The sequence below is a fragment of the Natronococcus pandeyae genome (assembly GCF_008122205.1).
GTDB lineage: Archaea > Halobacteriota > Halobacteria > Halobacteriales > Natrialbaceae > Natronococcus > Natronococcus pandeyae.
In genome coordinates this window covers 670015-726327 of the sequence record NZ_PHNJ01000001.1, presented here as the reverse complement: position 1 = coordinate 726327, position 56313 = coordinate 670015, and the positions used below count along the sequence as shown (strand labels likewise).

Below are 56313 nucleotides of genomic sequence, written 5' to 3'. Positions count from 1 at the left end.
GGGGCGTGGGGGGCGGTCTGTTTGGAGGGACATCGTCTGCACTCAAACGGTGAGATCAACACTACATAATCTTTTTCTTATTTTGCCTAGTGGAAAATACTATTTCTTTTTTATGGGTCGTTTCGTGACATTCGTTGTATTCGTACGGTAATACGGCATATATGTCGCTTTCTCTATTAGTCGTCGGAACCGCGGATCCCGAGAGCGACGGTTCCGACGATATCGACGTCGATGCGCCCGAGTCGAGTCGGTAGAGCCGTTACGTGATCCGCTTTACGACCGGCGTCGCCGTAATACCGTGGACGAAAATCGAGATTACTATCACGGATCCAACGAGTGCCAGAGCAGGTCAGCGTCGGCGAACGCGCCCTCGTTCAGCCCGTGAGCGAGGTAGTAGAACGAACCGATTCCGCGGATCCCGAAGAAGGCAATCGTTCCCCGTTCGCCCCACCCGTGATCGAAGCCGAGCAGGGACGTGATCCCGGCGAGCGGGCGGACGAAAAAAACGATCGCCACTGCGGCGATGACCGCCTCGAGCGTCAGCGGCTCGAGGAGCCCGCCGGCGATCGCGCCGCCGAAGAACACCATGATGACCCCCATCACGGTCTGCTCCGCCAGCTCGCTGATCTGGTGGAGTGACTCGTTGTAGTCGTGTGATCGCTCGTAGTCGCGAATCATCACGGCCGCGACGAAGACGGCGATGAACCCGTAGGCACCGACGAGCTCCGTGATCCCGTAGACGAACAGCGTTCCGGCGACCGCCTCGAGCCCCTGGACCGACTTCGCGATCTGCGTCTCGGGGTTCGTTAGGAAGACGAGCCGTGCGACCACCCAGCCGAGCACGATGCCGAGGAGGACGCCGACGACGATCTTGTAGACGACGTCGATCAGGAGCCACTCGCCGACCCAGTTGCCGGGGGCGATGCCGACGAGCGCGATCGCGATCGCCAGGTTGGTGAACGGAAACGCGAATCCGTCGTTCAGCCCGGCTTCGGAGGAGAGCGCGAACTGCACCTCCGCCTTCCGACCCTCTCCGTCCGACTGTTCCTCGTCTTCCGGGCTCTCTCCGGGTTCGCCGACCTGCACCTCCGAGGCGAGCACTGGATCGGTCGGCGCGATGCACGCGCCGAGCAGGACCGCCGTCGGGAGGAAGAGACCGACGTACCACCAGCCGAGCAGCGCCGCGCCGGCGATCGAGAGCGGCATGGCGATGACGAGCAGCCGCCAGGTCGACGCCCACGCGCGCAGTCCCGGGGGCCGATCGATCTTCAGCCCGACAGCCATCAGCGCGATGTTTCTCCTGGCCGGCTGCACCGAGGACGTCGGCGAGGAACTCCCGCCGAACAGGGAGTGGCCGGTCGCCGAACTGAAGCCCGAGCTGCCGGTCGAGGAGAAGACGGACGTCCTCGAGGAGCGCATCGAGGCGATGGCCGACGCCGAGATTACCGACGAGGACGAGTTCGCGGGCGCGTTCGGCGAGTACGCCCTCGAGGTCGAATCCGTCGAGCGAGAGCAGGACGTTCTGGCGATCGAGTACGTCAACACCGAGCTATACGAGGAGGGGAACCTCCACGACATCGCACCGATCGCGGGCGGGTTCGCGGCGCTGCTCGATTCCGGCTACGACGTCTTCGCGCTGAGCATTACCGTACTGGACGCCGCACCGGCGTCGTTCGGTTCGGCGTCGATCGACGCCGAGTGGGCCGAGGCGTACAACGAGGGAGAGCTGACCGCCAAGGAGTACGGCGAGCTGGTGGCGGGAACCGTCGAATCCAAGCGTCACCCGCCGGAGGTCGGTATCTCCCCGGACGAGTGACGGTTGAGGTGACGTAATCGGTCAGTCCGCAGCGCTGCCGACGATCGGATTCTCGCCGCGTACTTCCTCGTCCGAGAGGTAACACTGGGGATCGGGTGCGAACAGTTCACCCGTCGTCGCGAGCGCGCGGAGTCGGGACGCCCCGCGACAGATCGACTGGTACCGACAGCTCGCGCACTTGCCCGTGAGGTGATCCTCGCGGTTGCGAAGCGCGCGCAGGAGGTGGTTCGACTCGTCCTCCCAGATCTCGCCGAACGGACGGTCCCGGACGTTTCCAAGGCTGTAGCCCTGCCAGAACTGTGTCGGGTGGACGTTCCCCGCGTAGTCGACGTCGGCGATCCGCTCGCCCGTCGGATCGCCGCCGTTTCGCTCGAGGTGCTCGTAAACGACTCGCGCCCGTTCCTCGCCGAAGCGCTCGCGGGCGTACTCGACGAGGAACGCCGCGTCGGCGTAGTTGCCCACCAGCAGCGTCTCGATCTCCTCGCCCCGGTCGTGGTACTCGAGGGTGAGCTCGCAGAGCCGCTCGACCGCGTCGCGTTTCTTTCGCGGCGAGAGGTCGGCGTCGACGATCTCGGCGCCGCGGCCACCGTAGTCGAGGTGGTAGAAACAGAACCGGTCGAGGCCGACGTCGACGAGCAGGTCGACGACCCCCTCGAGGTCGGCGGCGTTGGCTTCGGTGATCGTGTACCGCAGCCCGGTTTTGAGCCCGACCTCGAGGCAGTTCTCGATGCCGCGGACGGCGGCGTCGAACGCGCCGTCTTTCCCGCGGAACCGGTCGTTTCGCTCCGGGAGGCCGTCGACCGAGATGCCGGCGTACTGCAGGCCGGCGTCCCGGAGCGCCCGGGCCTTCTCCCGGGTCACGAGGGTTCCGTTCGACGAGAGGACCGGACGGAGCCCCCGGTCGGCGGCGTAGGCGACGAGTTCGACGAGATCCTCGCGGACGAGCGGTTCGCCGCCGGAGAAGAGCACGACGGGCGCGCCGTAGTCGGCGAGTTGGTCGAGAAAGGCCTTCGCTTCCGTCGTCGAGAACTCGCCGGCCGCGGGCACGGTCTCGGCTGCAGCGTAACAGTGCGAACAGTAGAGGTTGCACCGACGGGTCGCGTTCCAGACGACGACGGGCCGACGCTGCTTTTCGTCCGTGATCTGGGGCTTCCCGGAGTCGGCGGCCGCGTCGTAGCGCAGCCCGTCACCTTCCGCGTCGAGGTCGCAGAGAAGTTTACTGATCGAGATCACGAGTCTCTCTCCTCCGGTGTCCCTTCGGTTTCCTCGTAGACCCGGACTTCCCCGCACTCGGCGTCCGGTTCGGTTTCGTCCGCGGAGTCGTCGACGGTCGACGCGAGGCCGCGCGTCGAGTGCCGTTCGACCTCGCCGGCCGGACACAGCCAGACGTCGACGGCGTACCAGCCGAACAGCCTCGAGGCGTGTTCGTGGGCCTCGGTCGCGCTCGCTGCGGCGACGCTCCCGGCGTGGCGCAGCGGCTCGGTCTTTTCGTCGCGGACGAACACTTCCCACTGGCTCGATGGATTCCCTCGAGCGTCCCTGTCGACAGCCACACGGCGTGCTTTCTCGACCATACGTGAGAACGTACGAGACGGAATCGAAGGTCGTTCTGCCGACTCTCACGCCGTGGGAATACCCTTCTCGGGAGCTGAACATATTCGACCGTGTTCTCGAAGTGCGGGAACGACGGGGGAGGCTTTGATCGCAGCGTGGCCACTCGGAACCAATGCGTCCCGGTACTTTCGACACGGCAGACCGCCCGCTCGTCCTCATCTGGGAGCTCACGCAGGCCTGTGCGCTGGCCTGCGATCACTGTCGGGCCGACGCCCGGCCACACCGCCATCCCGACGAGCTCTCGACGGCGGCGGGGAAGGATCTGCTCGAGCAGGCCGCCGCGTTCGGCGAGGGACAGCTCGTCGTCCTCTCGGGCGGCGACCCGCTCGTTCGCGACGACGTCGAGGAACTGGTCGCCTACGGGGACGACCTCGGCCTGCGGATGACGATCACGCCGAGTGGAACGCACTCGCTGACCGCCGAGCGGATCGAGGTCCTGGCCGACGCGGGGCTCAAACGGATGGCCGTCAGCCTCGACGGGGCCACAGCCGAGGCGCACGACGCCTTCCGGGGCGAATCTGGCAGCTTCGACGAGACCATCCGCGCCGTCGAAGACGCCAGGGACGTCGGCGTCCCAGTTCAGGTCAACACGACGGTCTGTCGGGAAACCGTCGGCGAACTCCCGGCGATCCGCACCCTGTTGACGGAGATTGGGGCTGTGATGTGGAGCGTCTTCTTCCTCGTTCCCGTCGGGCGCGGACGGGTCCTCGAGCCGATCGACCCCGAGGAGGCCGACGCGGTGATGGCCTGGCTCGACGACGTCAGCGACTCGGCGCCGTTCGGGATCAAGACGACCGAGGCGCCGCAGTATCGGCGAGTCTCGATCCAGCGTCGGAACGCAAACGCGGCCGGATCGGACGACGATCGGTCCGATAACGCCGGCGTCACGCGCCGAACGGGAATCGTCGCGGGCGACGGCTTTGCGTTCGTGAGCCACACCGGCGAGGTCTTTCCCTCTGGCTTCCTCCCGAAGTCGGCCGGCAGCGTCCGCGATCGGCCCGTCCACGAGCTCTACCGTGAGTCGGAACTGTTCCGGTCGCTTCGCGACCGCGACCGGTTGCAGGGCAAATGCGGCGCCTGTCCGTACCGCACCGTCTGCGGCGGGAGCCGATCGCGCGCGTTCGCACACACCGGAAACCCGCTCGCGAGCGACCCGCTCTGTCCGTTCGTTCCGAGCGAGTACGACGGACCGCTCCCCTGGGACGAGTCCGGCGACGCGAATCGGAGCGTTCCGAGCGCCGACTGATGCGCGATGGATGCCAACCGACCTCCACGCTGGTGAAACATATGTCCCGCTTCGGTCCCTCGAGTAGGTATGGACAATCGGACTGACGTTCTCGTGATCGGCGGCGGCGCGACCGGAACCGGAATCGCCAGGGACCTCGCGCTCCGCGGGGTCGACGTAACGCTCGCCGAACGCGACGGCCTCTCGGCCGGCACCTCGGGGCGGTCACACGGCCTGCTGCACAGCGGCGCGCGCTACGCCGAGGCCGATAAGCCGGAGGCGCGGGCCTGCCTCGAGGAGAGTCAGATCCTGAAAGAGATCGCCGGCGTCTGCGTCCGCGATACGCGCGGGCTGTTCGTCCAGTTGTCCGAGGACGATCCGGACTACTTCGAGGCGAAACGCGCGGCCTGCGAGGAGGTCGGCATCTCGACCACCGTCGTCGACGACGAAACCGCTCGCGCCGCGGTTTCCGACCTCAGCGGCGACGTCGAGCGAGCGATGTGGGTCCCCGACGGCGTGATCCTCCCCTCCCGACTGGTCGCGGCGAACGCGGCCGACGCGCGCGACCACGGCGCGCGGATCCTGACGCACGCGCCGGTGACGGGGATGAACCGCGAGGACGGCCGTATCACCGAGGTCCACCTTGGCGGCGAGGTCGACGAGACGATCGCACCGACCTACGTCGTCAACGCCGCAGGTCCCTACGCGGCGTCTATCGCCGATCAGGTCGGCGCCAGTGTCGATCTCCACCCGACCAGGGGCGTCATGGTCTCGGTCGAGTACGATGAGCTCGAGCCGGTTCTCAACCGCTGTCGGGACCCTGACGACGGCGACATTATCGTGCCCCACGACGACGAGGTCGTTCTCGGGACGACGAGCGTACCGGTAGACGACCCGGAGGAGTACGAGGAAGCCGACTGGGAGATCGAACGGTCGGTCGAGGAGTGTGCGAAGATGCTGCCGGCGGTCGCCGACGCGGCGCACGTCCGGACGTGGTGGGGGGTGCGTCCCCTCTACGAACCCGAAGAGGCCGCACTGGACGAGCGCGGGATCTCCCGGGGCTTTCACCTGCTCGACCACGCCGACGAGGGCGTGGGCAACTTCGCCACTATCGTCGGTGGAAAGCTCACGACCTACCGGAAGATGGCCGAAGCGACGGCGGATCTGGTCTGCGACCGACTCGAGATCGAGGCTGACTGCGAAACGGCGACCCGGCAACTCCCCGGCGCGGACGATCCGGAACGAGTCGACGAGTTCGTCGCCGAGTTCGACGGGCAGGGGCCGACGGACGCGGACCTCGTGGGCAACTGATCGGCATAGAACGGCTCGAAACGAAGGGATCGAGAACCGAGATCCGACCTGCCGAGAACAGTAACGGCCGAATCGTTGCGGCATCACGAGGTGGCCGGCCACCCCCAGTTATATACTCGAGAACGATGTTCGTTGCCACGGATTATGGGAGCAACTGCCAAGGTAATCAAGCTCGTCGGCAACTCGAGCGAATCGTGGGAAGACGCCGCACAGAACGCGCTCGACGACGCTGACGAGACGCTCGAGAACATCAGCGGCATCGAGATCGACTCGCAGACGGCCGACGTCGAGGACGGACAGATTCAGCACTACAGGACGACAGTCCACGTGTCGTTCGAACTGCAGCGGTAGCGCCGGACCGGTTCCGACTACCGACATCTTCTATCGCGTTGGTCGCTCAGTCGAGTCGCGCCTGGAGCACCCGCCAGCCGCGTTCGAGCGCCACAACCGCGAGGATTCCGACGATGACGAGCGGCTGGACGTACGCGTATCCTAGCGCTGCATCACCGGGCGTCGGCCACGCCGCGCGAACGCCGACGACGAGAAACGTACCCAGTGCGATCCCGGGGGCGAGCAGATACCGCCAGCGAAGGAAGGCGTAACTCGCCAGCAGACCGGTGACGAACGCGCCAACGCCGACGAATCCGGGAACGCCTCCGGAGAGCGCTTCTGGTGGGGTTTCGACGAGTGCGAACACTGCTACGGCGTGAATCGTGCCGACGAAACCGCCGATCGCCAGTGCGCGGTACTGGGAGAGCGGCAGCGACCAGCGGCGAGAGAGCGATTCGGCGACGAGCAGTCGCTCGGCGACCCCGAGGAGCGCTCCGACGGTGAGCAGCGCTGGCCAGGCGTTCGCGTACGCCGCGAGCGTCGACGTGCCGACGACGATCGTCTCCCCCTCGAACGCGACGACCGACGGCGGCGCCAGCAGATCGCCGACGAGGGCGACCCCCAGCGCGGTTCCCACGACTATCGCGGGCGACACCGCCCCGAACACCCAGAGATGCCACGCGACGACGACGCCGACCGCGGCGAGGCCGACGAACGGGAGCGGATCCGCACCCGTCGCGAGCATCGGGTGGTCGAGTACCGCGAGACCGGCGCCGATCCCGATCGCGTGAACGAGACCGACGACGCTTACGGCGATCCGCTCGCGGCCACGGACCGCGTTCGGCGGGGTAGTCGCCCGCGCCCGAAGCGTGCGCACGTGCTCGAGCGTTCGGCGTCGAGCGCCGCCGGACGCGGGCTGGCTTCGCGACGTCATCGGAGAGTCTCCTCGAAGGTCGCGAGGATCCGGGGCCACGCGTCCGCGTTCGCGGCGGCGTTGGCTTCCGGCGTGCCGCCCCACTCGAGGGCCAGTCCCTCGGCGGTCTCCCCGGCGATCGTTCGATACCGACCGACGGTCATCGGCGGCATCGGATACGTCGGCGGCCAGCCGATCGCGTGGCCGGCGTCCTCGTAGGCGCGGTGGTCGACCGGCAGTCCCCGCTGCTCCCGCCGACGCTCCGCGATCGCCGATAACCGCGAGGAGGGCCACAGGCCGTCGTCGGTCCCCGAGAAGAGGACGATCGGCGCGTCGATCTCTTCGACGGGAATCGTCGCGGCCTCGAGGCGCTCTTCGTCGGCGTCGTCGAGACCGCCGTGCCAGAATTCGTCGTGCGAGATCGGCTCGCCGGTGACGGCGGGGACGACGTGATCGGCGACGAGCTGCGTCGAGAACCCCTCGGAGACGTACGGGATCGCCTCGCCGTCGTGACTCCACGGTGGCGCCGTCGAGAGAACGATCCCGCTGCCGACGACACTAACGACGGCGCCGATGTCCTCGAGGACGGTTCCGGCGAGCAACGCCAGTTGCCCACCCAGTGACCAGCCGATGATGCCGATTTCCCCGTCTTCGACCCGGTCGCGGTCACGTAGCCACGCCGCACCCTCCTCGACGATCGAGAGCGGAATACGGTAGGGGTAGTCCGGAATCGACGGCGGCGACCCGAAATACTGGAGCGCGAACGCGGCGTACCCCCGCGACGCGAGCAGCCTCGCGTGAATCGACACCCATCGGGTGCTCCCCTCCGACCCGTGGAGGACGAGTACACCCGGGTGCGGTCCGTCCCCCGGCGGTTCGAAGAGCACGCCCGGGTTACGGTCCGGTTCGACGCGACGGACGTCGGGATTCGCGAGTCGTCGGGTAACGGTGGTTTCGGCCAGTCGATCGCCCTCCCGCGTCGCGGCGACCCGGAGTTCGAAACGATCGCCGTCGAACACCGGACTCAGGATCGACGGATCGTCGTCGGTCGGTCGACGCGACCAGAGGAGGCCGTCGGAATCGCGGCCCTCGTACGTTCCCTCGAGCGGTGCGCGTTCCGCCGGAGCTATTTCACCCCTCTGGTCGGCCTCGAACCGACCGTAGGAGAGCCACGTGACGTCGTCCGCGTCGGTGAACGCGGTCCAGAGGGTTGCTCGACTCCCGGGCGAAAGGCCCGTGAGGCGGATCGAAAGCGGTTCGTCGACGAGGGCATCCGCGGGGGACGCGCGCAACCGCACCGCCGTCGATCCGGCGTCGCCGGACGTACACCCGGACAGTCCGGCGACAAACGCCAAGAGGGCACCCCGCCGGCTCGTGCGTACCGTCGAGTCAGACCAGGCGGTCGCTTCCCTCCCCATACGATTGCATCCGTGGACACGAAATTTGATCCCCGGAATCGTTTTGAGAGCTAGCGACACGTTTCTGCGGCCGTCCCCAAGGCACGTCGAGGTCCGGGTTCGCGTCGCAATCCACCGACGCAATTCGAAGGTACCCGCTTCAACCCGCGACTACCGGAGTCGTCGGATCCGCCGAAAAAAGAGATCGCCCAGCGAACGGGCGTCCCGTCCGAAGCCGCTCGGTCCGCGTCTTACTCGAGGACGACGAGCACGTCGCCCATATCGACGCTTTCGCCCTCCTCGACGGCGATCTGAGTGACCGTTCCGCCGTGGGAGGCGACGATGTCGTTCTCCATCTTCATCGCCTCGAGGACGACGAGCACGTCGCCCGCCGCGACTTCGTCGCCTTCCTCGACCTCGACGCCGAGGATCGTCCCCTGCATCTCGGCGTCGACCGTCTCGCCCTCACCCTCGATCTGGGTCTCCTCGCTGGAGCCGCCCGCGGGTTCCGGCGGACTCGCAGCCTGACTGCCACCGTCCCCGGTCGGGATCGCCGGCGCGCCGTGTTCCTCGAGGTTGACCTCGAATCGCTTCCCGTTGACCTCGACGGTGAACTCGCGTTCGACGGACTCCTCGTCCTCGGCGCCGCCGGTGTCGGCCGATCCCCACTGCTCCTGGGCCTCCTCGATGCGGCTCTCGTCGAGTTCCTCGTCGAGGTACTTCGTGGTGTGGGTGCTGGCGACGAACTCCTCGTCCGTGAGCATCAGTCGGTGGAACGGGATGATCGTCGGGATGCCCTCGATCCCGTACTCCCGGAGCGCGCGGAGCGACCGTTCGATGCACTCGTCCCGATCCTCGCCCCAGACGATCAGCTTCGCGATCATCGAGTCGTAGTCGGTGACGAGCTCGTCGCCCTGCTTGAGCGCGTCGTCGAGGCGGACGCCGACGCCGCCAGGCGGATCGTACGTGCTCAGGGTGCCGCCGGTCGCGGGCGCGAAGTCCTTCGCCGCGTTCTCGGCGTTGATCCGGAACTCGATCGCGTGGCCGTCGATCTCGACGTCGTCCTGCTCGAAGTCGATCTCCTCGCCGGCGGCGATCCGGATCTGGCGCTTGACGATGTCGTACCCGGTGATCTCCTCGGTGACTGTGTGCTCGACCTGGATCCGGGTGTTGACCTCGAGGAAGTAGAAGTTCGCGTCCGGCCCCAGGGGCCCGTCGCGACCGGGCTCCTCCTCGACGAGGAACTCGACGGTGCCGGCGTTGGTGTAGTCGGCGGCGGAGACGCCGCGGCGGGCCGCCTCGCCGATCTTCTCACGGAGTTCGTCCGTCAGCGCCGCGGACGGTCCCTCCTCGATGACCTTCTGGTGGCGTCGCTGGAGCGAACAGTCGCGCTCGCCGAGGTGGCGGACGTTGCCGTGCTCGTCGGCGACGATCTGGACCTCGATGTGGCGGGGCCGCTCGAGGTAGCGCTCGAGGTAGACCGACGGGTTGTCGAAGTACGCCTCGCCCTCGCGCTTCGCACTCTCGAGTTGGTCTTCGACCTCGCTCTCGTCCCAGACGACCTTCATCCCGCGGCCGCCGCCGCCACCCTCGGCCTTGATGGCGATCGGGTAGCCGTGCTCCTCGCCGAAGGTCTTGACCTCCTCGGGGTCGGTGACGGGGTCGGTCGTGCCGGGCACGATTGGGACCTCGGCCTCCTTCATGATCTTCCGGGCCTTCGTCTTCTCGCCTAGCGACTCCATCGCGTCGCTCGAGGGGCCAATCCAGGTAATCCCGTCCGCCGCTTCGACTTTGCTCGCGAACTCGGCGTTCTCCGCGAGGAAGCCGTAGCCGGGATGGATCGCGTCGGCGTCGGCCTTGCGCGCGGCCTCGATGACGCCCTCGTGATCGAGATACGAGTCCGCCGCGCGCGCCGGCCCGACGTTGTAGGCCTCGTCGGCGTAGCGGACGTGCCCCGAGTCCTTGTCTGCCTCGGAGTAGATAGCGACAGTTCCGACGTTCAACTCTTCGCACGCCCGCATCACGCGGACGGCGATTTCCCCGCGGTTCGCCACGAGAACCTTCCTGAACATTCCTGTCGAAATCGTCACTGGGCGGCTACCTTACTTTTTCGCAACGGTTCCGTCAACTGAGGGGTAACCACGAGTTGCCAGACGGGGTCGAAGAAACCGGGAAGCGCTTCAGCCGTCAGTCTCCTCGGTAATCTCCTCGAGTCCGTCTTCCAGCCAGTTGGGCTCCTCGGGTTCGCTCTCGGTCGGTTCCAGCGCGAACTCCTCCTCGACGAACGCTCGATCCGCCGCGAACGGCGCGTCGTCGTCTTTGGCCAGTTCGCCCTCGAGCGCGTACGCCGCGAGATAGCCGTCCGCGGCGAGGACGAGCGTGAACGAGACCGACTCGTAGGAGCCGAGTTCTTCGGCGGTGCCCTCGAGGACGTAGCGTTCGTCGGCCCCGTCCTCGACCGCGACCGAATCGACGGCGTCGTAGGCCTCCCCGAGCGGGATCGGTGGCGTCGGCTCGACCGGGACCCTCGAACCGGGAACGTACGTGACCGACCCGAACTGGTTTTGCCGGACGATCGTCGTCTCGCCGTCGCTCCAGCGTTCCACCTCTACCGATCCGTTCTCGTCCTCCCGGACGAAACGCTCCCGTGCGGGCGTCCGGTCCGCTGCGACCTCCGTCGAGCCGTTCTCGAACTCGAGGACGGTTCCGGACGCGTCGCTGACCGTTCGCTCCCAGTCGATACGATAGCCCTCGTCCTCGAGTGCGGTGTAATGTTCGCGGAGGAGCGCGTGTCTGTCCGTGACCGCCGATTCGGTGAGACCGGGGAGCAACTCGTCGTCTGCTGACTCGTCGGTTTCCGTTCCGCCATCGTCACCGACGAATCCGCCACAGCCGGCCGTGACGACGAGGAGGACGACGGCGATCGACGCGATCGAGGGACGCATCGAGTTACCTCGTCCCTCTACCGGTCGTTCGGACGAGTGTTACATTCATAACACATACATGTGTTTCACCCAACATAAAAGCAGGTCTCGATCACGTCTCGCCAGCAGGGTAGCGATACGTGGAACTACTCGAGTCGCGCGCAGGCCGCCTCGAGCGGTTCGACGAGCGCTTGCGTATCAGAACCGATCCGTTCGGCCCGCAGCGGACCAGGGATCAGTTGGCGCGTCGCGCGGAACGCGGACGTGGCGCTGTTGCTGTTCGCGGATCCGGCCGCCGAACGCCCACCGACGGTCGTCCCAACTCTCTTCGTCCTCGGCCGCTGCGACCGCCGCCAGCGCCTGGTCGTGGAGGTGTGCGCCGATGGCGGCGACGATTGCAGCCGCCTCGTCGGCGTCGGCGTCGTCCGGGATGTCGACGTCGACTCCCGGCGGCAGGACGCCGCCGAACGAACCGTCGTCGGCCGTCGACTGGTGCTGTGCGGTCATCTCAGAGCGGGATGTTGCCGTGTTTCTTGTCCGGGTTCTCCTCGCGCTTCGTCTCGAGCATCTCGAGGTCCGCGATCAGCCGCGGGCGCGTTTCGGTGGGGAGGATGACGTCGTCGAGGAACCCTTTGTCGGTCGCCGTGTAGGGATTCGCGAACTCCTCGCGGTACTCCTCGATGAGTTCGTCCCGGAGTTCGTCGGGGTTCTCAGCTTCGGCGAGTTCCTTGCGGTAGAGGATGTTGACCGCGCCCTGGGGCCCCATGACGGCGATTTCCGCGGTCGGCCAGGCGTAGTTGACGTCGGCACCCAGATTCTTCGAGGCCATGACGCAGTAGGCGCCGCCGTAGGCCTTGCGCGTGATGACCGTCAGCAGCGGGACGGTCGCCTCCGAGTAGGCGTAGAGCAGTTTGGCGCCGTGGCGGATGATCCCGCGGTGTTCCTGGTCCGTCCCGGGCATGTAGCCGGGGACGTCGACGAAGGTAACGATCGGAATGTTGAACGAGTCACAGAAGCGGACGAACCGCGACCCCTTCATCGAGGCGTCGACGGTGAGAGTGCCGGCGTTCACGCGGGGCTGATTGGCGACGAGACCCACCGAGCGACCGTCGAGTCGGCCGAAACCGACGACGATGTTCTTCGAGAAGTTCTCCGCGACCTCGAAGAACGAGCCCTCGTCGAGCACCGAGTCGATGACGTTCGTCATGTCGTAGGGCTTTTGCGGGCTGTCGGGGACGATCGACTCGAGGCTCTCGTCACGGCGATCCGGATCGTCCCAGGGATCGACCTTCGGCGGATCCTCAACGTTGTTCTGGGGCAGGTACGACAGCAGACGCTTGATGTCGTCCAGGGCCTGCTCTTCGTCCTCACAGGCGAACTCGGCGACGCCGGTCTTGCCGGCGTGGGTCATCGCACCCCCGAGTTCCTCGTGCGTAACGTCCTCACCGGTGACGGTCTTGGTGACGCCGGGGCCGGTGATGTACATGTGGCTCGTATCCTTCACCATGAAGATGAAGTCGGTGATCGACGGGGAGTAGACGGCTCCGCCCGCGCAGGGGCCCATGATCCCCGAGATCTGGGGGACGACGCCGCTGGCTTCCTGATTACGCCGGAAGATCTCGGTGAACCCGGCGAGGCTCTTGACGCCCTCCTGGATCCGCGCGCCGGCGGAGTCGTTGAGTCCGACGATCGGCGCGCCGACCTCCATTGCCATGTCCATTACCTTGCAGATCTTCTCGGCGAAGACCTCGCCCAGCGAGCCGCCGAAGACGGTGAAGTCGTGGGCGAAGACGAACACCGTTCGTCCGTTGACCTCGCCGTAGCCCGTGACGACGCCGTCACCGGGAATCTTCTTTTCTTCCATCCCGAACTGGCTGGTCTGGTGAGTTCGAAGCTGATCGAACTCGGTGAACGTTCCTTCGTCGAGGAAGTAGTCGATCCGCTCGCGGGCGGTCATCTTCCCCTTGTCGTGTTGTTTTTCGATTCGGTCTTCGCCACCGCCCATTCGGGCCTCTTCCCGGAGTTCTTCTAACTCCTCGATACGATCCTCCATCGTCATGCCGAGGACACCTCCATCGATTGCATACGGCGTTGTGTGACGACCAACAGGAAAAGAATTCCGTAACCCGCCACAATTGATTAGTATTGATTACCCCCCGAGAGGAACCCCACGAAAAGTTATATATGACTGCTTTTTAAACTGGGAGCTATGGTACAACGTGAAACATGGGCCACGAGGACAGGGTTCATCCTCGCCGCGGTTGGGAGTGCAGTAGGACTTGGTAACATCTGGCGATTCCCGTTCGTTACGGGGGAAGGGGGTGGGGCAGCGTTCCTGCTGGTCTACCTCCTGTTCGTCGCGCTGGTTGGGTTTCCAGCAATTCTCGCAGAGTTCGCCGTCGGACGAAAGACCGAGCGCAATCCGGTGGGGGCGCTGAAGGAGTACGGTGGTAACGCCTGGAAGTACGTCGGTGGAATCTTCATCGTCACGGGATTCGTCATCCTCTCGTACTACAGCGTCGTCGCCGGCTGGTTCATTCGGTACTTCCTCGAGGGCTTTACCGACAGCTACGCGGGTCACCTCGCGGGGTACGAGGACGCCGCCGCGGAGGCCGGCGAACCCGAGACGGTCATGATGTTCCTCGACTTCGCGACGGGTCTCGAAGCGTTCGTCTTCCACACGATCTTCATGGCGCTCACCGTCGGGATCGTCGCCCTCGGTATCCGCCGCGGGATCGAGACCGCGGTAAAGCTGATGGTCCCCGCGATCATCGTACTGCTGATCGCAATAGCCGTCTGGGCGGCGACGCTTCCGGCTGCCGGCGAGGCGTACAGCTACTACCTGTCACCGGACTTCGGCGTGGTCGCCGCAAACTGGACCGAGATCCTCCCCGCTGCCGCCGGACAGGCGTTCTTCACCCTCTCGCTCGGGATGGGTGTCATGATCACGTACGCCTCCTATCTCGGTGAGGACCGCAACCTCGCCGAGGACGCGACGCTGATCATCGGCTTCGACACCGGGATCGCGTTCCTCACCGGTCTCGTCGTCTTCCCCATGATCTTCGCCGCCGGCGCGGATCCAGGGACCGAAGGAGCCGGTGCGATCTTCTTCAGCCTCACCGAAGCGTTCGCGACGATTCCGGGCGGCCGCTGGCTGGGACTGCTGTTCTTCGGCACCGTCGCGATCGCCGCGCTCTCGAGTGCGATCTCGCTGCTCGAGGTCGTCACCTCCTACGTCATCGACGAGAAGGGTGTCGACCGATGGAAGGCCGCGCTCGGGATGGGTGGAGTCATCTACCTCCTCGGCGCGCCGGTCACCTACGACATGATCTTCCTCGATCTGCTCGACCTGTTCGCGGACGCGATCCTGCTCGTCTTCGGTGCCCTGATGCTGGCGATCCTCGTCGGCTGGATCGCACCGCAGGTCGCCGTCAACGAACTCGAGAAGGGACTGGGCGATCTCGACGGACTCGGTCAGGCCTGGATCTGGGCGATTCGCGTGCCGATCATCCTCGTACTGGTCGTCTCGCTGTACCTCGGCGTCGTCGAGTACGTCGACTTCCTCACGGGGCCGTTCGCGGAGTGGGTCGACGGGAACACGTAACCGATTCGCGTTCACTTTTTGGTAGCAGCGGGCGATGACCGCTCGAGCGCTGTCGCTGTGCTGTCCGACTGCGAGCCGCCGACGGAACCACTTCTATCGGCTAGTAACGGCTTCGCCACCGCGCTCACGCCCAGATAGACGTTCGAATCAGAGTATCGATGGATTCGAATTCGATCGCGAGCAACGGTTGTTAGCGATGGGTTGCGACCAGCGACGCTTTTAGGCCGGCGAATAGCTGGTTTCACACTTTCTTTCTCGCCGAAATATGTGTTATAGTTCACAGAAACTCTTTATATTGTTAGGTGGCATCGTGTACCATGGTTGGGGAACTCAACCGACGACGGGTACTGGGTGGAATTGGTACGGCTGGTGCACTCTCTATCGCCGGCTGTCTGGACGCTATCGGTGAGGGGAACGGCAATGGCAACGGCGACGCCGACGCGATGGTCGGCGTCCTCCAGCCGGAGTCCGGAGACCTCGGCGACCTCGGGACGCCGATCGCCGACGGGGCAGAACTGCCGGCGATCCAGCTCGAAAACGAGGGCGTCGACTTCGAAATCGACATTCGGCGGGAGGACACCGAAACCACCCCGGACGTCGGCGTCACCGGCGCAGAGGCGCTCGTGGACGCCGGCTATCCGGCAGTCACCGGGGCGGCGGCCTCGGACGTGACGATCACCTGCGCGGAGGACGTCTGGTTCCCGAACGAGGTCGTCGCCATCTCGCCGGCGAGTACCTCCCCCGACATCACCGACATGCCGGGTGACTACCTGCTGCGCACCGCGCCGAGCGACGAGTGGCAGGGGGATGCTATGGCCGAGATCGCCGTCGAACAGGAAGGTGCCGAGACGGTCGCCACGATGTTCCTGAACAACGACTACGGTCAGGGTCTGAACGACGTCTTCGTTGCCGGCTGCGAGGACCGCGGTGCCGAGGTCGTCGAGGAGGTTCCGTTCGAACCCGAACAGCCCTCCTACAGCTCCGAACTCGAGAGCACGGTCGGGGAAGAGCCCGACCTGCTGATGGTCGTCGGCTATCCGGAGAGCGGACAGGTCATCTTCCGGGACTTCTACGACGGCTTCGACGACGGCACGCCGATCCTCGTGCCGGACGGCCTCATCGATCCGGCGCTTCCCGGACAGGTGGACAACCCGATGGAGAACGTGATCGGAACTGCACCCGGTGCCGGCGGTGAGGGTGCCGACTTCTTCAACGACCTGTACGAGGACGAGTTCGGCAGTTCGCCGGGCGTCTTCAACGCACAGGCGTACGACGCGACGGCCGTGCTCATCCTTGCGACCCTCGCCGGCGGCGAGGTCGACGGACCCACGATCTCCGAACACGTCCGCGAGGTCGCAAACCCCGACGGCGAAGAGATCGGGCCCGAGAACCTGGACGAGGGCCTCGAGATGGCCGCTAACGGCGACGAGATCCAGTATCGAGGCGCGTCCGGGCCCGTCGAGTTCGACGACGGCGGCGACCAGGTGGCCGTCACCTACGACATCGGTCGCTACCACGAGGATGGCTACGACATCGACGAGACGATCGAGTACGAGGCCTGAATCGACCGACAACCGCTTTCTTTTGGCGCACGTCGACAGCCCGAGCTACGGCTACGTCGATCGCTCCGGCAGTGTTGTCACTCAACGACGCGCCCTCGTCTGCTGTACCGACCGCTCGAGCGATCCATGAACGTATTCGGAAGAAGCCGAACCCGATCGCACGAAAGACGATTTCCCGGCCGAGGGTTCAGCCGCCCAGGAAGTCCTGTCGCACCTGCTCGTTCTGGAGCAACGCGTCGCCGCTGTCGACGTAGCGGTTCTGCCCCTGGACCAGCACGTAGCCCCGATCGCATCGCCGGAGCGCTTCTTTCGCGTTCTGTTCGACCAGCAGGACGCTGGTGCCGTCCTCGTTGATTCGATCGATTCGGTCGAACATCTCGTCGACGAGGTCGGGAGCGAGTCCGGCGCTCGGCTCGTCGAGCAGGAGGAGGTCAGGGTCGAGCATCAGCGCCCGTCCCATCGCCAGCATCTGGCGTTGCCCGCCGCTCAGGTCGCCGGCGGTCTGACCGCGCCGCTCCTCGAGAATCGGGAACCGGTCGAAGATCCGCTCGAGGCGGTCCTGCGGGACCTCGTCCAGGATGTACGCCCCCATCTCGAGGTTTTCGATCACCGACAGTGACGGGAAGATGTTGTCGTTCTGCGGGACGTAGCCGATGCCCGTCGTGATGATGTCCTCCGGGCGGTAGCCGCTGACCTCTTCGTCCGAGAACGTGATCGAGCCGCCCATGTGGTTGGTGAGGCCGAAGACCGATTTCATCACCGTCGACTTGCCGGCTCCGTTCGGACCGACGATGGTGACGTACTCGCCGGCGTCGACCGTGAGGTCGACGTCCTCGATGATCTGGAGGTCGCCGTAGCCGGCGTCCAGCCCGGCTACCTCGAGCAGCGCCATCAGACCTCACCCCCAAGGTACGCCTCGATCACCTGTTCGTTCGCCTTGATCTCCGCCGGCGTTCCCCTATCGAGGACAGCTCCCTGGTGCATGACGATAACGCGTTCGCAGTTGTTCATGATGACGTCCATGTCGTGTTCGACGATGAGGAAGGTGTATCCCTGCTCGCGCAACTCGTGGATGTGATCCAGCAGCTTTCGCTCGAGCGTCGGATTGACGCCCGCCATCGGTTCGTCGAGCATCAGCATCTCCGGCTCCGTCTGCAGTGCCCTGGCGAGTTCGAGCAGCTTTCGCTGGCCGCCCGAGAGGTTCTCCGCGTACTCCTCGGCCAGGTGGTCGATCTCGAAGAACTCGAGAGTCTCCCAGGCTCGCTCGCGCAGCTCTTCTTCCTGTTCGATCACCTCGTCGCGGAAGTACGGGAGCACCGACCGCCACAGCGACTCGCCGATCTGGTTCTTCGGCGCGAGCATCATGTTCTCGAGGACGGTCATCTCGGGGAGTTCTCGGGCGATCTGGAACGTTCGCACGAGCCCGCGGTTGGCGACCTGGTGCGGTTCGTCGCCGGTGATATCCTCGTCGTCGAAGACCACCCGCCCCCCGCTCGGCTGGTGGACGCCGGTGATGCAGTTAAACGTCGTCGACTTGCCCGCGCCGTTCGGTCCGATCAGCCCGGTGATCGACCCCTGTTCGACCGCAAAACTCGCGCCGTCGACTGCGACGATCCCGCCGAAGCGCTTCTCCAGGTCCTCGACTTCCAGGATCGGGTTCTCGACCGCGCGACTCGCCGTTTCGTCCGCGTCGCTCTCGGCGCGTTCCACCGCGTCCGCGTCGGCAACCTCGGGTTCGACGTCACTCATCGCGATCACCTCCATCTTTCGCAGCCGTCTCGTCCGCTCCGTTCGCCGGACTCGAGGCATCGGTTCTTCCGCCAGCCGGCCGGCCGCCGTCCGCGACCGTCCCCTGCCGGCTCAGATCGACCCCGGCCGAGATCTCCTTGCGGTGGCCGAGCAGGCCGTCTGGACGCTTGATCATCAACACGATGAGTACGACGCCCAGGATGATGTATCTCACCTCGTCGGCCTGCTGGTACAGCACGTAGCCGATGAGCGCCGTCGGATCGCCGGCACCGAACTCCGCGAACGCGCCGTAGGCGGTTCGCGGGAAGTCGGCGCCGAGGTTCGCACGAACCATCGTCCGGACGAACCGCGGTCCCTCGAAGATGAACGCGGCGAACGCGAAGCCGCCGATGACGCTGCCGGTGTTCGAGCCCGCGCCGCCGACGATCAGCGCGACGAAGACGTAGAACGTGATCAGCGGCATGAAGTGGTCCGGGCTGATGTGAGTGCGACTCCCCATCCACAGCGTTCCCACGAGCCCCATCAGTGCACAGCCCACTGCGAACGCCGCGATTTTGGCACGATCGGTTCGCTTGCCGAGCGACTTCGCTGCCAGTTCGTCCTCTCGAATGGCCTTCAGAACGCGTCCGAAGGGGGAGTATGCGATTCGCGTCAGCAACACGTAGAACGCGACCACGAACAGAATCAGGATGAACGTGTACATGCCTCGCATCGTCACCGATGACGCGATACCGACGGCCTCGCCGGCCGCCAGGATGACGCCGCCGACGTCGCCAACGATCGGCTGGTCGAAGAGCCAGGGAACGACGCTGTCGACTGGCGTCGCCCTGATCCCCTGTCCGCCGCCGGTCCCGTAACCGGTGTCGCCGATTTGCCGGAGGCTTCGGGACTGCACCGACAGGCGGACGATCTCCGAGAACCCGAGCGTGACGATGGCGAAGTAGTCGGCGCGCACCCGCAGCGTCGGGATCACCAGGACGAGGCCGGCGATACCGGCGGCAATTGTTCCTAGCAGAATCCCGATCGGGATCGGCAGTCCGAAGCCGGCGGGGGTGCCGTCCGGCGAGGCGATCGCGATCGACATCGTGTAGGCGCCGATCGCCATGAAGCCGGCGATGCCGATGTTGAACATGCCGGTGTATCCCCAGTGGAGGTTGAGCGCCAGCGCGCCGAGGGCGAACAGCGCGGCCCAGAACGTGATCGACTGGATCGTTCCGACCGTCGCGTTGACTCCCGCGCCGGACAGCACGCCCACCACGAAAAAGAGGGCGTACGTCGCGAGTACGACCTTCGCGATGAGGAAGAGGTCGGATCCCCACTTCGGTCGGATCATCGCCGACTCCTCGTCGTCTTCTCCGGGTACGTCCGCCGTGTCCGTCCCAGGATCGCCTTCGGGATCAGCTCCACTCATGCCGTTTCAACACCTCCGAGCAGCCCGTCCGGTTTAACGATCAGTATCAGGATCATTAGCGTGAACGCCGCAATTTCGTTCAGGTCGGCCGGGATCCACACGAGCGAGACGTTGATCGTGAGGCCGATCACGAGCGAGCCGACCAGCGCTCCGTAGATGGAGCCGATACCGCCGAGGATCACCGCGGCGAAAATCAACAGCAGCAGGAACCAGCCGATGTTGATCGAGAACTGGCCGCGGTCGAGGACGATGAGGTAGCCCGCGACGCCCGCGAGTCCCGCACCGATCGTCCAGGTCGCGAAGATCACTCGCTCGGTCGGAATCCCGGTGATCAACGCGAGATCCTTGTTGTCGGCCATCGCCCGCATCGCCTTCCCCAGTTTCGTGTACTGAAGCAGGAGGTGGAGCCCGACGATCAACCCGACCGCCGTGACGACCAGCGTCAGTTCGTGCAGGTTGATCCGCTCGACTGGGAACCACGCGGGAACGTCCGTGATGATCGGCGCGCTCGCGGTCGCCGAGTGGGACTCGACGGTCCAGAACACCCCGATAATGTATCGAAGTGCGAGCGCAACGCCGACGCTCGCGATTAGCAGTGCGATCCCGCCCGCGTCGCGCATTCGTCTGTACACGAGTCGGTCGATAGCTAACGCCACCGCGATGGTCATCAGCGCGGCCATCACGAGTCCGACCAGGATCGCGACGGGCGAAGCCAGTACGTCCATGCCGAGTCCACCACCCGTCGGCCCCGCGGCCGTCGGACTGAACAGGACGAGTTCACCGACGCTGTAGGCGCCCCAGCCGCCGATCAGCCACGCGACGGCCCAGCCCGAGAACGCGCCGGTCGTAACCAGGTCGCCATGCGAGAAATTGGCGAACCGGAGAATGCTGTACGTCATCGAGAGTCCAATCGCGGCCAGCGCGATGTACAGCGAGTCGACAAGCCCGTTCCAGGTGTACCGCCACAGTCGTCCCACTGCCATCTCGCCCATCACGAGACGACGGACGAGATCGAGCAGGAGGACGACGATCCCGAGAACGATGAGCAGTGCGAAAATTTCCTGGCTGGACGGTGACGATAGTCGTTCCCTCGTATCGTCGACGACGTCCGAAATCTTTCCCCCAGTGTTACCAACACCCATGATACGTTGAGAGATTACGCCCCTAGTTAAAATAGTTCACGCTAGCACTCACCAATGGATATTCGAAGACCGATCACGTGTGTCGGCGCTACGCTTCGCCGTACACCGGGACGGCCGCGCCGCTGGTCACCGTCGCCCCGTCGCTACAGAGAAACGCCAGCACGTCGGCGATGTCGGCCGGATCGACCCACGAGTCGTGATCGGCGTCGGGCATCATCTCCCGGTTCATCGGCGTATCGATCACGCTGGGCATCACGCAGTTCGCCCGGACGACGCCCTCGTTTTCCTCCGCCAGCGTCTCGGTCAGCAGCCGAATGCCGGCCTTCGTGATCCGGTAGGGGCCGTCACCCTCACCCCCCTCGAGCGACGAGCGAGCGCTGATGCTGACGATCGATCCGTTCGACTCCTGAAGGTGTGCCAGCGCGTGCTTCGAGGCCAGGAACGCCGTCTTCAGGTTGACGTCGACCAGCAGGTCGAACTCCTCGAGGTCGGTCTCCTCGATCGGATCGCCGCCGCGCCAGGTGCCGGCGACGTTACAGAGGTGGTCGATCCGCCCGTGGTCGTCGATCACCTCGTCGACGAGCCGCGCGACGTCGTCCTCGTCGGTCAGATCCGCTTCGTAAAACTGCGTTCCGTCGTCGGGCTCGAGCAAACTGTCCTCGTCGTCGGGTTCGACCACGTCGACGGCACAGACGGTCGCACCGGCCTCGCGAAAACGATCGACGGCCGCGCTTCCCAGCGCACCGCTCGCACCGGTGATCACGGCGACGGTTCCGTCGAAGTCGACGTCGAAGGCTGTCTTCGGTGACATACCACCCTCTCCAACGGCAGGACAGATCAATCGTCGGGGCGCTGGGAGTCCCCAACGAACGCGACAGCGAGGAGATGACTACGAGTGAATCGGGGGGAGCGACGCACGCTCGAACCAGAAGCGCTCGATCGCGTTCGCGATGGTCTCGAACGCGGCGGGGTCGGACGGCTTCGTGAGATAGGCGTTTGCGGCGCGGTCGTAACTCTCGTTGACGTCGTCGATGGCGTTCGAGTCCGTCAGAACGAGCACCGGCAGATGGACCAGTTCGCCGTCCCCTCGAATCGACTCGAGAACCTCGAGCCCGCCCATCCCGGGAAGCTCCAGGTTGAGAAGAACGAGATCTGGAACCGGGGTTGCCTCGTCACGCTGCTCGAGAAACTCCAGCGCTTCCTCGCCGTCCGTCGCCACGTCGACCGCCGTCTCCGTCGAAACGTCTCCGAAGGCCTCGCAGACGAGTTGCGCGTCGTCGGGGTCACTCTCGACGAGTAACACACGGACGCGGTCCTCGGTCGCGGAGGTGTATCGGTGCTCCCCCAGAGCCGAGGATCCCGAGGGCGAAACGTATTGTCCCTTCATTCAGCACTAGTTCTATGACTGTTTATTAATCGTGACTATATAAGTCTGTTTGCCGACAGACGGAGATCGGTAATCACGTCTAGCTAACGAGTAGTCGTTCATTAGGGACTCTTCCGGTAGTTTATTCCAACTATGCAGACCGTCGAATTGTCTCGGAAAACCATCATATTTGGAGTGTCATCCGCGTCGAAACTGTGACGCGAGCACCAGACCACAGGCTAAAGCCGCCCCCCATCCTCTCTTCGTTCGAATGCGTCTGATTGCTCATCGCGGCTTCGCCGCGACGGCTCCAGAGAACACGATCGCCGCCGTCCAGTCCGCAGCAACGCGCGCCGACGCCGTCGAGTTCGACGTAAGACGGTGCGGATCGGGCGAGCTCGTCGTGATCCACGACGAGACGGTCGACCGGGTCACCGGGAGCGTCGGCACGGTCGCCGACACCGCACTCGAGGAGCTGCAGACGCTTGCGGTGCTCGAGTCGGGAGAGCGAATCCCGACGCTCGAGGAGATGCTCGAGGCACTCCCGACCCACGTCGAGGTCAACCTCGAGATGAAAGAGCTCGGTATCGCCGGGGACGTCCTCGAGGCCGTCGCAGGCGTCGAGAATCGGGTCGTCGTCACCTCCTTTTTACTCCCCGAACTGCGATCGATCCGGGAACTCGACCGGGACCAGCCCACGGGACTGCTCGTCAGCCGCCGCCTCGACGCCCCGGTCACCACCGCCGTCGAACTCGACTGCGACGTCATCGGTGCGAACTACTGGCGCTGTCTGACGACGCAACTCGTTCCCCGAGCGAAGGCGGTCGACCTCGAGATACACGCGTGGGCGATCGAGCGGTGGACGACCGCCCGAATTCTCGGCCTCCGCGGCGTCGACTGTATCTCCGCGGATCGGCCGATTCAGCTCGTCGGTCGCTGAAACGATACCCGTCCGTGGCTACGAAAGTTGATCGCACGCCCACGCCGCCCGCTCGCGCACGCTCGGCTCCGGATCCTCGGTTGCGAGCCGTGAGAGTCGCTCGCGGGCTTCGGTAACGTTCCCGTAGCCGAGTGCGACGCAGGCGTTCGCGCGGACGGACGGGAACTCGTCTTCGAGCAATTCGAGCAACTGCGTCCGTACGGGATCGACGACGTCCGGTCGTCCGGCGGCGACGCGGCCGATCGTGACCGCCGTGTTGGCCCGCGTTTTCGGATCGTCGTTCTCGAGGGCCGCCGCAATCTGCGGACAGGCCTCCTCGACCGCGGACGGCGTCTGGTGGGCGACGTCGGCCAGACAGCCGATCGCGTTCCGACGCAGCGAGTCGTCGTCGTGATCGACGAGTTCGATCGCGTGCTCGACGAACGCGAGCGACGAAAGCGAGCGTTCCGAGCGGGCGATACGACCCAGTACGGTGAGCGTCGGAGTCCCGTTCGCCTCGGGGTTCGCCGCCAGCGCGTCCGAAAGCAGCGGGACTGCCGGCTCGAGCGCGTCCGGCTCTGTCCGCGAGACGTGCATCAGCGTCCGGAGTCCCCAGCGGTCGTACCCTCGGCGGACCGACAGCACGTCGACGATCGTCGGGACGTGATCGGCGACGGCCTCCGGCCGGTCGTCGGCGACCGCGGCGAGACAGCGAAGCAGGTGTCGCGTCGCTGGTGCTCGTTCGTGCTTGGCAGCGAACCAGATGAGTTCGCCGACCGACGGAGCGACGTCTGCCGGCGCCTCCCGGGCCAGTTCGGCGAGGCAGTACGCGACGTCCTCCCGGACCTCGAGTTCCGGCCTGGTCAACAACGCCCGGAGTTTCGGAACCGTCGGCACGTACGCACCGGGTCGGTCGTCGATCTTCTCACGGACGGTCTGTACGGCAGCCCGTCTGGTTTCCGGTTCCTGCGCGTCGAGCCGTGCGAGTACCGACGGCAACTCTGCCGTGCCGGGTCGACGGCTCTGCTCGACGGCCTCGCCCCCATCCCCATCCATCTCGTGTGAGCCATGTGTGAAAGTCAGTAAAAGTGTTGCGACCGTTTTTTCCATCCCAGTTCGCACAACTGACGGCTCACGCGAGCCATTCGTCGGGTTTCGTGTCGTAATCGATGTCGTCGGCCTCGAGGTGCTCGACCTCCTCCCAGGGGACGTCTTCGATCGTCACTTCGGTGCCGTCGTACCGAATGAGTTTCCCGCGCTCTTCGGGTTCGGGTTCGCGGTTGCGCCGCTTTGCGACCTCGACGTCGTGCTCGTCGACCTCTTTGACGATCGTCAGCAGGTTCACGGGGCGGCCCCAGAGTTCGAAGATCCGCTTCAGCGTCTCCCGGGCCTGCCCGAGATCGAGCATCACACCGTTGTACTGGTGGCCGAGCAGCAGTTCGTTCGCGTTGTTGTAGTTGCCGTCGTAGACGGCGATCGTCGGCTTCCCGAAGTTGGTGAACTGCAAGAGCAGTTTCTTCGTGACGTCCTCCGCGGCGTCGCTGGCGACGTGGAACTGGCCCGTCGCCTGCGAGTGCTCGTAGGTGAAGTAGTTGTTCTCCGTGATGAACTCCTGGGTGAGGAACTCGTCCAGGAACGTGACGTCGTTGTGGCTCTCGCGCACGTCGAAGAGCCGATCCCAGCCGGTGCTGAAGTCGACGTCTTCGAGCGCTTCGTCGACCGACTCGTACCGGGCGTCGTCGAAGAGATAGCGGCCGATCCGCTCGAGTTCGTTCTGGTTGACCCGGCTCAGGAACCCGCGGTTCTGGCGCTTGACCAGCGAGTAATGCCGGCGGGCGAGTCCCTCATAGGTGAGCAGCTTCCAGGGGTACTTTTCGACGCTAATTTCGCCCTCCCGAGCGCGCTCGAGCGCTTCGTCGTCGATCCACTCGTCGGGAAGCGCCGCGAGATCGTCGAGGCTCTCGGCATCGATGCTGGCGAGCGCTTCCGGCGGCTCCAGGACCTCGAGGACCTCGTCGAAGTCGACGACGTCCGTCAGGTTACGCCAGGAGATCCCCTCGACGCGCAGCAGCCGCTCGAGCACTTCCCGCCGGTTGGTCGTGTTCTCGACGTACTCCCACAGCTCCATTCCGAGGCTGTAGGGGTTGAGTCCGCCCGATGCGAGCACCTTCGCCATATGGTCGGCGTAGTTGAGGAACTCGTCGTCGCCGGCGAACACCTCGTCGGTCATCATCGTCGACTCCCAGTAGGCGGCCCACCCCTCGTTCATCACCTTCGTCATCTTCTGGGCGGCGAAGTAGTACGCTTCCGCCCGCATCATGTCGAGGACGTCCCGCTGCCAGGGCTCCATCTCGACGCCGCGTCCGGCCTCCTCGTCGTACTGCTTGCCGTGTTCGCGGACGAACGCCAGCACGTCCTTCTGGGGCGTTTCCGGGAAGTTCGTGGGGCCATCCTCGCCCTCGAGCTTTTCGATCCACTCCTCGTCGAACACCTCTCCCTTGATCTCGTCGGAGAGCTCCAGTTCGTCGAGTTTCGCGGCCAGATCCTCGTCGATCTCCTCGACGGGGCCGTCGATATCCTGTCGTCGGCTGAACACCTGGTGCTGGTCGATGTTGTCCTCGAGCGAGAGACAGTGGTCGATCCACTTCTCGACCTCGGCGCGGTCGATGTCGGGATCGGACATGTACTCGTCGATCGCCCGGGCGTGGCGCTCTAACATGGCCGCGGCGTTGACCTGCCCCTCGTCGGACTGGCCCCGGGTGAAGAGCCCGAACCACTCGTTGTTCGCGAAGAAATCGGAGTGGGCCTCGACGTGCGTGATGACGGCCTTCTGGTCGGCCAGCGTGTTCGACTCCTGGAGGAACGCGTGGGCCGGGTTGTCGTTGTTGACGATCTCGAAGGCCTTGCCGCCGCCGTACTGGCCCTGTTTTTGCTGGCGGTCGTACTGCATCCCCCACCGCCAGTGGGGGTACCGCGACTGGAACCCGCCGTAGGCGATGAGTTCGTTCATCTCGTCGTAGTCGACGATCCAGTAGTTGACCGGGTACGGCTCGAGGCCGAGCTTCTCGGCCAAGTTGCGCGCCTCATGGACCGGTTCCTCGAGGTCGGTCGCAATCGCCTGTTTGCGGAATCTGTCGGCGTTTGAGTTGGATTTACTCATCGGTCTCACCTTCCGTGCTGAGGATCTCGTAGATCGCGTCGGTCACGTCGTCCTTGCTGTTGACGTAGGCCACCGCCACGTCGTCGGCGTCGGTGCCGAAGTGGCGCTCGAGTTCCTCGGCGTGGGTGGCGTTGATCGCGTTGCCGCTCGGCTGGGTCTCCACGTAAGCGTGGAGGTTCGCCGGGATCTCTTCCATCATCGGAATCACCCGCTCGCCCGTGTCGTTGCTCGAGTTCTCGGAGTCGCCCGCCGCGAAGACGTAGCGGTTCCAGTCGCTCCAGGGGTACTCCTCGAGCAACTCGGCGGCGAGTTCGTACGCGCTCGAGATCTTCGTTCCGCCGCCGGATCGGATGCCGAAGAACTCGTCGCGCTCGACCTCCCAGGCGTCGGCGTCGTGGGCGATGTAGACGAACTCGGCGTTGTCGTACTTGCCGGTGAGATACCAGTCGAGCGGCGTGAAGGTGCGCTCGACGAGTTCCCGCTTCTTCTCGCGCATCGAGCCGGAGACGTCGCGGATGTTGACCACGACGACGTTCTTCTCTTTCTCCTCGATGATCTCCGGGTAGCGGTAACGCTCGTCCTCGCGACGGAAGGGGACGTGTTTGATCCCCTCGCGACGGATCTTCTGCTGGACGCTCTCGCGTTCGACGTTCGCCTCGACTTCCTCGACCGAGGCCCACGTGTTCCGTTCCTCGGGCGGGATGTCGTCGTAGGCGTCCTCGACCCAGGCCATCGACACGGGCAGGTTCTCGCTACGGGCCCACTCGAACACGTCGCGGGGGCCGAAGCCGTCGACCTTGCAGACTTCTCGTAGAAACTCCTCGTCGAAGTCCATCGCGAGCTTGCGCTTCAGCCCCTCTTTGAACATCCGCTCGAAGTCGAGCGTACTGTCGGGCCCGGTTCGGGTGAGGTCGGTAAAGGGGCCTTCCTTCTCCTCGACGACCTTCTTGCCCTTCGGGTCGAGGTCGAGTCCGAGTTCCTCGTCGAGTTCCTGTGCGAACTCCTCGGGGTCCATCTCGTAGTACTCGTGGTCGCCGCCCTCCTCGCCGGGTTCGTCGCCGTCGCCGTCGTCGTCACCCGGCTGGGGCTGTGGCTGGCCGACCGGCTGGCCGACGTCGGGGGTGCCGCCGTCGCCCTGGCCGACGCCGCCCTGGTCGCGCTGGTCGTACTCGAACTCCGGCAGCGAGACGATCTTGACCGGAATCTCGATCTGGTCGGATCGGCCGCCACCGAGATCGCCGTACTTGATGAAGTCGGCGAGATCTTCGCGGCGGTTCTCGCCGACTTCGCGGAATCGTTCGAGGTCGTCTTTCAGTCCCATCTGTAGCACACCTGTCCCATAACGTGTCTGCTGGTCAGTTCGGCCGACGCCTCGGAGTAGTCGAAGCGCTCGACCATCGTCTCGATCGTCTGTGCTTTGACCGTCTCGGTCTCCGTCCCGCTCGGCGGGTCGTCCCACTGGCGCGGGTCGAAGTCCTCGAAGGTCCGCTCGACGTCGTCCCAGTCGTGGCTCTCGAGGACGGACTTGATCACCGGAATCGCCGCTAGATCGACGTCTTCGACCGAGAAGTCTTCGTTGCGGTGCTCCCACGCGTGGCGGTTCAGCGACGTGATCACCTTCTCGCGACGGAAGTTTCGCACGCTCTCGCGGGGCATGTTCCCTTCGTACTCGGCCTCGGAGAACCGGCCCAGGTGTTCGATCTCGAACAGCTTCATCTTCAGCGGATCCGGCTCGACGCGTTCGCCGCGGTCGTTGTGCAGCGGTTCGTCGGTCTCCCACGCGTAGACGTGTTCGACGTACTCGGCGACGGTCTCCTCGTCGACGCGTTTCTCGTGCATGATCGCCTCGATGACGTCGCTTTCCTGCTGGTCGAAGACGTAGTTCTTCACCGGAACGACCCGGTTCTCGAACTCCGAGCGCTCGCCCGTCGAGAACACCGGCGCCTCGGATAACCCCTCGGCCATCGTGTTCAGCACGTCGCGGGGCATCACGACGTCCTCGACCGGGAGCTCCGAGTGGTGGCGGTCTCGGTCGGTCTGGAGCAGTTCCGCGAGGGTGTCCCGCGTGTAGGTGACGGGGATCCCGTGATCGCCGTCCTCTCCGTCGCCGTCGAAGTCGAACTCCTCTTTATCCCGGCGCGTGTCGCCTTCCTGGAGGTAGCCCTGGTCGAAGATCAGCGCCTTGTCGACGAGGTCCAGCCCGTTCGGGAGGTCCTCCTCGTCCAGTCGGCTGACGACCGCGTACAGCGCCGCCGCCTCGATCGCGTGCGGGGCGAACTCACGGGGTCGCGTCTCGCCGTTGCGGTCTTTGACTCTCACCGTCACCGGCTCGCGAATGCGGTCGGCGAGGTCGCCGTAGCGGTCCGCCTCCCAGACCTCCGTCTCGTTGGTCAGCTCTCGGCGAATGAGTTCCGTCTCGAGGCTCAGGTTCGTCAGGTAGCCGAACTCGTGTCTGTCGAGTCGCCGCTTGAGCGCTTTCAGCGGATCCATCCCGTTGCGGTCGGAGTGCTGGTTGAGCTGGGCCTCGAGGTCGGGGTTCGAGATGATCAGCATCTGCGTGTCGACGTCCATCCCGATCCCCTGGTCGAGCTTCACCGACTGCTCGTCGGGAACGTTCAGCAGCTTCTGTAGCAGGTCGGCGTGCTGGGCTGCGTCCTCGACGACCGTGATGACGCCGTTGCCCTGCGAGAGCACGCCGTCGTAGCTGAACGCCTGCGGGTTCTTCCGCCCGCGCGAATCCAGCTCCTGGAGCATCCCGTGCATCCAGGAGCCGACGAGTCGCTCCTTGGGACGGCCGTCGTCCTCGCTGTGGAGGACGCCGACGCCCTGGCCGATGTCGACGACGTAGTTCTTCACGCGCAGGTGACGGTCGTCGGCGATCGCCGAGAACAGGGCCTCCTTTCCCTCCCGGCGGTAGTGCTCCTCGAGATAGTCGTACGCCTCCCGGGAGAACGGATCGAGCTCCGCGTCGACCCGAACGGGGACGTGATCCTCGAGCTGGCCGTTCAGCTCCTCGAGGATGTCCTCGCGGATCGCGTCGGGGAAGACCGAGAGCGGGTGGGCCTGGACGGGGCTCTCGTACCAGTTCGTGTCGTCGACGGCCGTCGGATCGCCGCCGTAGCTCAGCCCGCGCTCTTCGACATCCGCGGTAGTGACGTTCCACTCGACGGTGTAGCGTCGCCCCTCGGGCGTCTTCGAGTACTCGCGCAGCCCGTTGACCAGACAGCGCTTGAGTTCGGACTTGCCGGTCGCCGTCGGCCCCTCGAACCAGATGATCTTCTCGTCTTTCGCTCGACCCGCGGCGATCGACCGGAGATCGTCGACGAACTGGTTCAGCACCTCGGTATTGCCGAGGATCGCGTGTTCGCCGTCGTTGTGCGGATCGTCGAAGAAGCGGTAGCGCTCCTTCTCCTCTCCCTCCTCGACCACGGTCCGAGTACCGGCGGCCTCGATCGCCTCGAGCAGGTACTTCGAGGCGTGGGAGGCGATCGTCGGGTTCTCGAAGACCCGGTCGACGTAGGTGGCGAGGGGCATCGGCTCCTCGTAGGTCTCCTCCAGGGTGCGGTCGGCCTCGGTGACGTAGTCGTGTCCGCTCATGTTAGTCTTCCATCTCGGCCTTGGCGACCTCGGCGCCGGCGAACTCGAGCACTTCCTTGGCCCCTTCCTCGGAGTAGCCCTGTTCGATCAGCGCGTCGATCCACGACGAGCGCTCGTCGTCGTCGAACTCGTTGGCCGACACTAGCGCGGAGAAGTTGATGTTGTGCTTCTTGTCCTCCCAGAGCTTGCGCTCCAGGGCGCGGCGCAGCCGTTCGTTGTCCTGCGGGTTGAACGCCTCGCCCTCGCGGGCGCGCCGGGAGACCCAATTGCTCACCTCCTGGCGGAAGTCTTCCTTGCGATCTTCGGGCACCGCGAGTTTCTCCTCGACGCTACGCAGGAACGTCTCGTCGGGTTCCTGTTCGCGGCCCGTGAGTTCGTCCTCGATCGTGTCGTCGTCGATGTAGGCCATCACGTGGTCCATGTACTTCTCGCCCTGGCGCTGGATCTCGTCGATGTCGTAGGCCAGCGCGTGGCGGACGTCCTCGATGGCGCGCTCGCGGTACTCCTCGCGGACCGTCTCGAGGTAGCGGTAGTAGGTCTCGAAGTTCTCCTCGGGGATGGAGCCGTGGTGCTCCAGGTTCTCCTCGAAGAAGTTGAACACCGTCAGCGGCGAGAGGAACCCGCGGCTGCGGTGTTTGGAGTCCATGATCGCTTCGGCGATCTCGTCGCCGATGAACCGGGGCGAGATGCCGACCATCCCCTCGCCGATCTCGGCTTTCGCCTCGGCCTCCTCGCGGAGCTTCTTGACGTCGATATCGTCGCCCTCGTCGATCTCGCCGTTGTAGGCCTTGGCCTTCGAGAGCAGATCGACGGTTTCGGTGTCGGGCTCCTCGACCCGCGTCAGGACGCCGAACAGTCCCGCCATCTCGAGCGTGTGTGGCTCGACGTTGATGTCAGGGACGTCGGCGTTGTTCAGCATCTTGTCGTAGATGAGCGCCTCGTCTTCGTAGGAGAGGACGTACGGGAAGTCGATCCGCTTGGTGCGGTCGTTGAACGCCTCCATCTTCTCGTCGCCCTTCTTGTCCTTGTACTCGGGCATGTTCGTCCGGCCGACGATCACCTGGTCGATGTCGATCCGCGGGTTGTTCTTCGGCTTGATCGTCTGCTCCTGGGTGGCGTGCAGGAAGTCGTAGAGGAACTCCCGCTGGAGTTTGAGCAGCTCCTCGCCGGAGAACACGCCGCGGTTGGCGTTACAGAACGCCCCCGAGTAGTCGAACGCTCGCGGGTCGGACTCGCCGTAGATGGCGATTTTCGAGTAGTTGACGTCGCCCGTCAGTTCCGTCTCGTCCTGGTTTTTCTTGTCCTTGGGTTCGAACGTCTCGAGACACTGGCGCTTGTTCTCGTCGGCGACCAGTCGGACGATCTCGATATGGTTCTCGAGCACCTGCTGGAGGTCGTCCTCGTAGTAGGCGAGCAGTCTGTCCATGTAGAACTCGCTCTCGGGGTCCAGGGCCTGTTCGTTCTGGATCGTGTACGGCGCATCGAGGTGTTCGTTCAGGTCGTCGATCACCCGCTGGCGCTGCTCGAGGGGCAGGAGGACGAGCGGATCCTGGTTCATCGGTGACCGAACGACATCGTCGGACGGATCCTGGTCCTGGATGACGTCACAGAGGTTGGTCCACCGGAACGTGTACATCCGCCCCTCCTCGCGGAGCGTGTAGTCCTCGAAGTACTTGCGGACCTGCTTGTCGAAGTGTGACTTCCCGGAGCCGACCGGTCCGAGCAGGAGTTTGATCCGCCGTTCCGGACCGAGTCGTCGAGCGCCCGATTTCACCTTGTTGACGAACTCGTGGATCGACTGGTGGATGACCTTCCCGTAGAAGGTGTTCTCGCCGTCGCCGAGCGGGTCTTTGGAGGCGAGTTCGTACTCCACCACCCCTTCGGTTTCGTCGTAGGTGGTGCCGTAGTAGTCGAACATGTCCGCGACCCGTTGGTGGGCGTTGCGGGCGATTTTCGGGTCCTCGTAGCACTCTTCTAGGTACCAGTCGAAGGATTTGGTCTCCCGCAGGTCTGCGGGCATCGATTCCTTGTAATCCGTACTGAGCTTCTCGAGCGTCTCGATGTCACCGTTCATGGTATCATTGCCAGTTACAGTCTCCCCCGTCGTCGGGTAGTATCGGAGTTGACGTCGTTCGACCAGCCGTGGCATCGCGTGGCCGGACCGTCGGAATCCGCCGTACCGTCGCAGCCCGGCACAGACCCCACGCGCTCGGTGCACCCGGCGAGATAGCTCGCGGAGAGCGCGAACCTGTGCGGGCGGCGTCGGTGTGCCATGCCATGTGTGATCTATCACCACTCGACGTCGCGCGAGATCCGGGTCACCGGTCTCGAACGGCGGTGCGCCGGGGACGGGCGCGGAGTGGATCGGTCCGGCGAACGGATACCGATAGTATTTAATGAGTGAGTAATCCAGCTACTTAAAGTTAGCCCCAAAAGGTATTTAGCAGAATTTTATTTCAGGGAAACAGTGTAGATTATAATGGATAGTAACTGGTACCACATACCATGGAGAGGAGGCAGCCGAATAAATTCTCGGCCTGCAAGCCCCGTGTTCGCCGGCGCGCGTTCGTTCACCGAATCTCATATATCCTCGAGAGAACGGTTCTTTTCGGGCGCCCGGCCCGACCGAGCGGGTCGGTAGGGGCGACAGTTCGTCGGCGGGTCGACGACGCTGATTTACGGGTGCCGTTCCTACCGCCGGCTATGACCGAACTCGAGTCGCTCCCCGACGCCTGGGAGGTCTGGTCGGCCGGCGAGGATGGCCGTCTGGTGCTCGCGTATCGACCAGACGTGTTCAACGGGGAGGCGTTTCCCGCGGCCTGTCTGCCGACGCTGTACCTGACACACGGCAAGCGGACCCGTCGGCCGGGGACCAACCCGACCGACCGGACCCTCGAGAACGACTGGTTCGTGACGCTCTACCTCGAGCCGGACGTCTCGTTGAACGACACGCACCGGTTCGAAACGCGCGCGGAAGGGCTCGAGTGCACCGTGGAACTCGCCCAGCGGTTCGACAACGGTGAAATCGACTACCGCGACCTGTACCAGGTGCCTCGCGAGCGCTACTTCGAACGGCTCGACGAACTCACCGGCACCGTCGCGCAGGAATCATAACAGTAGTTGGTCGCACGGTTTGGTTATTCAGTAGGTCACGTGAAACTCACGTTACGTGCACGGGAACGATGTCTCACTTCGTTCTGGCCAACCCTCGCTGCGGTGGCGCGCGCTGTCGACCGGCCGAACGTAGCGAGGTGCGAGCCTGCGAGCACCTCGGAAAGCGAACGGTGACCGAAGGGAACCGTGAGCACCAGTGAGGACGGTCGACACCAGTGTGCGAGGGACGAACGAGCGGAGCGCGGCGCGTAGCGCCGCGGACGGGCGAACGGCCAGCGGCCATGAGCCCGTCAGCGAGTGAGTCGGCTGGGGAGGGTGTGGCCATCCCCTGTGTTCGTGCGAGGGGAGTCCGCTTCTGTAGTTATCACGGCGAAAGCCTGCCCTTTCAGTCCTATCCGGCGGTGGTTGGGGAGGGCTGCAGATTCGACGCCGAACGTTCCATCCGCATCTGTCGGTACCGAATCGACCAATTCAGTTTCGGGCCTGATTCTGAATAACGAAATCGCGTTACTATCGACTAATAAACGCCGACCCCGTCCGGACCGCGTGGACGTGAGGCTTAACCAGCCCTGGCGACTATCGGTTCGTATGTCGACTGTCACCCTCGTCGGATCCCGCCTGGCCGAGCCGGGAACCGAGTTCGTCTACCACGGCGAGGCCGACGGCTGCGCCGGCTGTCCGTACCGAAGCCAGTGTCTCAACCTCTCGACCGACACCAGGTACCGCGTCACGTCCGTCCGCGAGAACGCCCAGACGCTCGAGTGCGCAATGCACGACGGCGGGGTTCGCGCCGTCGAGGTCGAACCGGTCTCCGTCACGGCGAACATCCCCTCGAAGGGCGCGTTCGCCGGCAGCAAGGCGAGCCTCTCCGGCCCCTGTCCGTACGTCGAGTGTCCGAGCCACGAGTACTGCGAACCCGACGGCGCGGCGTTCGACGAGGAGTACCGCATTCAGAATATCGTCGGCGACCCGCCACACGACGTCTGTCACCTCGACCGCTCGCTGGAACTGGTCGAACTCGATACCGAGGACTGACGAGGTATCGACGGCGTTCTAGGACTCGTCCGCTTCGGGCTCGAGCGAGGACCGGCGACCGACGAGCACACGCACGAGGCCGTGCTATCGACCGGCGAACGACGTGAACAGTCCCGTCGGCTCTACCGTCGGTGTGGGTATTTCAGCTCCGACGGCAGGTACGTTCGTGTGAAGCCGGCGGTGAAATCGACGGATCGAGGCGAGACCAGTCCGAAAACAGCTCACGACGCGTTCTTCCACACGTTTCCTCACATAAGTATTTAACAGATGATTAGGTAACAGTCCACACATGGCATCGTCGGCAGAAACGCCAGCGGGGGGCAACGTAATCGAACGAATGGGGGAGCGAATCGCGAACGTCGTCGAGCGGTGGATGCCGAGTCCGTTCCTGTTCGCGATCATTCTGTCGTACATCGTGTTCGTGGTCGGAATGGTCGTCGAGGGACAGGGTCCAACCGATATGGTGATCTTCTGGTACGACGGGTTCTGGGAGTTCCTGACCTTCGCGATGCAGATGGTGTTGATCATCATGACCGGGTTCGTCATCGGCTATCATCCTCGCGTCAACGACGCGCTTCAACGGCTGGCAACGATACCCACCAGTAGCGGACAGGCGGTCGTTCTCGTCGGCGTCGTCGCGATGGCTCTCGCCTGGATCCACTGGGGGCTCAGTCTCGTCGTCGGCGCGATCTTCGCCCGGGAGATGGGGAAAGCCGCCTACCGGAAGGGGATCGACGTTCACTATCCGTTACTCTGCGTGGCCGGCTACATGGGCCTCGGACTCACCTGGCACTGGGGGCTGTCCGGATCCGCGCCGCTCCTGCTCGCGACGCCGGGCAACGAGTTCATCGAACTCGGCATCATCGACGAACCCGTCGGAACGTCCGCGACGATTTTCAGCACGTACGCACTCACGCTCACCGCGCTGTCGATCGTCTTCGCGGCGATCGTACTGTACCTGCTGTCGCCGACACCGGAACGCTCCCAGGCGATCACCGAGTACATTTCCGAAGAAGACCTGTTCGAGCCGGTGACTGATGGCGGCGACGCGAGGCCGGAAGGCGAAGCGTCGGCCGAGTCGAACGACGACGTCGTTCCGGCGGAGAAGATCGACAACAGCCGAATCCTCGGCGGGATCATCGCCCTGACCGGCGTGGCAGTGGTCGGCTGGCAGTTCTACACGCAGGGACTCGACGCCCTCGATCTGAACGTATTGAACTTCGCGTTCCTGTTCGTCGGGGTGGCGATCTACACCCAGCCAGCGGTCTACCGCGAACGTTTCGGTGACGCGTCGAGCGCGGCCGCGGGAATCATCCTGCTGTTTCCCTTCTTCGCGGGCATTCAGGGAATGATGGCCAGTTCCGGCCTCGCCGAGACGATGGCCGAAGGACTCCTGGCGGTCTCGACGCCGGAGACGTTCCCCGTGATCGCCTGGCTCACCGCCGCGGTCGTCAACCTCTTCGTCCCCTCCGGGGGCGGCGAGTGGATCGTCCTCGGGCCGTCGGTCCTCGAGGCCGCGCAGGATCTCGGCATCCCGGTCGGACACGCGACGATGGCGTACGCCGTCGGCGACGCTCACACGAACCTGCTGAATCCGTTCTGGGCGCTCCCGTTGCTCGCGATCACGCAGATCAGGGCGCGAGAGATGTTCGGGTACGCGGTCGCGATGTTACTCGCGCTCATTCCGTTCCTGGCCGTCGTGTTGTACTTCCTGCCGTACTGATCGGCGGACCTCCTTTCCGGCGTCCGAAGTAGAAAAGACGCTGTAGCACCGCTCCCGTCGGCGCTGCTACCGTTCCTCGAGTTCCTCCTCGTCGAGCCAGCTGTCGGCCCAGCACGCGATCTCGTCGAAGACGGGTTCGAGCGACTCGCCCTTGTCGGTGAGGCTGTAGTAGGTGGCGATCGGGGCGTCCTCCTCGAGGCGGCGTTCGACGAAGCCCATCTCACCGAGATCGTCGAGCACACGCGAGAGCGTGCGTGCGTTGGCGCCGGTCGCCCGCTTGAGTTCGTTGAACCGGTGTTCGCCGCCGAGCAAGGTGTGGAGGACGGCGAGTCGCCACTGGGAACCGATCTGCTCGAGCGATTCGACGACCGGACAGGCAGCGTCCTGTTCCTGGTGTCGACTCGAGGACTGGGGAGATGCCATCGTGGGAATCTATTCGCTCCTACGGTTCGGCACAGTATACCAGTTCGGATCTGAACCAGCTAACACAGGATTACCGAAGACGCTGTGACGGCGCTCAGTGAGCGTCCGCTCTCTCCTCGAGGAGAGTCTCGATCCGCTCGAGCGCTCGCAGACAGATGGGCGCGTAGCCGGACGCGCGCAGGGGCATTTCGAAGACGAGTCGACACCGGTCGTCGCCGAGGTCGTCCACGCGATGGCCGGTTACGGGTAGTCGAGCGACCTGCCAGGTCCAGCGGTGATCCGCACAGGAGGTGATTTCGAACGGGAGCCAGGCGCCGGGAAGACTCACTCGCCCGGTCGTACCCGGTCGAACCCGCCGATCCGTCGCTTCGACGCCGGAGATCAGCGGCGACCACTCCGGCCACCGCTGCGTGTCGACGAGCAGTTCCCAGGCCTCCGCCGCGGGAACGGCGAAGACGTGCGAGGCCTCGAGTCGGCGGCCGTCCGGGGTCGACGCGACCTGGAGCCGAGTCATACCCGGTAGTAAGGCAACGACGGTTAAGGACGTTCGTCTACACGAACGATGCGCGTTCGTTCGGAGCCCCGACGTTTCGTTCAAACGCTGACAGTTATGTAGTCGGCGTCGAATCCTTCCTGTAGTGACAGGAGATCCGACTCGGCGCGCCGTCCTCGCCGGCGCGCTCGCTGCCGGCGTCGGCGGGCTGACGCTCACGTCCGCTCGAGAGCTGCTCGAGGGGTTCGCGCCGCTCTCGGGAAGCGCCTGGGACGCGGCCGACAGGACGTTGCCGGAGACCGTCGAGAGTCCGTACGGCGCCGCGACGGTACGGTACGACGAGTTCGGGGTGCCACACGTCGACTCGGACGACGAGGCCGCGGCGTACTTCGCCGTCGGCTACGTCCAGGCGTTCGACCGCCTCGCGCAACTCGACCTGCAGCGGCGGGTCATGCGGGGCCAGCTCTCGGAACTCGTCGGCGAAGTAACGCTCGAGGACGACGAGTTCCACGCCGCGATGGACTTTGCGGGCGCGGCCGAGGCGACCTGGGCGTACGTCGCCGAGACGCCCGCCGGTCCGCTCGTGGAGGCCTACGCGGACGGCGTCAACGCGGTCATCGACCGCGGCGCGCTGCCGCTCGAGTTCGAACTGCTCGGCTACGAGCCGGAGCCGTGGACGCCCGTCGACTCGATGCTGATGGAGAAACAGATCTCGTGGACGCTGACGGGGAACTTCGGCGAACTCCGCCGCGCGCTGATCGCCGACCGACTCGGCGAGGACATCCTCGAGGAACTCTACCCCGAGCGGATGGACCACGACGTGCCGATCCTGCGGGAGTCGGTAGGCGGGGACCGGCTCGAGGCGAACGGCGGCGAGTCCGCAATCGCGAGCGAGCCGGTCGATCCGGCCCTGACGAACTGGCTCTCGCGGTTCGAGTCGCCGACGGGGGTCGGTTCGAACAGCTGGGTCGTCTCAGGTGACCACACCACCAGCGGGCAGCCGATCGTCGCCTACGATCCGCACCTCTCGCTGATGACGCCGCCGCTGTGGTACGAACAGCACGTCGAGACGCCCGAGACGTCGGTCCGCGGCGCGACCTTCCCCGGCGTCCCGTTCGTCATCACCGGCGCGAACGAGCACGGCACCTGGTCGTTCACGAACGTCGGCGCGGACGTGCTGGATTGCTACCGGTACGAGATCGACGACCACGGCGAGCGCTACCGCTACGAGGGCGAGTGGCGGGAGTTCGAGACCGAGGAGCGCGAGATCGCCGTCGCGGACGGCGAGAACCGGACGATCACCGTCAGAAAGACCGTCCACGGACCGGTGATCGAGCGCGAAGAGCGGACGGTCGGCGTCGCCTGGACCGGCCACACGGCCACGCGAACGACGGAAGCGATCTACGAGTACGAGCGAAGCGAGGGCGTCGGCGACCTGCTCGAGGCGACCCGCCGGTTCGATCTGCCGACCCAGAACCTCGTCTACGCCGACGCCGACGGCCGGACGCTGTACTACGTGACGGGCAAGCTGCCGATCCGGACGGTCGACGGCGAGGCGGTCTCGGGGAACCGGATCTTCGACGGCTCCGCGGGCGAGGGCGAGTGGGATGGGTTCACCCCCTTCGGCGAGTCCTCCTGGAACGGGTTCGTCCCCTTCGAGGAGAAGCCCCACGCGATCGATCCGGACGTCCTCGCGACGGCCAACCAGCGCGTCGCGGACGACCCCGAACACTACGTCGGCGTGGCATACGCGAGCCCCTACCGCGGCGCGCGCATCTACGACCGGCTCGACGAACGCGTCGAGGCGGGCGAGTCCACGGATCCCGCGTTCCACCGTGACCTCCAGAACGACGTCTACGACGGCCGGGCCGAACAGCTGGTACCGGAACTGCTCGAGACCGTCGAGTCCGCCGACGACCCCGGGGGCGCGCTCGAGGACGCAGCCGAGACGCTCGCCGCGTGGGAGTACGAGATGGAGCCGGACTCCCGCGGCGCGCTCGTCTTCGCCCGCTGGATGGACCACTTCGGCCGGCTGGTCGTCGAACCGGCGTTCGAGGACGCCGGGCTCGACGAGTCGTACTACCCCGACGACTGGATGATCGCGACGCTGCCCGAGGAGAGCGCGTTCTTCGACGCACGGTCGCGAGCCGAGACGATGCTCGAGGCGCTCGAGGCGGCCCTCGACGAAATCGACGAAGAAGGGTGGGACACCTATGGCGACTGGAACTCGACGCGCGTGATCGAGCACCCGTTCGGCGAGGAGGCGCCCTTCCTCAACTATCCCGAGAGAGCGGCGGACGGCTCGCGGGCGACGGTAAAAAACTACCGCGTCGACTCGGCGGTGGGCGCGAGCTGGCGCATGGTCGTCGAACCCGGCGGCGAGGCGACGGCGGTGCTCCCGGGCGGGAACTCGGGGGACTACTTTTCCGAGCATTACGGCGACCAGTTCGAGCGCTGGCTCGCGAACGACCAGAAACCGATGGATCGGACGCTCGAGGGCGAGCCCGACGTTACCTTCGAGGAGGGATCGTCGTGACCGCGGACGAGCGGTTCGCGGACGTCGAACGGGTTCTCGAGCGCGTGCGAACGGAGCCACGGGCGCACGGCGTCGCCGTCCTCGTGGTGGTCAGTATCGGACTCGCGCTCGCGTGGCTCCACTGGTTCGGTCTCGTCCTCGCCGGCGCGCTTGTCGGGCTCATCTCGCCGACCGTCTGGCGCGCACTCGCCGGCGCGCTCGGCTTCGGCGTGATCGTCCTGGCGGCGTTCGCGATCGGACTCGGCGACTCCGCGTGGCGCGTCCTCGAGATGTCACCGATCGTCTACGTCACCGTCGCGAGCGCGATCGGTCTGCCGGTGTTCGGGGCGCTGATTCGGGCTCTGCTCTGAGAACCGGAACGCGCTCGCTGCTGGGCGAAACGGGAGCGCGAGGACGAACATCGATGACGGGAAAATGACGGAGAACGGAACTACTGGACGGGTTGCCGACCCACGTACTGTTTTTTCGGTCCGGTTCGTACGCCCCGGTATGGAGTATACGACGCTCGGAAACACGGGTATGGAAGTCAGCCGACTCTGCCTCGGCTGTATGAGTTTCGGCTCGAGCGACTGGCGCGAGTGGGTCCTCGAGGAGGAAGAAAGCGAGGAGATCATCGACCGCGCGATCGACCTCGGGATCAACTTCTTCGACACGGCGAACATGTACTCGAAGGGCGAGTCCGAGCGGATCCTCGGCGAGGCCCTCGAGGGCCACCGCGAGGAGTCGGTCGTCGCGACGAAGGGCTACTTCCAGATGCGCGAGGACGATCCGAACTCGGGCGGCCTCTCCCGGAAGGCGATCGAGCAGGAACTCGCGGCCAGCCGCGAGCGACTCGGGATGGACACGATCGACCTCTACCAGATCCACCGCTGGGACGACGATACCCCGATCGAGACGACGATGCGTGCCCTCGACGACGCGGTCCGACGCGGGCACGTGCGCTACGTCGGTGCCTCCTCGATGTGGGCCCACCAGTTCGCCGAGTCGCTGCACGCGAGCGAGCGACTGGACCTCGAGCGGTTCGTCACGATGCAAAACCACTACAACCTCGTCTACCGCGAGGAGGAACGCGAGATGCTCCCGCTCTGTGAGAAGGAAGGCGTCGGCGTCCTCCCGTGGTCCCCACTGGCTCGAGGCTATCTCACGCGCCCGCACGAAGAAATAGATGCGACGACGCGCGGCGAGACGGAGGAGAACATGTACGAACACCCCTACCGCGAGGGCGGTGGCCGGGAGATCAACGAGCGCGTCGCCGAAGTGGCCGCCGAGAAGGGTGTGACGATGGCTCAGATCGCCCTCTCCTGGCTGCTTCACAAGGACTGGGTCGACGCACCGATTATCGGAACCACGAGCGTCGAGCACTTAGAGCAGGCCGTCGAGGCGCTCGAGATTTCGCTCTCGTCGTCGGATATCGCATACCTCGAGGAGCCGTACGAGCCGGTTCCGGTGTCGGGTCACAGCTGAGTGTGGAGGTCGTCGCGGTGACGCGTTTCTCGGATCACGGTGGGCCGGTGTCGGTAGTCACGTCCCACCCCTCCTGCGTGTAAGCCATCTCCCAGAACCGGTGTTCGAGTTTCGCGCTGGTCAGGAAGGCCTGCTCCATCGCCTCGCGTTCGCCGGGATAGCGCTCGCCGCATCGGTCGACGAACGCTCGCATCCAGTCGACTGCCTCGCGGAACTCGTCGCTCGTGTACTTCTCGATGAACGGCGCGTAGCGGTGGTCCTCGTCCGCGAGGTCGGCCATGTGTTCGGCGACGTCGAGGTATCCCTGCCCGCAGGGGTAGATCGCCGCCGCGATTTCGGCGAGCGATCCCTCGTGAGCCGTCCGCACGAGGAAGTTGGTGTACGCGACGCAGGTCGGTGCCTTTTCGACGGTCTCGAGCTCTGCCGGCGTGATCCCGTAGTCGGCGGCGAACTTCCGGTGGAGGTCCATCTCGAAGTCGAGGATCTCGTGAGCGACGCCCAGCAGGTGCGTCATCGTCTCCTCGTCCCGGGCTTTCGCCCCCGCGATCGCGAACACGCGGGCGTAATCCAGGAGGTAGCGATAGTCCTGTCGCACCCAGTGGAGAAACGCCGCTTCCTCGAGTGTCCCCGTGGCGAGTTCGCGGACGAACGGGTGTTGCAACTGCGCTTCCCAGATCGGTTCTCCCGTCTCGAGGAGGTGATCGCTGAACGCCATCGTATCCGTATATTATCGGCTGGTAGAACTACGTTGTGGTCCTCGGCGACCGTCCCGTCCCGGCGGCGAGCGTCCGGTCCGAACGTCGTCCGAAACCTCGCTCCTTCGGGAGCGGGAGTTAGCTCATAAAAAGCCGCCGACCGGCCCGCTCGTGGCGCATGCCCATGATCTCGGTCAGCGGCGCGAACGAGGACATCGTCGTTACGTCGGCGTCGACGTACCGCTCACAGGCCTCGGTGACGACCGGCTGCACGGACTCGAGAACGGACTGGATCTCGGTGTGACCGAACCGACCGAGCCGCTGTGCCGCACCGAGCAATCCCGTCACGAACGAGTACGCGTGTGCGAGGCAGGCCTCGAGTCTCGAGAGGCCCCGATCCGCGGCGACGACGCCGAAGACCACGGGATAGTGTCCCGGCGTGGAATTCTGCTCGATCGCGTCGGCAACGCCGGCTCCGGAATCCGGGGTCCTGACGTCGTCGCCCGCGACGAGCAGTTCGCAGAGTTTCGCCCCCGCCTTCGTCGAACTCTCGCGAAACTCCCGCGGCATCGTCACCGCGTGGAGTCGTTCGTCGACGGCCAGCAGTCGCTCGAGGTCGCCCTCCGTCCGCGCGGCGTGGGCGTTCGCCACCGCGACCGTTTCGCAGGGGCCGACGACGCGCCGGAGGTACGCGGCGAGCAGGTCCCGCAGGTCGTCGCCGTCCTCGATCCGATCCTCGTTGATGTACTGCTCGAGCCCGTAGGAGGCCGTGTAGCCGCCGACGGGGAGAAACGAATCGGCGAGTCGGAGCGCGGTCAGGAACGAACCGGAATCAGTGGTCATGGTCGTGCTCGTGGTCGCGTTCGTGCGAGTGGGGGTGTGAATGGTCGTGATCCGAGTGGGAGCGTCGATGGTTGCGGTCCGATCCGGCGTCCTCGGGATCGGTCACGAACAGGTCTGCGCCGACCGTCGTCTCGCGGACCGACGCACCCGGAATCACGTCGTCGACGACCCGCTCGACGATGTGGCGATCGGCCTCGAGCGGGACGTAGACGACGCCGTCCTCGACCGCGAGGTCCCAGTGCTGGTTGCCGACGCGGTGGCCGAGTTCCGCTGCAGCCGAGAGCGCCTCCGGCGTCGCGTCGGGTAGCGTGAGTGCGAGCGCGTCGCGAGGCTCGAACGCGACGACGATCATGCGATCGTCCTCCGCGAGCAGGACGTCGCCCGACGAGACCGCGGGTCTATCGAGGACGACGCCAACGTCCGTCCCTCGATCGGTCATCGCCCGGAACCGTGACCGGCGGCGGTTCTCGGCATCGACGACGATCCGCTCGAGCGTGCCGTCTGCCTCGTGGTCCTCGTAGCGCGCGGCGAGGCCGTCGTCGGCGTGGACGTTGCCGACGATGCCGTCGATTCGCTCCATCAGTATCGACGGTCGGCAGGTGCGCCGACCCCCAGGATGTACCGTCTCGTTTCGTCCCACGCGCCGCGAACGGCCGCGGTGACGTCCGCCTCCCGGTGGCCGAGGATACGGACGATCACACCGGCGTCGCACGAAAGCGTCGAAACACCCGCGTGGACCTCGTCTCGGTTCGCGATCCGGTCGGTGATCCGATCGGCGAACTCCTCGACTCCGTCGATCGCTGGTGCGAAGACGTACAGCGAACCCACGACGCCGTACTCACCGACGGTGGCCGGATCGCGCGGATCGCGCTCGGCCGGCCGCAGGTCGACGGCGTCGGCGCAGACGAGTCGGCCGTCGCACTCCGCCTCGACTCGCGCCTGGTAGTGGTCGAACCCGAAGGGATCGTGATCGCTCAGTCCGTCCGGAACGAGCACGTCGGCCACGACGACGACTGCGTCGTCCGCGACGTCGACCGAGACCGTCTGGAGACAGCGGGCGTCCTCGTTGACGATCGTCGGTCCGGGAACGTACTCGAGGTAGCTTCCCGCGGCCGCCCGGAGGGAAGCGTCGAGGTGGGCGTAGTTCGCTTGCATGCTGTGGACTTTCGTCGCGCTCTGCGTCGTCACGTGTGCGCGGGCACCCTCCTTCGCGTCGACAGTCATCCGGTGTCGGTCGCCCTGGGCCACGCCCCCGGTCGGCTCCTGGGCGACGAGCGTCGTGAGTCCTGGCGCCGGATCGGTCTCGAGGGTGCCCGTCAGGTGGTACGGAACCTTCACGCGGTCGCGGACGAGCCGCGTCGGAGCGTCGCCCTCCCGTGCGAACGTCGCCTCGAGAACCCCGTTTTTTCCCGGCCCGCCCGCGGGAGCCTGCGCGAGCGGATCGTCGGCGTAGCGCTCGAACGCGGGCGGCAACGCCGTCGCTCCGTCTCCGCCTACGGTGCTCACGCGAACAGCACCTCGCGGTCGACGTGATCGATGACCTCGTCGACGCCCGATCCGTCCTTGCAGTTGGTGAAGACGAACGGGTCGTCGCCTCGGACTTCGGCTGCGTCGCGCTCGATAACGTCGAGATCCGCGTCGACGTGGGGCGCGAGGTCCGTCTTGTTGACGACCAGCAGATCGGCCTGGGTGACGCCCGGACCGCGCTTTCGGGGAATGTCCTCGCCTTCCGCGACCGAGATGACGAACAGGAAGTAGTCCGCCAGTTCGGGGTTGAAGGTCGCGGCGAGGTTGTCGCCGCCGCTCTCGACGATGACGACGTCGAGGTTCGGGTGGCGCTCGGTGAACTCGTCGATCGCCGCGAGGTTCATAGAGGGGTCCTCCCGGATACCGGTGTGGGGACAGGCCCCGGTCTCGACGCCCTCGACGAGATCTTCGGGCAGGAGGTCCGCGAAGGAGTCCCGGAAGACGTCGGCGTCCTCCTGAGTCATGATGTCGTTCGCGATGACGCCGACCTCGTACCCCTCGTCGACGAGCGTCGGGACGAGCCGGCGGACCAGCGCGGTCTTTCCGGAGCCGACGGGACCGCCGATGCCGATCTTCGCGACGTCTCGGTACCCCATCAGTCGCCCTCCGTCGATTCGGGAGTCGCGTCTCCCGCTCGCTCGCTCTCACCCTCGCTCCCGTGGTCGGCGTCGGGGAACGGGTCGGAATCGATCTCCTCGAGCTGTTCCCGGCTGTCCGCCCGGATCGGATCGTGGATCGTGACGAGTTTCGTGCCGTCGGGGAAGACGGGTTCGACCTGGACCATGTCGACCATCTCCGGCACGCCGTCCATCACGTCCTCGCGGGTGAGCAGCTGGGTCGCCTCGGATCGGAGCTGCGAGACGGACTTCCCGTCTCGAGCCCCTTCGCAGACCCAGTCGGAGATGTAGGCCACCGTCTCGGGGTGGTTGAGCTTCACGCCGCGTGACTTTCGGCGGCGGGCGAGTTCCGCGGCCATGAAGACCGTCAGTCGCTCCGTCTCCTTCGGCGAGAGCATCATCGGTCGCTCACCCCCGGTCGGCTATCTGGCCGTGTACTCGAGGGTCGGGTCGTCGGTTCGGTCGTCAGCGTGGATTGGTAGTGTCTCATCGTAGAGTCAGAGCAGGTATCGCTGGGCGAGCGGAATCTCGTCGGCGGGGTCACACGTGACGTGCTCGCCGTCGACTGCTACTTCGAAAGTCTGTGCGTCGATCTCGATCTCGTCCGGACAGCGGTCGTTGTGGAGCATGTCCGACTTGCGGACCGACCGTGTCCCGCGAACGGGTCGGACGGGCGTTTTCAGGTCGTATGCGTCGCCGACTCCGTTTTCGTATGCTGCTTCGCTGACGAAGGAGACGGAGAGGCCGTGTTTCGCGCGACCCTGTGCCCCGGCGCGCTCTCGACCGAGGATCGGCTCGCACGTCATCAGCGAACCGTTGGCCTCGCCCATCTGCGACCAGACCGGGAAACCGCCCTTGATCACGGCCTCGGGCTTGATGCCGAAGAACGCGGGATCCCACAACGCGATGTCCGCGAGCTTGCCGGACTCGAGCGAGCCGACGTGGTCGTCGATCCCCGCCGTAATCGCGGGGTTGATCGTGTACTTGGCGACGTAGCGCTCGATTCGGGCGTTGTCGGCGTCGGTCCCCTCGTCGGCCTCGAGGGGCCCTCGCTGTTCTTTCATTTTGTGTGCGGTCTGCCAGGTGCGACAGACCAGCTCGGCCATCCGACCCATCGCCTGGGAGTCGGTGGTCATCATGCTGATGGCGCCGGTGTCGTGGAGGACGTCCTCGGCGCCGAGCGTTTCGGCCCGAATGCGGGACTCGGCGAACGCCACGTCCTCGGGGACGTCGGGGTTGAGGTGGTGACAGACCATCACCATATCCAGGTGTTCGTCGAACGTGTTCTCGGTGTAGGGCATCGAGGGGTTCGTCGACGATGGGAGCATGTGCTCGTGACCGACCAACTCGAGCACGTCCGGCGCGTGACCGCCGCCGGCGCCCTCGATGTGGAACGTGTGGATGGCGCGGCCGTCGATCGCATCGAAGGTGTCCTCGACGAACCCCGACTCGTTGAGGGTGTCCGTGTGGATACAGACCTGGACGTCTTCCTCGTCGGCGACGTCGAGGCAGGTGTCGATCGCGGCGGGCGTCGATCCCCAGTCCTCGTGGAGTTTCATCCCGCAGGCACCGGCCGCGATCTGCTCGTACAGTGCCTCGGGTCGGCTGCTGTTGCCCTTGGCGTAGAAGCCGACGTTGACGGGCCACTCCTCAGAAGCTTGCAGGAATCGCTTGATATTCTCCGGTCCGGGCGTACAGGTCGTGGCCCCGCCCCCGAAGCCGCCGCCGAGCATCGTCGTGATGCCCGAACCCAGCGCGTGCTCGACCAGTTGCGGGCTGTTGAAGTGAACGTGGATATCGAGCGCGCCGGCCGTCGCGATCAGCCCGTCCGCCGGAATCGTGTCCGTGCTCGGGCCGATCACCATGTCGACGCCGTCCATCGTGTCGGGGTTGCCGGCCTTGCCGACGCCGACGATTTTCCCGTCTCGGACGCCGATATCACCCTTACAGACGCCGAGGACGGGGTCGATAATCACGACGTTCGTGAACGCCCAGTCGAGGGTTCCCTCGGCCCGGGTCGTCCCTGACTGCATCCCCATCCCGTCACGCATCGTCTTTCCGCCGCCGAAGACCGCCTCTTCGCCGGGGACGCCGTAATCGGTCTCGATCTTCGCGAGGAGGTTCGTGTCGCCGAGCCGGACGCGGTCGCCCTCGGTTGCCCCGAACAAATCCGTGTACTCGCGTCGGGATAGTTCGCGACTCATTCGTCGCCCTCCGGGGCTACGGTCTCTTCGTTACCGGCGCTTCCGGTCTCGGTGTCGCCCGCATCGACGCCCAGGAAGCCACCCTCCTCAGCGCGCTCGATCGCCCGCGCTTTCACGTCCTCGTCGTCGAGTGGCCCGTTGACCAGCCCGCACATCCCGTGGACGATCCGATCGCCGCCGATTGCGACGAGCTCACCCTCGCGTTCCTGTCCCGGTTCGAACCGGACGGCGGTACCGGCGGGAATGTCGAGTCGCATTCCGTACGCGGCGTTCCGATCGAATCGCAGGCCGGGATTGACCTCGAAGAAGTGAAAATGCGAGCCGACCTGAACGGGGCGGTCGCCGGTGTTCTCGACCGTGACCGTCGTCGTCTCCCGGTCCTCGTTGATCATCACCGACTCGGACGCGGGCAGCAGTTCGCCCGGAACGAGTCCGCTCATCGACGGACCACCGCGACGTTCGTAGTATCGTTCATCACGCCACTCGTTCGGAGGGGAGTACCGTAATCTACATTATCACACCAATATTTGCAAATCGTGTCCACAGCGACACACATTCTGACTACTATGGAACATTCGTAGGATTAATTGCGCATAAAGCATCCAGAATTGGACAGCCCGAAACGAGGCGTATCGAGAACTGTAGAGCGATCACTCGGCACCCAGCGCCTTCTCGAACACCGGGAGATTGATCTCCGCCATCTGTCCGAGGTAGTCGCCGTAGCCGTCCTCGAGCCACGCTTCGGTCGTACTTTCGGCAGGCGAGACCATCAGGGTCCCCTCGACGGTCTCGGCTGCGTCGGCGATCGTCGTCGCAAGTCGATCGCCGTCGAAGTAGTCCCAGAGCACGTACTCGATTCCGCGCTCCTCGACGAAGTCGACTGTGTCGGCGATTGCGTCGCTCGCGGGTTCCGAATCCGGCGACAGCCCAACTGGGGTGTGAATCTCGAATCCGTATCGGTTGCTCAGATACCGGAACGAGTCGTGGCCGGCGAGGACGACAGCGTCGTGGTCGCGATCGGCAAGCCGTTCCTCGTAGCTCCGGTGTAGTGACTCTAACTCCTGAATGTAGGCCGCAGCGTTCTCCTCGTAGACGGCTTCGTTGTCCGGATCGAGGGCGATCAACTCGTCGCGAATCGTCTCGACGCCACGCCGTGCAAGTACCGGATCGGAGAAGAACTTCGCGTCGTACTCGCCGTGGCTGTGACCGTGATCGTCTCTCTGACTGTGATCGTGATCGTCGTGGTCGTGGCTATGATTCCCGACCTCGGTTTTCAGCGGCGGCGTTTCGTAGACGACGTCGTCGTCCGACACCAGCTGAACGGCGAGTTCCACGAACCCGTCGTCGCGACCGACGAGGTCGATGCGATCGGCGTCGGCAGTATCGGTGTCGGCATCGATGAGGTCGGCGTCGCCGTCGACGACGCGGACCGCAAGCTGATACGCCTCACCGAGTGCGATCGTCTCGCCCCTCTCGTCCCGAACGTCGACGGTGATCGATCGGTCCGCCTCGCGCGGGATCGCCAGTGGATGGCCGTGCCAGTGATCGCCGTGCGCATCCGCGAGTTCGTCGCCGTCGCGATCGAAGAGGTGGACGCTCGCGACGGAGAGATCGTACGCGTCGCTGTCGTACCCGTCGTCGTGATCGTGGCCGTCGCCATCGTACTCGAGCAGGTCGATCCCCTCGAGGGCGTCGATCAACACGACGTCGTCGCTGTAGTCGGACTCGAGTTCCGGCAGCGCGTCGTCGACCCAGTGCTGGAACCCCTCGGCACCAAGATAGACGAACGCGTCGGCGTCGACGATCTCCGGAACGAGCGACGTCGACGGATTCCAGCCGTGGCCGTGTTCGCCCTCCGGAACGGCGTTTTCGACCCGTCGCTCGTCGGCCACGGCGTCGGCGAACTCCTCGAGGACGAAAAACGAGGCGTACAGCGACCCGTCCGCCTCGCCGACCCGATTCGGCTCGTCCAGACACCCTGCGGCGGTCGCCGTCAGGAGTCCACCGGCGGTAGCCAACACGTCTCGTCGTCCGCGTGTCATCGATGACGAGTGGTCACGGGCCGAACGTCATATAGTCTGCGTATTACGAATACCGAGACGGGAATATTCGTAGACATTCGCGTAACGCCGTCCTGGTTCGGTGAAAGAATAGGATTTAGGACGGGTTTCTCCGAGGTGATCGTTCGATTTCGCTCCGAGCGCGATCGGCGGCCGACCGCTTCCAGATCGAGACGCTCCTCGTCCGCCGTTCCGCGCGGCGACTCCGTCCCTCGGGAAGCTGTACGAATTCCGGTGTATCCTACCAGAATTCAATATTCGTCCACTATATTACCGAAGATAACCTCATCATGGACGACTAACGTCCAGTGTAGTCGACTAAGGAGATTGTACTATCTTGAGGAAACTCTTTTATACGAGTCTCGGACTCGATTTCGTATCCAATGACTGGACGAACGTCCGCTAACGGCTGGGAACCGGATGGAAGTATCAACGAAAAACCGAAATACGGTTCGGATACCGGGAGAGATTCGTGACTGGAGACGGACGATCTCGGCGAAGCGTGCTCGCCGCCGCCTCGGTCGGCGCGCTGTCGGCTCTCGGCGGCTGCGTCGACGAAGGCGGCGTTCTGAGCCTGGGCGCCGATCCCGAGAAACCTACGGTCGCGATCCTGGAAGATCGCTCCCAGACCTTCGCCCTGACGGGAACACCGAAGTACCGCGCGACGAAGCTGGCGGTCGAAGAGATCAACCGGGACGGCGGGATCCTCGGCCAGGAGATCGACGTTTTCGCCCCGGATCCGCAGTCGGACAACATGCGGTACCAGGACCTCACCCGGCACGCGATCTACCAGGAGGACGTCGACGCCCTGTGGGCGGGGTACTCGAGTGCGACCCGGGAAGCGATCCGTCCGATCGTCAACGACCACGAACAGCTGTACTTCTACACGACCCAGTACGAGGGCGGCGTCTGCGACAGGTCGGTGTTCCCGCTGGGCGCGACCGCACGGCAGCAACTCGGCGCCGTCGTTCCGTACCTGATCGAAGAGTACGGCGACGAGATCTACACTGTCGCCGCCGACTACAACTTCGGTCAGCTTTCCGGCGACTGGGTGCGGATCATCGCCGAGGAACACGGCGCCGAAGTCGTCGGCGAGGAGTACGTCCCGCTGGACGAGTCCCAGTTCGGATCGACGATCAACCGGATCCAGTCCGCCGATCCCGACTTCATGATGTCGATGCTGGTCGGCCAGGACCACTCCGCGTTCTACGAGCAGCGCCTGGCCAGCGGGCTCGAGGTTCCGGTCGGAACTTCGACGAACATGGCGCAGGCATACGAACACCTCCGCATCGATCCCCCCGCTCTGAAAGACGTCTACGCCGGCGTCAACTACATGGAGGAGCTTCCGACGGATCGCAACGAGGCGTTCGTCGAGCGCTACCACGATCGCTGGGACGACGACGGCTATCTCAACCAGGAAGCGCAGAACAACTACTTTTCGGTTTATGTGTACAAGAAGGGGGTCGAACGCGCGGGGACGTTCGATCAGGCGGCCGTCATCGACGCACTCGAGGAGGGAATCGAAGTCGAGGCGCCGGAGGGCGATATCGCGCTCGATCCGGCAACACACCACATGGAACACAACATGCGCGTCGCACACGCGGACGAGAACCACGAGATAACGTTCGACGCCGAACGAAAGATCGAACCGGCGTTCCTGCACGACGTCGGCTGCGATCTGACGAGCGAGGACGAGCAGACCCAGTACGAACCCGACGCGTTCTACGAGGAGGCCTGAGATGGCGGGAATCGAACTTCTGAACTTCGGATTCGAGTTCGTCGAGGTGTTTGCCTTCATCGTCCTCGCGACGGTCGGCCTCGCGGTGATCTTCGGAATGATGGGTATCATCAACCTCGCTCACGGCGAGTTCATCCTCGTCGGCGCGTACGCGACGACCTTCGCGTTCGCCGCGGGCCTGCCGCTGCCGCTCGCGATGTTGACGGGCGTCGTGATCACCGCCGTCTTCGGGCTCGTCCTGGAGCGGTTCATCATCCGTCACCTCTATGGGCGGTTGCTCGACTCGATGGTCGTCACCTGGGGGATCAGCCTCGTGATGATCCAGCTCGTACGGATCGCGTTCGGCAACTCCGCTCCCGGGGTCGGGATTCCGTTCGGACAGCTCCCGGTCGTCGACGGCCCCGTCTACTACCTCGTCCTCGCGACGATCGCCGTCGGCGTACTCGGGGGGCTGTACGCCCTGTTTGCGTGGACGGACTTCGGCGTCCGTGCCCGTGCGACGATGCAGGACGAAGAGACTGCTCGCAGCATGGGTGTCGACACCGATCGGATGTACATGGCCACGTTCGGCATCGGCTCGGGACTCGCCGGTTTCGCCGGCGCGCTGTACGCGCCCGTGATGACGATCACGCCCGAGTACGGGACGGGCTTTCTCGTCGAGGCGTTCGTCGCGGTCGTCGTCGGCGGCTCCTCGGTCATCGTCGGAACCATCCTGGCGAGCGGCTTCCTCGGCTCGGTCAACGCCGCGTTCACGAATCTCGCCGGGACGTTCATGGGACAGGTCGCGATGCTCGTCGCCGCTATCGTCGCCATCCGCCTGATGCCCGACGGGATCACCGGCTTGCTCGCCGACTGGCGCGAGAACCGAGGTGAGAGCAGATGAGCCTTGGCTCGGACTCGAGCGGCGGTCTCCTCGCCGCGGTCCGCGAGCCGTTCGAGGGGCCGAACACGATGGGGAACACGCCGGCGTTCTGGCTCGGCCTGACCGCCGCCGTGACCCTCCTCGCGGCGATGCCGGTGTTGTTCGGCTACTACGCTGCAGAGATCGGCGCGGTGTTCCTCGCGTACGCCCTGCTCGGGGTGAGCCTCTGTTTCATTTGGGGCTACTGCGGCATCCTGAGTTTCGGCCAGGTAGCGTTCTTCGGCGTCGCCGGCTACGCGTTCGGGATCGTCGCCATCAACGTTCCGACGTTGACCGGGCTGACGCTCGGTCTACTCGCCGCGGTCGCGGTCTCGACGGCTTTCGCTGCGGCGCTGGGCTATTTCATGTTCTACGGCGGCGTCCGCGACGTCTACGTGACGATCCTGACGCTCGTCGTGGCGCTGGTCCTCTACACGTTCCTGGGCCAGACCGCCGGCGGCGAGTGGGCGATCGGCGACGCCCGCCTCGGCGGGTTCAACGGTATGAGCGGTGTTCCGGATCTCGGCGTCGGGATCGGTTCGGTTGGCCTCGAGATCGGGATCGTCGGCCACTACTACGTGACGCTGGGCGCGCTCGTGGTGACCTATCTGGGACTGCGCGCTCTCGTCAACAGCCAGTTCGGCTACGCGATGGTCGCGACCCGGGAGGACGAGAGGCGGACCGAGATGTTCGGCTACGACACGACGTTCATCAAGTTCGTCGTGTTCACGATCGGCGGTGCGATCGCCGGTCTCAGCGGTGTACTGTTCACTGCGCAGAACAACTACATCGACCCGAGCGTGTTCGGTATCACCGCCGCCGCCCTGCCCGTCGTCTGGGCCAGCGTCGGCGGTCGGACGTCACTGATCGGGACGATCGGCGCCGCGCTCGCGATCCAGTTCGTCGACTATCAGCTCGCCCTCTCGGGAAGCGAGTGGGCGCTGGTCCTGATCGGTTCGCTGCTGGTGTTCGTTATCCTCGTGATGCCGGAGGGGGTCGCACCTCGCTTACACGAGTACGTCGTCGAGTACCGCGCGTCACCCGATCCGACGCCGGCGGAGACGCCCGCACCGGGCGAGGTCCACGGAGGTGACGACTGATGGGGACGAGCGACCCGACCGTCAGGACCACGCCCGCCGTCGACGAGACCGGCGACGAATCGTCCCAAATCCTGCAGACGCGAGGTCTATGCAAAGCGTTCGGCGGTCTCACCGCAACCGACGACGTCGACTTCGGCCTCGAGAAAGGGGAGCTACGCTGTCTCATCGGTCCGAACGGCGCCGGGAAGAGCACCTTTCTCAACCTGGTCACGGGCCAGCTCGAACCCACTGCGGGGAAGATCTACTATGACGGTCACGACATCACCGAGATGCCGTCACACGAGCGCGTCGGTCGCGGAATCAGCATGAAGTTCCAGGTGCCGAGCATCTACGAGGGGCTGAGCGTCGCACAGAACGTGCGCATTCCGCTCCAGCAAGTCGCCGACGGCGACGAGTTCGAGTCGCGAATCCGCGAGATCCTCGACCGGTTCGATCTGCTCGCCGAGCGCCAGACGGTCGCCTCGGCCCTCTCACACGGCCAACAACAGCGCCTCGAAATCGGGATGGCGATGGCCCTGGAGCCGAAACTGATGCTGCTCGACGAGCCGGTCGCCGGCCTCTCCGTCGAGGAGACCGCGGAAATCGCCGAACTGCTGCGCGAGATCGCCGAGGACGACGGGGTCGCGCTCGTCGTCATCGAACACGACATCGACTTCGTCGAATCGATCGCGGATCGCGTGACCGTCCTCGATCAGGGCTCGATCTTCAGAGAGGGCTCCATCGAGGCGGTCAAGGCCGATCCCGAAGTCAAGCGGATCTACTTGGGGGAAGAACGCTGATGCTCGAGATTACCAACTTACACACGTCGTACGGAAAGACACCGATTCTCCGCGACGTCGACGTTCGCGTCGACGAGGGAGAGATCGTCGGAATCATGGGCAAGAACGGCGTCGGCAAGACGACGCTCGTCAAGGCCGTTATCGGTCTGCTCGAGGCCGACGAGGGAACGATTCGCTTCGATGGTGACGAGGTCACGGACGACCCCGCCGACAGCCGCGCGCGCCGGGGTATAGGATACATCCCGCAAGGTCGGGACGTCTTTCCCGAGTTGACAGTCGAAGAGAACCTGCGGATGGGCGAGACGATAAACGAGTCGAACGGCGACCTGCAGTACGAGGCCGTCTACGACTACTTCCCCGTTCTCGAGGAGCGTCGCGAGCAGGACGCGGGAACGATGAGCGGCGGCCAGCAGCAGATGCTCGCGATCGGCCGCGCGTTGATCGGCAACCCCGATCTCCTCCTGCTCGACGAACCTTCGGAAGGTGTCCAGCCCTCGATCGTCCAGGACGTCACGCGGGACCTCGAGCGCGTCAACGAGGAACTCGGGACGACGATCCTCTTCGTCGAACAGAACCTTCACGTGGTGCAGAACCTGGCCGAACGCTGCTACGCTATCGACAAGGGGACGATCGTCGACGAACTCGGATCCGATCGGCTGGAGTCCCGCGAGGCGGTGACGGAGTACCTCGCGGTCTGACGCGGATTCGATCCCGGATCGGTTTTCGGGACTTTCCGCGCGCTGCCACATCAATTCGGGCGTGACTGGCCGATCGATAACGGCTTACGAGAATCGCGCCGAGCTACGAGAACCGCGCGGCGATATCGGCTTCGGTGATGATGCCGACGGTTTCGCCCGCCTCGGTGATCATCACGGCCTTGTAGTGCTCGAGCAGGTTGCTGATCTCGTCCAGCGTCGCGTCCTTCGATACCGTCGGGAAACTCTCGCTCATGTGTTCCTCGATGGGTTCGTCGCGCGCCTCGGAGTCGAGATGGACGAGATCGCTCTGGCTGATCGAGCCGACGGGGATGCCGTTCTGGATGACCGCGAGCTGCGAGTAGGCTTCGGCCTCCATCTTTCGGGCAGCCTCGCTGACCGGATCCTCCGGCGCGACGTTCACGACCGCCTCGTTCATGAGGTCTTCTGCGCGGACGACGTCGCTTTCGGCCTTCTCGAGTGCGTTGACGATCCGCCGCAGCGTCGAGAGACGCGGATCGACGTCACCGCCCTCGATCCGGGCGATCAGCGGCTGGGAGACCTCGGCCTTATCCGCGAGTTCGCTCTGGGTCAACCCCAGTTCGGTGCGGCGCTGGCGAAGGTCCGCTGGCGTCGGGAGTTCCATACGAACCAATAACTACGGGTTATAGAAAGGTGTTTGGGTGCCGTCGAATCCGGCGACGACGGTTACTCGTCTTCTTCGGTTTCGATGATTTCGACGACGGAGAGCGGGACGTCGCGCAGCGTTCCGCCGACCTCACTCTTTGCGATTCGGGAGGCGTGTTCCTCGCTGTCGGCGTTGAACACGTCCATCTCGAGTGCCAGTCCGACCAGTGCGGTGTCGGCCGCGACGAACGCGGAGTCGAACGGTTCGCCACAGGCGGGACAGCCCGTTGCCCCGACCTCGACCTCGACGTAGTCCATGCCTTCGCTGTTGAGTCGTTTTCCGGCCTCGCTGACGGCGACGCCGATCGCATCGTCGATCGACTCGACGTCACGCACCAACCATGCTGCTTCCATCGCGACGAGATAGTTTCCCATATCTGGTGGTCGGTCCGGGGGGTTTCCTGCTTTGCGGTTCCGGTCGCCGTTCGTAACGATCGACCGGCACGAAGCGCGCACGCGAACCCGATAATGCCTATAACTTACGAGAATTGAGCGAGTCGATTCGGACCAAGATACCCGGATTTCGCCTCGAGTTCTCCCTGAGTTGGTCCGCGCACAAGTCAGGTTGAACCGCAAGCAAGCGTCGACCTGGTTCTGTATTTACAATGATTATAGATTTCGTAATTCAGGAAGATATATATACGGCCTCGATCTGTCCATCGAGTGAACGCCGATGAAATCCCGCGTGCACCACGCGACGCTATTCGCACTGTACCAACTCTGCATTATGGTCGGCATCATCGCGATGCCGATCGCAATGGCCACCCGCCGGTTCGGGTTTACCCTCCCCCTCCACCGACTGATCGAGAACGTCGGCGACGCGTACGAAGCCGCACAGCACGAATGAACTGACGATACTCCTCACTCCGTCCTGAACCGCCGAGCCGCCGGCTTCGACGAGCGCCGCGAAGTTGGCCGGAATCAAACCTCCTCTCACCCACCAGCGGCGCCGCCGTCCGAAACCGAAGGAAGCGCTCGTTCCAACCGACGAAACCGGAAACGACGGGTGCGACCGCCGATGTTTTATATGGTCCCGGTCGTAACGTTCGGTCAATGCGTACGCCTACTCACGAGTCGGAGTTCTCCAAGACGAGCAGCCAGCTGTCGGCTGATATGAACCCGTACGAACCGGAAGTCGGCTCCATGCCCCAGAACGACTTCTCGCGCGCCGACCTCGACAACGTCAACAAGACCGGCACGACGACGATCGGCATCACGACCGCCGACGGCGTCGTCATCGCGACGGACATGCGCGCCAGCCTCGGCGGCCGGTTCGTCTCGAACAAGAACGTCCAGAAGGTCGAACAGATTCACCCGACCGCCGCACTGACGATGGTCGGCAGCGTCGGTGGCGCCCAGTCGTTCATCTCGAGCCTCCGCGCCGAGGTCAACCTCTACGAGGCCCGCCGTGCTGAGGCGATGAGCATCGACGCGCTCGCGACGCTTGCGGGCAACTTCGCCCGCGGCGGACCGTTCTTCGCCATCCACCCGATTCTGGGCGGCGTCGACGAGGAGGGAAGCCACGTCTACAGCATCGACCCCGCCGGCGGCGTCATGAAGGACGACTACACCGTCACCGGCTCCGGGATGCAACTGGCCTACGGTCACCTGGAGCAGTCCTACGAGGAGGACATGTCCA

The 56313-nt window shown here is 64.9% G+C and carries 53 protein-coding genes and 1 pseudogene (2 of these 54 cut by a window edge); 20 read left to right on the top strand and 34 right to left on the bottom strand.

The annotated features are described in order from the left end of the window. Nucleotides 1-33, bottom strand: the start of a protein-coding gene (locus CV102_RS03680) for a DUF7344 domain-containing protein (protein WP_148856516.1). The gene continues 636 nt to the left of window position 1, outside the view; the window shows 33 of its 669 coding nt (coding positions 1-33); its start codon is at nucleotides 31-33; its stop codon lies off the left edge, out of view. A 226-nt stretch (nucleotides 34-259) separates the two neighbouring features. Continuing rightward, nucleotides 260-1284, bottom strand: a pseudogene (locus CV102_RS03675) (cation:proton antiporter). A 7-nt stretch (nucleotides 1285-1291) separates the two neighbouring features. Between CV102_RS03675 and CV102_RS03670 the strand changes: the two are divergent. Then, nucleotides 1292-1816 (top strand): hypothetical protein, encoded by a 525-nt coding sequence (locus CV102_RS03670; RefSeq protein WP_233710621.1) that lies wholly within the window; start codon nucleotides 1292-1294, stop codon nucleotides 1814-1816. A gap of 21 nt (nucleotides 1817-1837) precedes the next feature. Here the strand turns inward: CV102_RS03670 and CV102_RS03665 are convergent, their stop codons facing one another. Then, entirely contained in the window at nucleotides 1838-3049 is a 1212-nt protein-coding gene (locus tag CV102_RS03665; protein WP_148856515.1) for a TIGR04347 family pseudo-SAM/SPASM protein, read from the bottom strand. Continuing rightward, the gene (locus tag CV102_RS03660; RefSeq protein ID WP_148856514.1) at nucleotides 3046-3390 is read right to left on the bottom strand and encodes an Htur_1727 family rSAM-partnered candidate RiPP; all 345 of its coding nucleotides are present in this window, start codon (nucleotides 3388-3390) and stop codon (nucleotides 3046-3048) included. The genes CV102_RS03665 and CV102_RS03660 overlap by 4 nt, the downstream gene beginning before the upstream one ends. A 152-nt stretch (nucleotides 3391-3542) precedes the next feature. Here CV102_RS03660 and CV102_RS03655 point away from each other — a divergent pair, with 152 nt between their 5' ends. The 3 genes from CV102_RS03655 to CV102_RS03645 all read left to right on the top strand — a co-directional run bounded on the left by CV102_RS03655 (nucleotide 3543) and on the right by CV102_RS03645 (nucleotide 6317). Then, a complete protein-coding gene (locus CV102_RS03655; protein ID WP_148856513.1) occupies nucleotides 3543-4676 on the top strand; it encodes a TIGR04053 family radical SAM/SPASM domain-containing protein in 1134 nt (377 codons plus the stop codon). Nucleotides 4677-4745: 69 nt separating this feature from the next. After that, a complete protein-coding gene (locus CV102_RS03650; RefSeq protein WP_148856512.1) occupies nucleotides 4746-5966 on the top strand; it encodes an FAD-dependent oxidoreductase in 1221 nt (406 codons plus the stop codon). Nucleotides 5967-6110: 144 nt separating this feature from the next. Then, entirely contained in the window at nucleotides 6111-6317 is a 207-nt protein-coding gene (locus CV102_RS03645; RefSeq protein WP_148856511.1) for a dodecin family protein, read from the top strand. Nucleotides 6318-6363: 46 nt separating this feature from the next. Here CV102_RS03645 and CV102_RS03640 read toward each other — a convergent pair whose 3' ends face one another. The 6 genes from CV102_RS03640 to CV102_RS03615 all read right to left on the bottom strand — a co-directional run bounded on the left by CV102_RS03640 (nucleotide 6364) and on the right by CV102_RS03615 (nucleotide 13583). Continuing rightward, a complete protein-coding gene (locus tag CV102_RS03640) occupies nucleotides 6364-7230 on the bottom strand; it encodes a hypothetical protein (protein WP_148856510.1) in 867 nt (288 codons plus the stop codon). Next, the gene (locus CV102_RS03635) at nucleotides 7227-8627 is read right to left on the bottom strand and encodes an acyl-CoA thioester hydrolase/BAAT C-terminal domain-containing protein (protein WP_148856509.1); all 1401 of its coding nucleotides are present in this window, start codon (nucleotides 8625-8627) and stop codon (nucleotides 7227-7229) included. Before CV102_RS03635 ends, CV102_RS03640 begins: the two co-directional genes overlap by 4 nt. Nucleotides 8628-8857: 230 nt before the next feature. Further along, nucleotides 8858-10678, bottom strand: a complete 1821-nt coding sequence (locus tag CV102_RS03630; protein ID WP_148856551.1) for an acetyl-CoA carboxylase biotin carboxylase subunit — start codon at nucleotides 10676-10678, stop codon at nucleotides 8858-8860. A 108-nt stretch (nucleotides 10679-10786) separates the two neighbouring features. Beyond that, nucleotides 10787-11551, bottom strand: coding sequence for a hypothetical protein (locus CV102_RS03625; protein WP_148856508.1), 765 nt, complete (start codon nucleotides 11549-11551; stop codon nucleotides 10787-10789). Nucleotides 11552-11728: 177 nt separating this feature from the next. Then, nucleotides 11729-12037: a hypothetical protein gene (locus CV102_RS03620; protein ID WP_233710620.1), complete on the bottom strand. Its 309-nt coding sequence runs from the start codon at nucleotides 12035-12037 to the stop codon at nucleotides 11729-11731. 1 nt (nucleotide 12038) lies between these two features. Continuing rightward, nucleotides 12039-13583, bottom strand: coding sequence for an acyl-CoA carboxylase subunit beta (locus CV102_RS03615; RefSeq protein ID WP_148856549.1), 1545 nt, complete (start codon nucleotides 13581-13583; stop codon nucleotides 12039-12041). A 156-nt stretch (nucleotides 13584-13739) separates the two neighbouring features. Between CV102_RS03615 and CV102_RS03610 the strand changes: the two genes are divergently transcribed. After that, nucleotides 13740-15134 carry a sodium-dependent transporter gene (locus tag CV102_RS03610; protein ID WP_148856507.1) on the top strand — a complete coding sequence of 465 codons (1395 nt, stop codon included), beginning with the start codon at nucleotides 13740-13742 and terminating at the stop codon, nucleotides 15132-15134. Nucleotides 15135-15451: 317 nt separating this feature from the next. Continuing rightward, nucleotides 15452-16696 carry an ABC transporter substrate-binding protein gene (locus CV102_RS03605; RefSeq protein ID WP_148856506.1) on the top strand — a complete coding sequence of 415 codons (1245 nt, stop codon included), beginning with the start codon at nucleotides 15452-15454 and terminating at the stop codon, nucleotides 16694-16696. A 187-nt stretch (nucleotides 16697-16883) separates the two neighbouring features. Here the strand turns inward: CV102_RS03605 and CV102_RS03600 are convergent, their stop codons facing one another. The 6 genes from CV102_RS03600 to CV102_RS03575 all read right to left on the bottom strand — a co-directional run bounded on the left by CV102_RS03600 (nucleotide 16884) and on the right by CV102_RS03575 (nucleotide 22385). After that, nucleotides 16884-17588: an ABC transporter ATP-binding protein gene (locus tag CV102_RS03600; RefSeq protein WP_148856505.1), complete on the bottom strand. Its 705-nt coding sequence runs from the start codon at nucleotides 17586-17588 to the stop codon at nucleotides 16884-16886. Beyond that, nucleotides 17588-18445: an ABC transporter ATP-binding protein gene (locus CV102_RS03595; protein ID WP_148856504.1), complete on the bottom strand. Its 858-nt coding sequence runs from the start codon at nucleotides 18443-18445 to the stop codon at nucleotides 17588-17590. The genes CV102_RS03600 and CV102_RS03595 overlap by 1 nt, the downstream gene beginning before the upstream one ends. Beyond that, a complete protein-coding gene (locus CV102_RS03590; RefSeq protein WP_148856503.1) occupies nucleotides 18438-19856 on the bottom strand; it encodes a branched-chain amino acid ABC transporter permease in 1419 nt (472 codons plus the stop codon). Before CV102_RS03590 ends, CV102_RS03595 begins: the two co-directional genes overlap by 8 nt. Next, a complete protein-coding gene (locus tag CV102_RS03585) occupies nucleotides 19853-20998 on the bottom strand; it encodes a branched-chain amino acid ABC transporter permease (RefSeq protein WP_187432847.1) in 1146 nt (381 codons plus the stop codon). Before CV102_RS03585 ends, CV102_RS03590 begins: the two co-directional genes overlap by 4 nt. A gap of 88 nt (nucleotides 20999-21086) precedes the next feature. Next, the gene (locus CV102_RS03580; RefSeq protein WP_148856502.1) at nucleotides 21087-21809 is read right to left on the bottom strand and encodes an SDR family oxidoreductase; all 723 of its coding nucleotides are present in this window, start codon (nucleotides 21807-21809) and stop codon (nucleotides 21087-21089) included. Between the two features lie 78 nt (nucleotides 21810-21887). After that, entirely contained in the window at nucleotides 21888-22385 is a 498-nt protein-coding gene (locus CV102_RS03575; RefSeq protein ID WP_148856501.1) for a response regulator, read from the bottom strand. 250 nt (nucleotides 22386-22635) lie between these two features. Between CV102_RS03575 and CV102_RS03570 the strand changes: the two genes are divergently transcribed. Continuing rightward, nucleotides 22636-23304 (top strand): glycerophosphodiester phosphodiesterase, encoded by a 669-nt coding sequence (locus CV102_RS03570; protein ID WP_148856500.1) that lies wholly within the window; start codon nucleotides 22636-22638, stop codon nucleotides 23302-23304. A gap of 18 nt (nucleotides 23305-23322) precedes the next feature. Here CV102_RS03570 and CV102_RS03565 read toward each other — a convergent pair whose 3' ends face one another. The 5 genes from CV102_RS03565 to CV102_RS03545 form a co-directional block, all read right to left on the bottom strand. Then, a complete protein-coding gene (locus tag CV102_RS03565; RefSeq protein ID WP_148856499.1) occupies nucleotides 23323-24339 on the bottom strand; it encodes a HEAT repeat domain-containing protein in 1017 nt (338 codons plus the stop codon). Nucleotides 24340-24415: 76 nt separating this feature from the next. After that, a complete protein-coding gene (locus CV102_RS03560) occupies nucleotides 24416-26443 on the bottom strand; it encodes a SpoVR family protein (protein ID WP_148856498.1) in 2028 nt (675 codons plus the stop codon). Next, nucleotides 26436-27764, bottom strand: a complete 1329-nt coding sequence (locus CV102_RS03555; RefSeq protein ID WP_148856497.1) for a YeaH/YhbH family protein — start codon at nucleotides 27762-27764, stop codon at nucleotides 26436-26438. Before CV102_RS03555 ends, CV102_RS03560 begins: the two co-directional genes overlap by 8 nt. Then, nucleotides 27755-30040: a PrkA family serine protein kinase gene (locus CV102_RS03550; protein ID WP_148856496.1), complete on the bottom strand. Its 2286-nt coding sequence runs from the start codon at nucleotides 30038-30040 to the stop codon at nucleotides 27755-27757. Before CV102_RS03550 ends, CV102_RS03555 begins: the two co-directional genes overlap by 10 nt. Before the next feature lies 1 nt (nucleotide 30041). Beyond that, entirely contained in the window at nucleotides 30042-32114 is a 2073-nt protein-coding gene (locus CV102_RS03545) for a PrkA family serine protein kinase (protein ID WP_148856495.1), read from the bottom strand. A 629-nt stretch (nucleotides 32115-32743) separates the two neighbouring features. Between CV102_RS03545 and CV102_RS03540 the strand changes: the two genes are divergently transcribed. The 3 genes from CV102_RS03540 (at nucleotide 32744) to CV102_RS03530 (ending at nucleotide 35912) form a co-directional block, all read left to right on the top strand. Further along, entirely contained in the window at nucleotides 32744-33154 is a 411-nt protein-coding gene (locus CV102_RS03540; protein WP_148856494.1) for a DUF5820 family protein, read from the top strand. 588 nt (nucleotides 33155-33742) lie between these two features. Next, nucleotides 33743-34189 carry a UPF0179 family protein gene (locus CV102_RS03535; protein ID WP_148856493.1) on the top strand — a complete coding sequence of 149 codons (447 nt, stop codon included), beginning with the start codon at nucleotides 33743-33745 and terminating at the stop codon, nucleotides 34187-34189. A 289-nt stretch (nucleotides 34190-34478) separates the two neighbouring features. Then, nucleotides 34479-35912, top strand: a complete 1434-nt coding sequence (locus CV102_RS03530) for a short-chain fatty acid transporter (RefSeq protein ID WP_148856492.1) — start codon at nucleotides 34479-34481, stop codon at nucleotides 35910-35912. Nucleotides 35913-35978: 66 nt separating this feature from the next. Here the strand turns inward: CV102_RS03530 and CV102_RS03525 are convergent, their stop codons facing one another. After that, nucleotides 35979-36335 (bottom strand): winged helix-turn-helix transcriptional regulator, encoded by a 357-nt coding sequence (locus tag CV102_RS03525; RefSeq protein ID WP_148856491.1) that lies wholly within the window; start codon nucleotides 36333-36335, stop codon nucleotides 35979-35981. A gap of 94 nt (nucleotides 36336-36429) precedes the next feature. Then, nucleotides 36430-36849, bottom strand: coding sequence for an SRPBCC family protein (locus CV102_RS03520; protein WP_148856490.1), 420 nt, complete (start codon nucleotides 36847-36849; stop codon nucleotides 36430-36432). A 124-nt stretch (nucleotides 36850-36973) separates the two neighbouring features. Between CV102_RS03520 and CV102_RS03515 the strand changes: the two genes are divergently transcribed. The 3 genes from CV102_RS03515 to CV102_RS03505 all read left to right on the top strand — a co-directional run bounded on the left by CV102_RS03515 (nucleotide 36974) and on the right by CV102_RS03505 (nucleotide 40828). After that, entirely contained in the window at nucleotides 36974-39364 is a 2391-nt protein-coding gene (locus CV102_RS03515) for a penicillin acylase family protein (RefSeq protein ID WP_148856489.1), read from the top strand. Next, complete coding sequence (locus CV102_RS03510; RefSeq protein WP_306438829.1) at nucleotides 39361-39714, top strand: hypothetical protein; 354 nt, start codon at nucleotides 39361-39363, stop codon at nucleotides 39712-39714. The genes CV102_RS03515 and CV102_RS03510 overlap by 4 nt, the downstream gene beginning before the upstream one ends. A 139-nt stretch (nucleotides 39715-39853) precedes the next feature. Beyond that, the gene (locus CV102_RS03505; RefSeq protein WP_148856488.1) at nucleotides 39854-40828 is read left to right on the top strand and encodes an aldo/keto reductase; all 975 of its coding nucleotides are present in this window, start codon (nucleotides 39854-39856) and stop codon (nucleotides 40826-40828) included. A gap of 34 nt (nucleotides 40829-40862) precedes the next feature. On the opposite strand, the gene tenA is transcribed toward CV102_RS03505, so the two are convergent. The 9 genes from tenA to CV102_RS03460 form a co-directional block, all read right to left on the bottom strand. Beyond that, the gene (gene tenA, locus CV102_RS03500; RefSeq protein ID WP_148856487.1) at nucleotides 40863-41543 is read right to left on the bottom strand and encodes a thiaminase II; all 681 of its coding nucleotides are present in this window, start codon (nucleotides 41541-41543) and stop codon (nucleotides 40863-40865) included. A 118-nt stretch (nucleotides 41544-41661) separates the two neighbouring features. Then, a complete protein-coding gene (locus CV102_RS03495) occupies nucleotides 41662-42366 on the bottom strand; it encodes an urease accessory protein UreF (protein ID WP_148856486.1) in 705 nt (234 codons plus the stop codon). Further along, entirely contained in the window at nucleotides 42356-42946 is a 591-nt protein-coding gene (gene ureE / locus CV102_RS03490) for an urease accessory protein UreE (RefSeq protein ID WP_148856485.1), read from the bottom strand. The genes CV102_RS03495 and ureE overlap by 11 nt, the downstream gene beginning before the upstream one ends. Then, complete coding sequence (locus tag CV102_RS03485) at nucleotides 42946-43872, bottom strand: urease accessory protein UreD (RefSeq protein WP_187432846.1); 927 nt, start codon at nucleotides 43870-43872, stop codon at nucleotides 42946-42948. Before CV102_RS03485 ends, ureE begins: the two co-directional genes overlap by 1 nt. Further along, nucleotides 43869-44489 carry an urease accessory protein UreG gene (ureG, locus tag CV102_RS03480; protein WP_148856484.1) on the bottom strand — a complete coding sequence of 207 codons (621 nt, stop codon included), beginning with the start codon at nucleotides 44487-44489 and terminating at the stop codon, nucleotides 43869-43871. The genes CV102_RS03485 and ureG overlap by 4 nt, the downstream gene beginning before the upstream one ends. Then, complete coding sequence (locus CV102_RS03475) at nucleotides 44489-44911, bottom strand: urease subunit gamma (protein ID WP_148856483.1); 423 nt, start codon at nucleotides 44909-44911, stop codon at nucleotides 44489-44491. Before CV102_RS03475 ends, ureG begins: the two co-directional genes overlap by 1 nt. A gap of 96 nt (nucleotides 44912-45007) precedes the next feature. Continuing rightward, entirely contained in the window at nucleotides 45008-46714 is a 1707-nt protein-coding gene (gene ureC, locus CV102_RS03470; protein ID WP_148856482.1) for an urease subunit alpha, read from the bottom strand. Beyond that, nucleotides 46711-47154: an urease subunit beta gene (locus CV102_RS03465; protein ID WP_148856481.1), complete on the bottom strand. Its 444-nt coding sequence runs from the start codon at nucleotides 47152-47154 to the stop codon at nucleotides 46711-46713. The genes ureC and CV102_RS03465 overlap by 4 nt, the downstream gene beginning before the upstream one ends. Nucleotides 47155-47364: 210 nt before the next feature. After that, nucleotides 47365-48756 (bottom strand): metal ABC transporter solute-binding protein, Zn/Mn family, encoded by a 1392-nt coding sequence (locus CV102_RS03460; RefSeq protein WP_148856480.1) that lies wholly within the window; start codon nucleotides 48754-48756, stop codon nucleotides 47365-47367. 490 nt (nucleotides 48757-49246) lie between these two features. Here CV102_RS03460 and CV102_RS03455 point away from each other — a divergent pair, with 490 nt between their 5' ends. The 5 genes from CV102_RS03455 to CV102_RS03435 are packed head-to-tail and all read left to right on the top strand — an operon-like array spanning nucleotide 49247 to nucleotide 53990. Further along, a complete protein-coding gene (locus CV102_RS03455) occupies nucleotides 49247-50512 on the top strand; it encodes an urea ABC transporter substrate-binding protein (RefSeq protein WP_148856479.1) in 1266 nt (421 codons plus the stop codon). Between the two features lies 1 nt (nucleotide 50513). Then, nucleotides 50514-51395, top strand: coding sequence for an urea ABC transporter, permease protein UrtB (gene urtB, locus CV102_RS03450; RefSeq protein ID WP_148856478.1), 882 nt, complete (start codon nucleotides 50514-50516; stop codon nucleotides 51393-51395). Beyond that, the gene (locus tag CV102_RS03445) at nucleotides 51392-52513 is read left to right on the top strand and encodes an ABC transporter permease subunit (RefSeq protein ID WP_148856477.1); all 1122 of its coding nucleotides are present in this window, start codon (nucleotides 51392-51394) and stop codon (nucleotides 52511-52513) included. The genes urtB and CV102_RS03445 overlap by 4 nt, the downstream gene beginning before the upstream one ends. Further along, entirely contained in the window at nucleotides 52513-53292 is a 780-nt protein-coding gene (locus CV102_RS03440) for an ABC transporter ATP-binding protein (RefSeq protein WP_148856476.1), read from the top strand. The genes CV102_RS03445 and CV102_RS03440 overlap by 1 nt, the downstream gene beginning before the upstream one ends. Then, nucleotides 53292-53990: an ABC transporter ATP-binding protein gene (locus CV102_RS03435; RefSeq protein WP_148856475.1), complete on the top strand. Its 699-nt coding sequence runs from the start codon at nucleotides 53292-53294 to the stop codon at nucleotides 53988-53990. The genes CV102_RS03440 and CV102_RS03435 overlap by 1 nt, the downstream gene beginning before the upstream one ends. Nucleotides 53991-54093: 103 nt before the next feature. On the opposite strand, the gene CV102_RS03430 is transcribed toward CV102_RS03435, so the two are convergent. Both CV102_RS03430 and CV102_RS03425 read right to left on the bottom strand, forming a co-directional pair. Next, nucleotides 54094-54633: a CBS domain-containing protein gene (locus CV102_RS03430; protein ID WP_148856474.1), complete on the bottom strand. Its 540-nt coding sequence runs from the start codon at nucleotides 54631-54633 to the stop codon at nucleotides 54094-54096. A gap of 62 nt (nucleotides 54634-54695) precedes the next feature. Further along, nucleotides 54696-55049: a DUF555 domain-containing protein gene (locus tag CV102_RS03425; RefSeq protein WP_148856473.1), complete on the bottom strand. Its 354-nt coding sequence runs from the start codon at nucleotides 55047-55049 to the stop codon at nucleotides 54696-54698. A 298-nt stretch (nucleotides 55050-55347) separates the two neighbouring features. Here CV102_RS03425 and CV102_RS25735 point away from each other — a divergent pair, with 298 nt between their 5' ends. Continuing rightward, complete coding sequence (locus CV102_RS25735; protein WP_187432845.1) at nucleotides 55348-55521, top strand: hypothetical protein; 174 nt, start codon at nucleotides 55348-55350, stop codon at nucleotides 55519-55521. 206 nt (nucleotides 55522-55727) lie between these two features. Further along, nucleotides 55728-56313: the 5' portion of an archaeal proteasome endopeptidase complex subunit beta gene (gene psmB, locus CV102_RS03420; protein WP_148856472.1), read on the top strand. It continues 146 nt past the right edge of the window; the window shows 586 of its 732 coding nt (coding positions 1-586); it begins with the start codon at nucleotides 55728-55730; its stop codon lies beyond the right edge, outside the window.

Excerpts from the sequence above, each read along its gene's own strand:
- CV102_RS03670 (WP_233710621.1), top strand. The coding sequence starts at position 1,292 with ATGTTTCTCCTGGCCGGCTGCACCGAGGACGTCGGCGAGGAACTCCCG.
- CV102_RS03660 (WP_148856514.1), bottom strand. The coding sequence starts at position 3,390 with ATGGTCGAGAAAGCACGCCGTGTGGCTGTCGACAGGGACGCTCGAGGG.
- CV102_RS03655 (WP_148856513.1), top strand. The coding sequence starts at position 3,543 with ATGCGTCCCGGTACTTTCGACACGGCAGACCGCCCGCTCGTCCTCATC.
- CV102_RS03650 (WP_148856512.1), top strand. The coding sequence starts at position 4,746 with ATGGACAATCGGACTGACGTTCTCGTGATCGGCGGCGGCGCGACCGGA.
- CV102_RS03645 (WP_148856511.1), top strand. The coding sequence starts at position 6,111 with ATGGGAGCAACTGCCAAGGTAATCAAGCTCGTCGGCAACTCGAGCGAA.
- CV102_RS03640 (WP_148856510.1), bottom strand. The coding sequence starts at position 7,230 with ATGACGTCGCGAAGCCAGCCCGCGTCCGGCGGCGCTCGACGCCGAACG.
- CV102_RS03635 (WP_148856509.1), bottom strand. The coding sequence starts at position 8,627 with ATGGGGAGGGAAGCGACCGCCTGGTCTGACTCGACGGTACGCACGAGC.
- CV102_RS03630 (WP_148856551.1), bottom strand. The coding sequence starts at position 10,678 with ATGTTCAGGAAGGTTCTCGTGGCGAACCGCGGGGAAATCGCCGTCCGC.
- CV102_RS03625 (WP_148856508.1), bottom strand. The coding sequence starts at position 11,551 with ATGCGTCCCTCGATCGCGTCGATCGCCGTCGTCCTCCTCGTCGTCACG.
- CV102_RS03620 (WP_233710620.1), bottom strand. The coding sequence starts at position 12,037 with ATGACCGCACAGCACCAGTCGACGGCCGACGACGGTTCGTTCGGCGGC.
- CV102_RS03615 (WP_148856549.1), bottom strand. The coding sequence starts at position 13,583 with ATGGAGGATCGTATCGAGGAGTTAGAAGAACTCCGGGAAGAGGCCCGA.
- CV102_RS03610 (WP_148856507.1), top strand. The coding sequence starts at position 13,740 with ATGGTACAACGTGAAACATGGGCCACGAGGACAGGGTTCATCCTCGCC.
- CV102_RS03605 (WP_148856506.1), top strand. The coding sequence starts at position 15,452 with ATGGTTGGGGAACTCAACCGACGACGGGTACTGGGTGGAATTGGTACG.
- CV102_RS03600 (WP_148856505.1), bottom strand. The coding sequence starts at position 17,588 with ATGGCGCTGCTCGAGGTAGCCGGGCTGGACGCCGGCTACGGCGACCTC.
- CV102_RS03595 (WP_148856504.1), bottom strand. The coding sequence starts at position 18,445 with ATGAGTGACGTCGAACCCGAGGTTGCCGACGCGGACGCGGTGGAACGC.
- CV102_RS03590 (WP_148856503.1), bottom strand. The coding sequence starts at position 19,856 with ATGAGTGGAGCTGATCCCGAAGGCGATCCTGGGACGGACACGGCGGAC.
- CV102_RS03585 (WP_187432847.1), bottom strand. The coding sequence starts at position 20,998 with ATGGGTGTTGGTAACACTGGGGGAAAGATTTCGGACGTCGTCGACGAT.
- CV102_RS03580 (WP_148856502.1), bottom strand. The coding sequence starts at position 21,809 with ATGTCACCGAAGACAGCCTTCGACGTCGACTTCGACGGAACCGTCGCC.
- CV102_RS03575 (WP_148856501.1), bottom strand. The coding sequence starts at position 22,385 with ATGAAGGGACAATACGTTTCGCCCTCGGGATCCTCGGCTCTGGGGGAG.
- CV102_RS03570 (WP_148856500.1), top strand. The coding sequence starts at position 22,636 with ATGCGTCTGATTGCTCATCGCGGCTTCGCCGCGACGGCTCCAGAGAAC.
- CV102_RS03565 (WP_148856499.1), bottom strand. The coding sequence starts at position 24,339 with ATGGATGGGGATGGGGGCGAGGCCGTCGAGCAGAGCCGTCGACCCGGC.
- CV102_RS03560 (WP_148856498.1), bottom strand. The coding sequence starts at position 26,443 with ATGAGTAAATCCAACTCAAACGCCGACAGATTCCGCAAACAGGCGATT.
- CV102_RS03555 (WP_148856497.1), bottom strand. The coding sequence starts at position 27,764 with ATGGGACTGAAAGACGACCTCGAACGATTCCGCGAAGTCGGCGAGAAC.
- CV102_RS03550 (WP_148856496.1), bottom strand. The coding sequence starts at position 30,040 with ATGAGCGGACACGACTACGTCACCGAGGCCGACCGCACCCTGGAGGAG.
- CV102_RS03545 (WP_148856495.1), bottom strand. The coding sequence starts at position 32,114 with ATGAACGGTGACATCGAGACGCTCGAGAAGCTCAGTACGGATTACAAG.
- CV102_RS03540 (WP_148856494.1), top strand. The coding sequence starts at position 32,744 with ATGACCGAACTCGAGTCGCTCCCCGACGCCTGGGAGGTCTGGTCGGCC.
- CV102_RS03535 (WP_148856493.1), top strand. The coding sequence starts at position 33,743 with ATGTCGACTGTCACCCTCGTCGGATCCCGCCTGGCCGAGCCGGGAACC.
- CV102_RS03530 (WP_148856492.1), top strand. The coding sequence starts at position 34,479 with ATGGCATCGTCGGCAGAAACGCCAGCGGGGGGCAACGTAATCGAACGA.
- CV102_RS03525 (WP_148856491.1), bottom strand. The coding sequence starts at position 36,335 with ATGGCATCTCCCCAGTCCTCGAGTCGACACCAGGAACAGGACGCTGCC.
- CV102_RS03520 (WP_148856490.1), bottom strand. The coding sequence starts at position 36,849 with ATGACTCGGCTCCAGGTCGCGTCGACCCCGGACGGCCGCCGACTCGAG.
- CV102_RS03505 (WP_148856488.1), top strand. The coding sequence starts at position 39,854 with ATGGAGTATACGACGCTCGGAAACACGGGTATGGAAGTCAGCCGACTC.
- tenA (WP_148856487.1), bottom strand. The coding sequence starts at position 41,543 with ATGGCGTTCAGCGATCACCTCCTCGAGACGGGAGAACCGATCTGGGAA.
- CV102_RS03495 (WP_148856486.1), bottom strand. The coding sequence starts at position 42,366 with ATGACCACTGATTCCGGTTCGTTCCTGACCGCGCTCCGACTCGCCGAT.
- ureE (WP_148856485.1), bottom strand. The coding sequence starts at position 42,946 with ATGGAGCGAATCGACGGCATCGTCGGCAACGTCCACGCCGACGACGGC.
- ureG (WP_148856484.1), bottom strand. The coding sequence starts at position 44,489 with ATGGGGTACCGAGACGTCGCGAAGATCGGCATCGGCGGTCCCGTCGGC.
- CV102_RS03475 (WP_148856483.1), bottom strand. The coding sequence starts at position 44,911 with ATGATGCTCTCGCCGAAGGAGACGGAGCGACTGACGGTCTTCATGGCC.
- ureC (WP_148856482.1), bottom strand. The coding sequence starts at position 46,714 with ATGAGTCGCGAACTATCCCGACGCGAGTACACGGATTTGTTCGGGGCA.
- CV102_RS03465 (WP_148856481.1), bottom strand. The coding sequence starts at position 47,154 with ATGAGCGGACTCGTTCCGGGCGAACTGCTGCCCGCGTCCGAGTCGGTG.
- CV102_RS03460 (WP_148856480.1), bottom strand. The coding sequence starts at position 48,756 with ATGACACGCGGACGACGAGACGTGTTGGCTACCGCCGGTGGACTCCTG.
- urtB (WP_148856478.1), top strand. The coding sequence starts at position 50,514 with ATGGCGGGAATCGAACTTCTGAACTTCGGATTCGAGTTCGTCGAGGTG.
- CV102_RS03445 (WP_148856477.1), top strand. The coding sequence starts at position 51,392 with ATGAGCCTTGGCTCGGACTCGAGCGGCGGTCTCCTCGCCGCGGTCCGC.
- CV102_RS03440 (WP_148856476.1), top strand. The coding sequence starts at position 52,513 with ATGGGGACGAGCGACCCGACCGTCAGGACCACGCCCGCCGTCGACGAG.
- CV102_RS03435 (WP_148856475.1), top strand. The coding sequence starts at position 53,292 with ATGCTCGAGATTACCAACTTACACACGTCGTACGGAAAGACACCGATT.
- CV102_RS03430 (WP_148856474.1), bottom strand. The coding sequence starts at position 54,633 with ATGGAACTCCCGACGCCAGCGGACCTTCGCCAGCGCCGCACCGAACTG.
- CV102_RS03425 (WP_148856473.1), bottom strand. The coding sequence starts at position 55,049 with ATGGGAAACTATCTCGTCGCGATGGAAGCAGCATGGTTGGTGCGTGAC.
- CV102_RS25735 (WP_187432845.1), top strand. The coding sequence starts at position 55,348 with ATGAAATCCCGCGTGCACCACGCGACGCTATTCGCACTGTACCAACTC.